The sequence below is a fragment of the Glaciimonas sp. Gout2 genome, assembly GCF_035018905.1.
Taxonomy (GTDB): Bacteria; Pseudomonadota; Gammaproteobacteria; order Burkholderiales; family Burkholderiaceae_D; genus Glaciimonas.
The window spans coordinates 1-57,671 of sequence record NZ_JASJXA010000022.1 but is presented as its reverse complement, the minus strand read 5'-3'; the positions used below and the strand labels follow the sequence as shown (position 1 = coordinate 57,671).

Here is a 57,671-nt window from a genome sequence, read left to right as displayed (position 1 = left end):
TGGCATGACGATGCAAGAACCAGAAGCTGGCTTGCTCGATAAGGCGGCCGACCGCAATAAACATTTGAGCTTGCAGCGCGTCGGGTACGACATTGTCCAGTGCGTCGATATCGCTCCAGATGTCCTCGAAACCAAAAACGTCGCGCGCGATGATGGAGGCTCTGATCACATCGGTTGGACTGGCGCCACTTTCCTCGCTAAGTTGATGCACAAAAGTGGTCCCGACCCGGTTGGTGAACGTATTCACCACGTAAGTCGCAATGATTTCGCGTGCCAGCGGATGACGCGACATCACGTCAGGATAACGTTCGCGCAATGGTTGCGGAAAGTATTGTGCCAGTGCGCGACTAATAAACTGATCATCCAGTAAATCCGAGGCCAGCGTGGTTTCGTACAACCACATTTTGTTGTAGGCCATCAGCACAGCACGTTCAGGCGTGGTTAGTCCTTGCTTGGCAGTCTTGCGCTCGGCGATAGCCTCCTCCGAGGGTAAAAATTCGACCGTACGGTCAAGTCGTCCTGCGCGCTCAAGATAACGGATCAGACGTGCTTCCGGTTCAAGTAGTGATGCGGCGCAACGACCGGCGACAGACAGGGCCTGGGTTTGGTAGTAGTTGTCGGTCAACACCTGTTTGCCCACCTCGTCGGTCATCTCGGCGAGCAATTTGTTGCGTTGCTTCTCGGTCATCTCGCCTTCGGTCACCACTAGTCCCAGCAAAATCTTGATATTGACTTCATGGTCTGAGCAATCAACACCAGCGGAATTGTCGATGGCATCGGTGCAGATCCGTCCACCTTTTTGGGCGAATTCGATGCGCCCGAATTGGGTTAGTCCCAAGTTGCCGCCCTCAGCCACCACTTTGCATTGTAGTTGCGCGCCGTTAACCCTGATGGCGTCATTGGCACGATCACCGACCTGTGCGTGGGATTCGTAACCGGCTTTGACATAAGTGCCGATACCGCCGTTGTACAGCATGTCTACCGGAGCGACCAGAATGGCATGTATTAAATCGGTAGGTGCCAACTCGGTAGCGGTAACCCCAAGTGCAGCGCGGACTTCCGGCGAGAGCGGAACGGTCTTCAACGACCGGGGATAAATGCCCCCGCCGACGGACAGCAATTTGGCATCATAGTCTGCCCAACTGGAGCGCGGCAAGACGAATAAGCGTGCGCGTTCGGCAAAGCTTGCAGCAGTATCCGGGTTAGGGTCGAGAAATATATGACGATGATCGAAAGCAGCCACGAGTTTAATGTGATTGGATAACAGCATTCCGTTACCAAACACATCCCCCGACATATCCCCGATCCCGGCAACAGTAAAATCCTGTTCTTGCGTGTTGACACCAATTTCGCGGAAGTGGCGTTTGACCGCTTCCCACGCACCGCGGGCCGTAATGCCCATTTTTTTATGGTCGTAACCCACGGAGCCGCCGGAGGCAAACGCGTCAGTGAGCCAGAATCCATATTCGGCAGAAATAGCATTGGCGAAATCGGAAAAAGTCGCCGTGCCTTTATCTGCGGCAACGACCAGATAAGGATCATCCGCGTCATACCGTACGACGTCCGTGGGTGGTACGACTTTGCCACCAACTAAATTATCGGTCAGATCAAGCAAGCCGCGTAAAAAATTCTGATAGCAGGCGATACCTTCTTTTAAATAGGCTTCGCGGTCCGAGGCTGGCGGCGCATTTTTCAGTACGAACCCACCTTTTGATCCAACTGGCACAATGACCGCGTTCTTCACCATTTGCGCTTTCACCAGTCCCAATACTTCGGTCCTGAAGTCTTCGCGTCGATCCGACCAGCGCAATCCACCGCGGGCCACTTTGCCACCTCTTAAATGGACGCCCTCGAAACGCGGCGAATAGACCCAAATTTCGAACATCGGCTTCGGAGCCGGTAGTCCCGGGACCTTGGCTGGGTCGAACTTGAATGATAAGTATGGTTTCGGTTTACCATTGACGTCGCGCTGAAAATAATTGGTGCGTAACGTCGCTTGAATGACCCCTAAAAATTGTCTTAGAATGCGGTCTTCATCCAGGTTAGGAACCTGATCCATCGCCTCTTCGGTCTGCTGCAAAAGGGTATCTATGCGGACTTGGTCAGGGCGACCACCCTTAATGTTAGCTGCGGGATCGAAGCGCGCGATAAACAGCTCTACCAATTTGCGGGCAATCGACGGATTGCCGGTCAAAGCTTGTTCGATGTACGCATTGCTAAAGGTTGAGCCGACCTGACGTAAATAGCGTGCGTAAGCACGTAATATCGTCACTTCGCGCCAATTGAGTTGGGCGCCGAATACCAGTCGGTTCAGGTCGTCATTATCGGCTTCGCCATTCCATACATGGGCGAATGCATCTTCAAATATGTCTTTGATGCGGTCGATCTCGACCTCCCCGCCATCTGCAGTTTGCATACCAAAATCATGAATCCATACGGGAGCCGCATCTTGCACTTCAATCCGATAAGGGCGTTCTTCCTGCACCTTAACACCCATATGTTCCAGCATCGGTAAGCTCTGCGAGAGGGCGATTGGTTTGCCGGAGTGGTATATCTTCAGGCGTAAGGACGAAGCAGCAGCTTCGATAGGGCGATATAGATTCATCGCCAGTCCGGCCCGCTGTTGTGCCAGTTCCATTAATTCGATATCTCGCACTGTGGCACGCGCTGCATAATCCTCACGGAAGCCAGCCGGAAATGAAGCCGCATAACGGCGCAATAATCGGTTGCCATGTTCCTCACCACGGTTTTCCAGCAATGCATCGGCTAGATCGTCCTGCCAGCGGCGTGTGGCTTGCACAATCTTGGTTTCAAGTTCGCTAATATCAGTATTAGTTACCGTACCAGCTTCGGTACGCACTGTGAACTGGATACGTGCCAATACGGAATCGGACAACAATGGAGTGAATTCGATACTCAAGCCATTGAATGCGTCGAGCAATAAAGTTTGGATACGGACGCGTAGTTCTGTATTGAATTTGTCACGCGGCACGTACACCAAGCAGGATACGTAACGGCCGAATGCGTCGCGGCGTACAAATAGGCGTGTGCGCTGGCGCTCTTCAAGCCGGAGAATACCTATGGCGGTATCGTACAAATTGTCTTCATCAACTTGAAACAATTCGTCGCGTGGATATTGTTCAAGTATAGTCGTAAGCGTTTTTGCCAGATGCCCCTTTGGTACAAAGCTTGCACGCTCCCGCACCTTCGCCACCTTGCGCCGTATGATCGGGATATCGCTAGTAGTAACCATGTACGCGGTTGAGGTATAAAGGCCGACAAAGCGCCGTTCGCCGATCACTTTGCCTCCAGTATCGTACCGTTTGACACCGACGTAATCCAGATAGCCGGGGCGATGCACGGTAGCGCGAGAATCAGCTTTGGTGATAAAAACAGGGGAAGGAGAGTCGATAATCGCTTGCGCGCCGCTTGGTAATTTAGTCATGTCAGCGCTATCCGACGACCGCGTGGTATCCCGCAGTGAATCGCGCAATATTCCGAGACCTGAGCCCGCAACTGCCTGCAAATAATTTTCACCAGCGTTGATGACTAGCTCATAATCGCGGCAGCCTAGAAACGTGAAGTGATCATTGATCATCCATTCCAGAAAAGCGCGGCCTTCGTCGATTTCGGCCTGTTGCGTGTCATCCTTGCCGGGCTGATCATTTAGTTCAGTGACTGCGGCCGTGGCGCTGGTCATCATGCCGTGCCAATCTTCAACTGCTGCCCGTACATCACTTAGTACCTTTTTGACGCCAGTTAAAATTTCTTCAAGCTTATGAGGCTCGGTACACCGGTCAATCTCAAAATGTATGTAGGATTCCAGCTTTGGTGCGTTGTGTTGCTCATCGATTTTTGCGCTGATGTCAGTAGCAGCCTGAATTCTTTCGACCTGGCCGGAAGCATCACGCCAGACACGGAATACCGGATGGATGGCAGCGTGCAACGTGAGTCCAAGGCGATTAATTTCGGTGGTTACCGAGTCCACCAGAAAGGGCATGTCGTCGTTGACGATTTCGATGACGCTATGGGCTGATTCCCAGCCGTGCTCATCGATTTGGGGATTATAAATACGCACGCGGGGCGCGCCTGTTTTAAAATGTCGTGCAAATTGCCAGTGGGACATTACAGCACCATACAGATCACTGATATTGCGACTTTGTACCTGTTCCTCACCAACTTGAGAATAGTAATTTGCCATAAAGGGCTGCATCGTAGCAAAAACGTCGGGTGGAAGTCTGTCGTGTGCGAACTTCACCATTTCTGTTAATTGTTGCTGTTTTTTTTCTTCCGCTGCTTTTTTTATCACTGGCATACATTTCTTTCGTTATTTAACCTGTACAGGCGCATTAAGGTGCACATTAATGCGCCAGATTAATGGGCCGAAAACAGGTTTTGTTCGATGAGTTAAATCATAGTTGTGCCGATTGCAAACAAACCAAATAAAAATAAAGAGACGACAGGTCACCGTTGGTGCGTTCTTGTGTATTAAGGCCAACTAGCGTGAAAGCTGCCCTTTTTATCAATCCGCTCGAACGTGTGCGCGCCAAAAAAGTCGCGTTGTGCCTGAATTAGATTGGCCGGAAGCCGTTCGGTTCGATACGCATCAAAATAAGCAATCGCGGACGAGAACGCGGGGACCGGCACACCAGCGTTGAGTGCAGCGATCACAACCTCGCGCAGTGCGGATTGGTATTTTTCTGCGATCTCGGAAAAGTAGTCATCCAGCAGCAGATTAGCCAACTGTTTGTTAGTAGCGTACGCCTCCATAATTTTTTGCAAAAAACTGGCGCGGATGATGCAACCGGCACGGAAAATTTTAGCGATGTTCCCGTAGTCCAGATCCCATTTGTATTCATTCGATGCTGCACGCAACTGTGCAAAGCCCTGTGCGTATGAAATGATTTTGCTGAAATACAGCGCACGTTGCACAGCGTCAATCAGTGCTTTGCGATCACCGTTATAGGTTTGTTGCAGCGGTCCTGACAGTTTTTTGCTTGCTGCTACTCGTTCGTCTTTGAGCGACGATAAGACGCGCGCAAAAACTGCTTCAGTGATAAGAGGTAGCGGCGCGCCTAAATCCAGCGCATTTTGGCTGGTCCATTTTCCGGTGCCTTTTTGTGCAGCCCGATCCAGGATGACGTCTACCAAATCTTTATCGGTATCGGTGTCTTTTTTTGCAAAAATCTGGGAAGTGATTTCTATCAGGTAACTATTGAGTTCACCCTTGTTCCAGTCTGAATATACCTGGCTTAGCTCTTGATTCGATAGGCCAATGACGTTTTTTAAGACCGCGTAACTTTCTGCGATGAGTTGCATGTCGCCATACTCAATCCCATTGTGGACCATCTTCACAAAATGTCCGGCGCCATTGGGGCCGATATAGCCTACGCAGGGCACGCCGTCCGCCGCTTTGGCAGCGATTTCGGTCAGTATCGGTGCGACCAGATCGTAAGCTTCGCGCTGCCCGCCCGGCATAATGGCGGGGCCTTTAAGCGCACCTTCCTCGCCACCGGATACGCCGGTGCCAATAAAGTGAATACCCGATTTGGCCAGATCGTCGTTGCGCCGAATGGTATCGGTAAAATGCGTGTTCCCACCATCGATCAGGATGTCGCCGTTATCCAATAACGGCTTGACGGCAGCAATCGTCTCATCAGTCGCCGAACCGGCTTTGACCATTAACAGGACGCGGCGCGGCTTCTCGAGCGAATCGATGAACTCTTTGAGAGAATACGTTGCAACAAGATTGCGGTCTGGAAATTCTGCGACCAGCGAATCAGTTTTTTCAGCACTACGGTTATAGACGGAGACCGAATGGCCTCGGCTTTCAATATTTAGTGCAAGATTACGACCCATTACGGCCAATCCAATTACACCAATTATTTGCTTAGTCATGATCGTTCTCCAAAAAAAGACTGCTAATGTTGAAAGGGAGCTTTAAAAATAGAGGCTTACTTTCTACTATTGATGATAGCTGACTTAAGCGGAGTGCCGCTTTCGTCAACCTATCTAAAGGAATGCGATCTGATAAACCGCCTTGTGCGTTTTAAAACTACGCGATTAAGTTGCCTTTATATTTTGCAATTACTTAAATCGATAAGCTAGTGATACAAAGTAACTTTGAGCCGTCCTCTTGTCGACGATGGGACTGTTGGTGATGCCATTGCCGAGCCACTTATAGCGCCCGTATACGTTGACAACCCAGGTTGCATTAATAGGAATTTCGACCTGTAGTGCCACGAGTGGATTTGTTGTGCCTTTGCCTTGATAGGCAGCGTAACGTTTATTAGCGGCAGATTCGGCTGGTGTAATGCCGTAGTAATAATTAACGAAATTTGCACTGCGATATTCAGCACCGATTTGTGGGTAAAAGTTAACCGGGCCAGCCTTTATTTCACCTGCATAGATGGCTTCCAGCAACGTGCCATGCGATTTGTTGACGTCGTAAAAAGCGTTCAGAAAGAACGCACCAACCGGAGTTTCCTGAAAAGTGCCAATACCTAAGGGAATCCCATTTTTGCGTTCGGTCAAACCTCTTAGCGTTGAGTTGGAAGTTTTAAAACCATCAAAACTGACACGACCAGTGAGTTCCAGATAGCCATACCCCATTTTGACCGTTTTTATGCCGAAGGTATCGACCCGCGCAAATAACCGGCCATAGTCAAGATAGGCGTACGGCAATATCAGGGTTGAACTACGTTTACCACGTATTTCTCCGTGTATTTCGCTGGGTGCCTCGTACACACCTACGCCTAAATCACCCATTATGCGCTGAGGAAACTCATCAACATCAGACGTGGTCGAGTCTTGTGCAACCGCGCTTGAAATTAAAACCAATCCTGTTATTCCTCCTAGGATGGCGCCCAGTATGGCTTTGCTCTGGCCGTTTTCTTTCATACTTTTCCGTAGTTTAGTCATGCTTGACGATGAAACCCGCATTTTGCCTGGCGCCAGCCGTTCACAGTGCGCCGGTAATCCTGTCTCTGCCAATAAGCTAGATTCATAAAAAAGCGGATCCAGCCCTCTTCAAAATGAAATAAAACAGCCCTATATTGTTACATCTCAAACGTGTTTAGACTAGGTTTGATTCTCTTTATTGTTGAATATTCGGAATGGATTTGGGCAAGTCCCAATTAAAATTTATTGAAAGATGTTTTCTTTTGGCAGGCCTTATTCTAAGGGAATCCATAATTGACACTAGTTTGAGAGGCTTTGCGTATTGCGAGTATTCTCCTTATGGTAATAGTAAATACTGTTGAAAATAATTGTTTGATAACTACGTTATCTAAAAAAATACAAACGAGTGTATTTTTCTTTTAAGGAGAGCGATATGAGCGCCATTACAACCACTAACTACGAAGGTTATGAGATACATACGCGTGCTGTGCCTATTGGTGACGTTTGGGCAGCTGAATATTCAATCAGTAAAGATGGTGAAACAAAAATATCGTGGACTCGGGCAAATATTGCGGAAGGACTGCCCACTCACGGCACTGCAAACCATGCAGCCCTCGAAAACGCTAAAGCGGACATCCAACTTGACCTCTCTACGTTCACTTAATATTTAAATACGATAGTTGTATTTGTCTTGTATGCGTTCAGGCGATCGAATCCATAATTCAGGTTGCTTTTGATGAGTGAATAGAAATTTTTCAAGAAGCGGGCTATATGCTAGTTAATGGAAAAAATACCGAGATTACGTTCGCTGTGCCATTTGAGGGAGGAACAGTGACATGTACGGTGCTAGCCGAGGCGTTACGGCATTTAACAAAAAATCCGGCAAGTAGTCTCACTCGAGACCAATTGGTCAGCGCCTTTTTGGATAACAAACCCTTAATTCGAGCGGTAGCCCTTAAAGAGCTTGAAATGGGCGTCGATGAAGTAATTTTGACGGCATCGAGTTTTTAAGGGAGGAGCGCAACTTCAGCCTAATCCTCAATGGATGTCCTCGCGCTAGAACATCAGACGCAAATAGCGCGGATATCACAGGTTGAAAGCGGCGTGGACGTCATTCTTTACCCAATTCCATTACTCGAGCGATGTCGCATGACACTTTTGTAAGTGTTTTGAACCAACCTCTTTTTTAAGTGTAAGCGCTGACTTGATCTGCCGCGCTATCAGCCCATAAGACTGGCCTCCGCCAAATCAAAATCGGCAGAAAGGTTATACTCAAAGACCGCATAAGCAGTTAGATAAGGACACACCCATGATCCCCATTTCGATCCTCGATTTGGTCCGTATTACGCAAGGTAGCACCGCCCGCACCGCGCTCGACAATGCGCGAGATCTCGCACGCCACGCTGAAGGTTGGGGCTACCGCCGATTTTGGATGGCCGAACATCACAATATGATTGGTATTGCCAGTGCTGCAACAGCTGTCGCGATTGCGCACGTTGCCGCTGGAACCAGCACGATTCGCGTGGGCGCTGGTGGCGTCATGCTACCAAACCACGCTCCACTCCTTATTGCCGAACAGTTTGGAACGCTTGCATCATTATTTCCGGGGCGCATTGATCTGGGACTGGGAAGGGCGCCGGGCACTGATCAGATTACTACGCGTGCGCTGCGCCGCGATTCTGCGAGCGCTGAAGAATTCCCGCAGGATGTACTCGAACTTCAGGCTTTTCTCGCGCCAGCTGAACCGGGCCAACGCATTGTCGCGGTACCAGGCGTAGGCACAGAAGTGCCTCTCTGGATTTTGGGATCGAGCACATTTGGTGCCAGACTTGCTGCCAAACTGGGTTTGCCATATGCATTCGCATCGCATTTTGCGCCGGATTCACTTGAGGCCGCGCTCCAAGCTTATCGGGCGCAATTTCATGCGTCTGCTCAACAGGCATCGCCGCATGCGATGGTGGGTATCAATATTATTGCCGCCGAGACCGACGCCGAAGCGCAGCGTCTGGCGACGACGCAACAAATGTCTTTTACCGACATGTTTCGCGGTGCCCGAGGTTTGAGCAAGCCACCAATCGATGATATTGAGACTTATTGGTCAGGTGCAGAGAAAGCGCAAGCATCGCATATGCTGGCTTTTTCGGTTGTCGGCTCGAAACAGACTGTACGCGAAGGGTTGGAAAGGTTAATTTCAATGACTGGTGCGGACGAATTGATGATCGTCTCGGACGTTTTCGATCATGCCGCACGGCTTCGGTCATATGAAATCATTGCAGATATAGCGCGCGGCGCCTAAAGTTAAGGCAAAGGATAAGTTCATTCACCTAGTGGGTTGAAGTGGACGTTAACCGACGTTTGAGACGCACAGCGATGGTCCATGATGGTATCGCTGAAAGAAAAAATAAGCCTTATGATTTGGCTTTAGTGTTTCGGGTTTATTGCTCTAACTTAAAGCTAAGTCATTCGAGCGTCACAACCTAATTTTAAAATAAAAATAAAAATGTGCTTTAGGGTTTTATAGGGCGCTTTGAACAGCCACTAACACGTTGCATTTGACCCGTTCGACGAGCAAAGCATCCGTCGATCCGCGCCACCAACGGGCGGAAAACGCTTTGCGGCGAGAGTGCCCGACGATCACAAGATCGACTTTTAACGCTTCTGCCATTGAGCCGATCACATCAATCGGTTCGCCAGTCTGAAGGTGAGTTGCCACACGCAGTCCAGCGGCGACCATTAATGCTTTACCCGCTTCCAATTCTTCTTTAATGACCTGAGTCCTGTTTGCAAAAGCCACTTCCGGGCAATAACCTCCCGCCATTCCATGCGCCGACAGTTCGATGACGGCCAGCAAATGGACTTCAGTCGAAGCAGGCGGATGGAGTTGAATACATTCGTATAAGGCCGAGCGACTGTCTGGCGTGCCGTTGTAAGTGACCAGGATTTTATTGAACATAAACGCCTCCAACAGATGAGATTTCAGCATTATTGCAACTAAGTCATGGTCCTTATTGTGCGCTCTTTATCGGGTCCAGGTTATAACGTTTTTATGACCGTTTGGCGTAGTAATGCAGGCGGAACAAAGAGCCGGATCGATATAGACCTCCTCGCTCTCCTTGTACATCAGGTCCTGTCTTACAGGTTTATCGCGTTTTTCATCGAAATACTGACCGCATACATGCAAACCTTGCAGTAAAATATTTTTTGATAGAATCTACAGATACCTGGAGACTTTACATGCGCTATCCTTTTATTGCACCCTCGACCATTTGTGTTTTAGTCATGCATCTTAGCGCTTGTGGCGAGGTGGCGACATTGCCGGAACAGGCGGATATGGGGCCACATCCGACAATCCCGGCACCGCATGTGACGCTATTGCCCACCGTCAATATAGCGCCAGCTACGGGTTGGCCTGCTGGCCTAGTACCGCAGGCCGGCGCTGGCCTTGCAGTGAAAGCACTTGCCACCGGCCTTGATCATCCGCGTTGGTTGTATGTACTCCCCAATGGTGATGTGCTGGTGGCAGAAACCAACGCTCCGCCCAAGCCCGACGATAGCAAAGGTATTAAGGGTTGGATCATGAGGCTTGTCATGAAACGGGCAGGTGCTGGCGTACCGAGCGCTAATCGCATCACCCTGTTGCGCGATACAAATGGCGACGGCGTGGTCGCCACAAAAACGGTGTTCCTGCAAGGATTGAATTCTCCCTTTGGCATGACATTGGTTGGCACCGATTTGTATGTTGCTACGACTGATGCCCTATGGCGCTTTCCCTATCGCACTGGCGAAACACAAATTACGGTGCCAGGTGTAAAAGTGATTGATTTACCCGGAGGGCCGATCAATCATCACTGGACAAAAAACGTGATCGCAAGTCGGGATGGTTCGCATCTATATGTAACGGTTGGCTCGAATAGCAATGTTGCCGAAAACGGACTTGAAAACGAGGTCAACCGCGCCGCCATCCTGGAAGTTGATGCCAAAACAGGTCGCTCGCGCATCTTCGCCTCGGGCTTACGCAATCCGAATGGTCTAGCTTGGCAACCACACAGTGGTGCTCTGTGGACGGCGGTCAACGAACGCGATGAACTTGGCAGCGATCTGGTGCCGGACTATATGACTTCGGTGAAGGACGGCGGTTTTTATGGATGGCCTTATAGTTATTATGGCCAGCATGTGGATACGAGAGTGAAGCCGCCGCGGCCTGATATGGTGGATAAAGCGATTGCGCCAGATTATGCGCTAGGTGCGCATACGGCCAGCCTTGGGCTTGCTTTCTATGAAGGTAATTTATTGCCGAAGCATTTTTTTGGCGGAGCGTTTATCGGCCAGCACGGCTCTTGGAATCGCAAGCCCAGGAGCGGTTACAAAGTGATTTTTGTCCCCTTTATTGACGGAAATCCTGCTGGTCCACCTGAAGACGTTCTTACCGGTTTTGTAACTGCGCAGGGTGATGCGATGGGCCGCCCGGTTGGCGTGGCGGTCGACCGCACGGGCGCGCTTTTGGTCGCTGATGACGTTGGCAATGTCGTATGGCGGGTTACCCCCAGTCGTTAGCCGACCGGTTGGTTTGAGAGGTGGCGATGCGAACGCTGTTCAGCGAATAGAGGGATGGGATAAAGAGCGCGAAGTAAATGGTTAGGCCTGTCTGCTAGTAAGGCTGGTGAAGTATCGGCGCGGCGAAAGTTTGAGGAACTATTAAGTTTTATGATTTTTATGGAAAATGAATCATTTGACTACTATGATGGAAGCTAAAGCGATATGCGAGCGAATGTCATATCCCAACTCAACCATAGTCAATACAGGAAATTACCATGTCTACCCATACGTACAAACTGGTCGAGTTGGTCGGGACCTCAAAAACTGGTAGCGATGATGCAATACGTGATGCGATTACCAAGGCGGCGCTGACGGTTAAACATATGGACTGGTTCGAAGTCGTTGAAACCCGAGGTCATATTGTGGATGGCAAGATTTCTCATTATCAGGTAACGATCAAAGTTGGCTTCAGGTTAGAGTAACAAACCGTTGACCGACCTTTAGCTTTCCTCGTGGACGTTACCGCGCGCCTGGTTTTATACGCTGAGGCAGGACATTAGAGGCGCTGCGGGGTTGCGAACCTGGGAACCTGATGCCGGGATTGAATTCTAGAGCCTCAAATAATACCGCTACTACTGATCCCTGCCTTCGGTGGTCGTTGTTGGCCTTTTTGTGCGCGATATCCGGTTGAACGGTAGCAGCCGATGGGGTCGATTGTCGCGCCCGAGCGGAACCGTGCCATTGCCAGAATAGGACTGACGTCGGTACGGAATGCATGTTTCAAGGTTTGTGCCGATTGGAGTACGTCGTTTTGCTCCTGATAATGCTGCAACGCCGTGCGGTCAACGATGGCAGATTGAATAAACGCCCGCTGTACTTCAATGGCGCTGCTCATCAAACTTTCAATCGGATCGGTTACGTTGTGTGACTGGTCGAGCATATACGATGGTTTAAACGATGCCCCCTCGCGTTGCGCAACATCCGCCAACTCGTTGAAGATCAAAAATAATTGGAAGGGATTGATGCTGCCCGAGTCCAGATCGTCATCGCCGTATTTGCTATCGTTAAAATGGAAACCACCCAATTTGCCAAACTGTGCAAGGCGGGCAACGATCATTTCGATATTGGTATTGGGCGCGTGGTGACCCAGATCGACAAGGCATTTTGCCTTCGGTCCCAGTTCGGTCGCGCATGCAAAACTAGTACCCCAATCGGCGATAGTGGTGGCGTAGAAAGCCGGTTCAAATAATTTGTGCTCAATATAGACCAACCAGTCGGATGGCAATGCGCTGTAGATTTCGCGCATGCTATCCAGATAGCGTTCGAGCGCGCCGCGTAGATTGTGCTGGCCGGGAAAGTTTGCGCCATCACCGATCCAGACTGTAAGCGCGTTAGAACCGAGGGCCCGCCCTAACGTAATGCAGTCGATATTGTGTGCAATCGCTTGAGCGCGTGCGGCAGGATTGTTTGCTGTCAGACTGCCATTTTTGTACGAATGCGCTTGCCCGGCCTGATCCTGAAATGTATTCGAATTAACGGTGTCAAAACCTAAGCCATATCCGCTTGCGATTTCTCGCAGAGCCGCAGGATCAGTCGTTTTATCCCAGGGAAAATGCAGTGATACAGTCGGTGTAGCGTGCGTTAATTGATGGATCACCGCGCAGTCTTCCATCTTTTCGAACACGTTTCGCGGCTCGCCAATTCCTGGAAAACGTGCGAAACGCGTACCGCCGGTGCCTACGCCCCAACTCGGTAACGCGACTGCAAAAGTTTGGGCTAATGCGGTCAATTTTTCAATGTCTTGTCCGCGCCGTGCCAGCATGCCACCGAGTGCTTCATAGTCAGCTTGAAGATTATTTTGTATGTTGGTATTGTGTTCGGCAATCCGGCCGGTATCGATCATTGCATTCATCATGTCTCCTGATTTTCAGCACCGAGGCAACAATTATTAGCGCCTGCTGCTGGTTATGTATATTTAATATGCTGGCGATTCGGGCGCATTCGCCTTATTACCTTATCGTGTAAACGCCGCCGCATTTCCCGCGTCAACGTTAATGATGTTGCCGGTACTCTTGGCCGATTTATCGCTGGCCAAAAAATACACTGCTTCGGCGATATCTTCGGGTAGGACGCTGCGTTTAAGCATACTGCGTTGTCGATAGAATTCTTCCACATCGCCTGATTCAATTTTGTTCGAGGCGGCACGCTCTTCTTTCCATTTTCCATCCCAGATCCGCGAGCCACGGATCACGGCGTCAGGATTGACGACATTGACACGGATACCATGCGCAGCGCCTTCCAGTGCAATACAACGCGCCAGATGGATTTCACCTGCTTTGGCGGTGCAATATGCCGATGCGCCAGCGGATGCCACTAAGCCGTTTTTGCTGGCGACAAATACCATGCTGCCGCCTAATTTTTGTTCTTTCATCATGCGGAAAGCGCTGCGACTAACCAGAAAGTAGCCTGTCACCAGAATCGATTGATTGCGCTCCCACATTTCCAGCGTAGTGTCTTCTAGCGGCGCGGATGAAGCGATTCCCGCGTTAGAGATCAGCAGATCAATGCCGCCAAAGCGGAGCGCCGTGCTGCTGAGGATGATATCAATATCTTGCTCGCTAGTGATATTCGCGCAGATACTAGCGACGTAATCGCGTCCGGCGACCTTGATCAGTGTTTGTTCGGCTTGTGTCAGCGCCTCGGCATCGATATCGGTCAGCATGACGCAAGCGCCTTCTTGTAACAGCTGGCGCGCAACCGCCTGACCGATTCCGCCGCCACCACCCGTGACCAGTGCAATGCGTCCCGCGAGACTTTTTGGTTTGGGCATGCGTTGCAGCTTGGCTTCTTCCAGTAACCAATACTCGATATCGAAGGCTTCCTGCTCTGGCAAGCCGACATAAGTGTCGACCCCATTTGCGCCGCGCATGACGTTGATGGCATTGACATAAAATTCCCCAGCGATGCGGGCTGTGGCTTTGTCTTTGGCGAAGGACAGCATACCAACCCCAGGAATCAAATAAATGATTGGGTTGGCATCGCGTATTGCCGGACTATTATCGCGTTTGCAGCGGGCGTAATAGGCGAGGTATTCGGCACGATAGGCGCACAATGCATCGTCCAGACCAGCCAATAATCGCTCAAAATTGGGATTGACTGGGTCAAAATCGACCACAAACGGGCGGATTTTGGTGCGCAAAAAATGATCCGGGCATGACGTTCCGAGCGCTGCTAACGGCAACAAATCAGTGCTACACACAAAATCGAGCACAGTCCGGCTATCGTCAAAATGGCCTAATTTATATTCATCCTGACTAATCTTGCCGCGCAAAAGCGGCATCAGACGCGCTGCCAGATCGGCACGTTCGGAGGCCACAAGTGGCGTGAACTTACTACCGCCAAAAGCCGGTTGTTTGCTGTTGGCTGCCAACCAGTCTTCTGCGCGTTTGATGATGGCTAAGGTAATCTCGTAGCAGGATTTAGATGTATCGCCCCACGTAAATAAACCATGTCCTTCCAGAACGATCCCTTTTAGGTGCGGCTGTTCTTTTGATAACGCCTCTAGCTTTAGCCCGAGATCATAACCGGGCCGCTGCCATGGCAACCAACCCAAATCACCCTCGAAGACTTTGAGAGTCAGTGCTCGGCTATTGGCACAGGCGGCAATCGCAATCACAGAATCCGGATGCATATGATCAACATGTTTTTTGTCGATGTAGGCATGTAATGGCGTATCGATACTGGCCGCACGTGGATTCAGGTTAAAGGTGCAATGCGGCAAATAGGCGACCATCTCATCTTCCAGCGCCAAGCCACGATAACGATTTTTGAGAGAACGCAGTTTGTCCATATAGAGTGTGGAAAATCCGTCCAGCTTGATACTTCCCAAATCGCCGCCCGATCCTTTGACCCACAAAACCTCGGCTTGCTCGCCGGTAAGGTGGTCAGTCATATCAATCTTGGCGGAGGTATTGCCACCGCCAAAGTTGGTAATGCGCATGTCAGAACCAAGCAGGTTCGAGCGGTATAACAGGAGTTCGGGCGCGCTGAGCGTCGCAGCGGTGGCATCATCCCACATCGGGGTGATCGGGCCTTGCGGCGTGGTGGCAATCAATTCAGTCATACAGTCTCCATCATCTATTGTTATTACTTTAGGCGTTACGCAAAGTCGCCCCAGCAACGTTGTGCTTTCCTGGCCGCCAACGTGGCTTGGTACTCGCGTACTGTCTGCGTCGGCAGCGTTCGCAAGCTCGTTGAAGGGACTGTTCTGCGTAACGCCTATTTATTAATGTATTAGGCTCTGATCACATCGATTTTTTAAAAATGCAAAGGGGATGAGCAATGACGACTAGTAGAAAGCAGGCACTAATCACTGTCAATCTTTTGGCGCTCAAAATGGTGATTGAAGTTGAATTAATCACGATGTTGATTGATGTTGGCATGAAGTTGTCGGGAATGTAATCAATGGTTTGACTGAAGTGTAAATAATCATCGAGTTGATTGATTGGTGATTGACAGACATTTCTCAAATGCTTAGTCTGTTTTACCGACAAAGAGATCGTCCTGTTGATTGCAACTTGATGTAGCAATCAAAAGAGATGAGTCCAAACAGGAGACAAAGTGGTGAATAAGTTGGCGATACCAAAATGCGCTGATGCGCTGTGGCCGATCAGCGATGGTGCGTGAATGGTGAACCACAAGCGCCGTAAAGGCTTGCTGAAGTTACTCGCCGAGCACAACACGGTCAGCGTAGAGCAATTGGTTGATTGGCTGAATTCGTCGCCAGCGACCGTGCGGCGCGATATCGCCTGGCTTGCTGAACGTAATCTGTTGACCCGAACCCGTGGCGGGGCAGAGAATCTGCCGCAAAAAAAACGTGCATTTGCCTTGTCTGGCGAAACCTTTCAAAACAATATAGAACGTTTTTCCGCAGAAAAACGCGCTATCGCCAGATATGCCACAAACATGTGCGCCGCTGGCGAAACCATCATTATCAATGGCGGCACAACGACTTACATGATGGTGGAATTTCTTGCCGAAAAACGCCTGAAAATTTTGACTAATTCGTTTTTGATGGCAGAGCGCCTATTAATGTCGAGCGAAAATGAAATCATTCTGCCGGGCGGCAAGGTCTACCGTGAGCAAAACGTCATCCTTAGTCCATTCGATAACGATATTACCCAACATCACTACGCGGCAAAAATGTTCATGGGCGTCTACGGATTGTCGATGCTGGGTTTGATGGAGGTCGATCCACTTTTGATTCAGGCCGAAAAGCGCCTGATCAGTCAGACCGAAGAATTGATTGTACTGGCCGACAGTTCAAAGTTTGCACGCAAAGCAGGATTGATCTTATGCGGTCTTAACCGCGTGGCTTGCGTCATCACCGATACGGGCGCGTCAGATGCCGCGATCCAGATGCTGGAACAGGCGGGTGTGAAGGTGATTACCGTGACGCCGGAAAAAGTACCGATGAATGCAATGCAGGATTGATTCAACAAAATTGCCCCAAAAAACATTGATTTAACAAGGCTGGAAGACATTCGGTCCACAGTCGTATTTATCACAGGAGACATCGCAATGAAACTAAAAAAAATATTGCTCGCCGCGTTGACCGTCGGCATGATCGGCGGCTTGGTGAACAGCGTCCAGGCGGCCGAAAAAATAAAGATCGCGATGGTGGTAAAGAGCCTCGGCAATGGTTTTTTTGACGCTGCCCATGAGGGCGCAAAAGAGGCCGCGAAAGAACTTGGGGATGTTGAGATTATTTATACCGGCCCAACCACGCCAACAGCGGAAGGCCAGATTGAGATCATCAACTCTCTGATCAGCCAAAAAGTAAGCGCTATCGTGATCTCAGCCAATGATGCCAACGCGCTGGTGCCGATTACTAAAAAAGCGATGCAACGCGGTATCAAAGTGGTTTCTTTTGATAGCGGTATCGCAAAAGATGGGCGGTTGATGCAACTCAATCCATCCAATGCGCAATTGATCGGTTTGAAACAAATTCAGATGGCGTCTGACGCGATTGGCGGAGCCGGTGAAGTGGCAATTCTGTCGGCCACCGCTCAGGCAACCAACCAGAATATTTGGATTGGCGAAATGAAAAAGGTCTTGGCGAAACCCGAGTACGCGAAGATAAAGCTGGTTGCGACCGTCTATGGCGATGACCAATCAGACAAGAGCTATCGAGAAGCAATTGGCTTGTTGCGTAGCAATCCAAATCTGAAGGCGATTATTGCCCCGACTACCGTTGGTATCAATGCAGCCAGTAAAGCCGTGGTGGATGAACATTTGGTTGGCAAGGTATTTGTCACAGGACTCGGTTTGCCGTCTGAAATGGCTGGTCATGTGAAGAGTGGGGCGGTGAAAAGCTTTGCGATCTGGAACCCAATTGATCTCGGTTATGCGGCGACCTATGCTGCTTACGATTTCGTCAAGGGAAAAGCCGTTTCTAAACCGGGTGCGAGTATCGCGGTCGGACGGATGGGTAAGATTACGCTTGATGTTAACAATGAAGCTGCGTTAGCGCCGCCATTTACCTACGATAAAGATAACGTCGACAAGTTTGCCAAAATATTTTGACAATCAAATCGGGCTTATCGATTTTGCCGTGCGCATCAATATTATGCAATAACGTCGTAGTGTAGGGGTTTCTGAACAGTGGTTGCAGTATTAGCTGCAACTACGTTCACAGGATGAGGTTTGATTGTCTTGCGCTGCTCGAAACGCTCGCATAGTTGCATCAGGCGCGGCGCTTGTTCCCTATTATTTATGAAATGAATATGCCCTTGAACGCTGCGCCAAACACTTATCCCGCGCCATCCGATCTGGCGCGATCCGATCTGACGCGATCCGATCTGACGTCGTCCGATACACCGCCGGTGCTGACGTTATCCGGTATCTGCAAACGTTTTCATGGCGTTGTTGCGCTGGATGATGTAGGACTAACGGTCCGCGCCGGAGACGTGATGGCGCTGATTGGTGAAAATGGTGCTGGAAAATCGACGCTGGTGAAGACGTTGACCGGGATTTACCAAGCCGATGGCGGCACGATCCATCTGTCTGGAAAACTGGTTTCGTTTGCCAATCCCCAGGCGGCGATGCATGCAGGTATCACAGCGGTTCATCAGGAAACCGTCATGTTCGATGAACTCACTGTGGCGGAAAATATCTTTATTGGTCGTCAGCCGCAACATGGATTCCCACCCCGGATTAATTGGGCTTTCATTGAGGCAGAAGCGGAAAAATTATTCGCACGTCTGGAAGTCACTTTGCCGGTGCGCGCTCGCGTTAAAGATTTGAGCGTTGCACAACGCCATTTCGTTGAAATCGCCCGTGCACTCTCGCAAAACGCGCGTGTAGTCATTATGGATGAGCCCACTGCGTCATTGTCGCAACGCGAAATTCACGAACTGTATCGGATCATCCGGCAATTGCGCGATGCCGGAACGGCGGTTATTTTTATCTCCCATAAGTTTGATGAGATTTTCGCAGTGGCTGATCGTTACACGGTATTACGTGACGGCCATTTTGTGGCTGCGGGCGCGCTTGCCGATATTGCCGAGCCGGAATTGGTGGCGTTGATGGTCGGCCGTGAGATTCATCAGGTCTTTCCAAAAGTTGAAGTTGCGCTAGGTCCGACAATACTTGAGGTGGAAAATTTTTGTCATCCGACCGAATTTAACGGAGTGAACTTTTCGGTGCAACAAGGTGAAATTGTCGGTTTTTATGGTCTGGTGGGTGCCGGGCGCTCTGAAGTCATGCAGGCGCTATTTGGACTGACGCCTGAGGTTACCGGTACGGTGAAGCTGCACGGAAAGGCGATTACTATCCATTCCACCAGCGACGCTATTGCCCATGGAATCGCCTATGTACCGGAGGATCGGCAGCATCAGGGCGCACATTTATCGCTTCCAATTGTCCACAACATCACATTGCCGATCCTATCCAAAATTGGTTTTTTTCTGTCGGGTCGACGTGCCAAAGAAACGGCTATTGCACGTCATTTTAGCGAACAGCTGGAATTGAAGGCGGGGCATTTTACCCAAATGGTATCGGAACTATCCGGTGGCAATCAACAAAAAGTGGTGCTGGCAAAATGGCTCGCGACCGATCCAAAGGTGATTATTCTGGATGAGCCGACCAAGGGGATTGATATTGGTTCTAAAGCAGCGGTCCATACTTTTATCAGTGAACTGGTGTCGAAGGGATTATCGGTGATTCTGGTCTCGTCTGAATTGCCGGAAGTACTGGGTATGGCTGATCGAATTGTGGTCATGCACCAAGGTCACATCAAAAAAATATTTACGAGGGCCCAAGCGACACCCGAAAACGTGGTTGCCACTGCATCCGGTAGTGCGTATTCCGCAGAGGAAACTGTATGCGCTTACTAAAAAATCGTGAAGCGCTGCTGGCGTTGCTGATCTTGTTACTGATTGGTGTGGTCGGGTTGCGTGCGCCGATATTCCTGAGTGCCTCGAGCATGTCTAATCTGCTGACCGATAGCACGTTATTGGTGATGCTGGCGTTGACCCAGATGTTCGTCATTGTCACGCGTGGTATTGATTTGTCGATTGCGTCAAATCTTGCGCTATCGGGAATGATGACGGCACTGTTGGCGTCCAAATTCCCTGATTTGTCGGTGGCAGTGATCATTCTGGTGGCACTTGGTATTGGTCTGTTTCTGGGCTTGATTAACGGTTGGCTGATTGGTTATCTGAATCTACCGCCGATTGTCGTTACTTTAGGCACGATGAGCGTCTATCGTGGCCTGGTATTCGTGCTTTCCGGCGGTGCATGGGTGTCGTCGCGGCAAATGCCCGCAGCGTTTATCGCGTTTCCACTGACCCATTTTCTTGGTGTCTCGCATCTGGTTTGGTTGGCAGCGATTGCGATTATCGTCATGTGGTTTATTGCCCGCTACACACATTTTGGAAGAGACTTATATGCCATCGGCAATCAACCGGTGGCTGCGCGCTACGTCGGTATTGCGATTTCTCAACGCTTACTTTGGACGTACGGACTCTCGGGCATGATGGCCGGTCTGTGCGGATATTTGTGGGTTGCGCGCTATGCCGTAGCGTATACCGAAATCGCTTATGGATTTGAGTTCACCGTTATTGCAGCGTGTGTAATTGGTGGTATCAGTATTGCGGGCGGTGTCGGTAGTGTCGCCGGTGCGGTGTTGGGTGCCTTATTCCTATCGGTGATCAATAACGCTTTGCCGATTGTAAAGATATCGCCGTTCTGGCAGAGCGCATTGACCGGTATCGTGATTCTGACCGCCGTGGTGATCAATGCCCGTGGCAATACCAAAAACGGTAGACAGATATTGTCGCTGCAGTCGCTTGATCCTTCCCGGCAACCGCCTCCATCCGTTCAATCCGGCCAATCGACAGTAAGGGAAACAGTGTGAGTACGATGAACACGGCGCCATTGCCTTCGACAGCGACATCCCGTTACACCATCCAGGACCGACAAGGCTTTAGGATAGGCGGCGTAATGGCGCGCTGGGAAACGCTGTTAGCGATCCTGTTTGTTGTGGTATTTGTTGCGAATAGCTTTCTGTTGCCGCACTTCTTTGATTTTTATAACCTCGCAGATAGTACGTTTAATTTTAGTGAGAAGGCGTTGATTGCATTGCCGATGGCGTTGCTCATCATCTGTCGGGAGATTGATATTTCAGTCTCGGGCATACTCGCCTTGTCGTCAGTGGCAATGGGTCTTGCGCATCACTATGGCATGCCAGCGCCGGGATTGCTGTTTGTCGCTATTGCGACTGGCACAGCGTGTGGATTGTTAAATGGATTTTTGGTTACCCGCTTTGCGTTGCCCTCCATTGTGGTCACGATCGGGACTGTATCTCTGTTTCGCGGCTTGTCCAGTGTAATTTTGGGTGATCAGGCATTTACCGGTTATCCGCAATTGTTGGTGGATTGGGGACAAGGATATTTCTTCGAGGTGATTCCGCGTGAGTTTGTGGTGTTACTTGTTTTCGCGATAGTGTTTGCGGTCCTGCTACATGCCACCAGTTGGGGACGGAAAATGTACGCTATCGGTAATAATCCGGTTGCCGCACGATTTTCCGGGATCGCTGTGAATCGTTACCGTTTGGCGTTGTTTATGTTGACGGGCGCAATGGCTGGTCTGTCAGGTTTTTTGTTGACTGGACGGATTGGCAGCACGCGCCCCAACATTGCGCTTGGATGGGAGCTTGAAATCATTACTATGGTGATCTTGGGTGGCGTCAGTATCGCTGGTGGCGCGGGTAGTATTGGCGGCGTGTTTCTAGCCGTGTTGACACTTGGTATGGTCACGTACGGGTTGGCATTAGCCAATATTCCTGGGATTATTATGACAATCGTTGTCGGCCTGCTGCTGCTGATCACCATTGCATTGCCGCGCTTGCTGCGCAAATAAAATTACTAACAATCGATGGAAATAATTGCCTTCAAAATGCAGTTCAAGGTTGGAAATGTCCGCGAATACAAACGCCGCCATGACTCGATCTGGCCTGAGTTGATAGTATTGTTATCCAATGCTTGTATGCGCGATTACAGCATCTTTATTGTCCTGAACTATGCCTTCCGACAATCTCATCAAGCCTTTTAAGCGCATCAACAACGCAACCGTTGTTTTGGACATCGGCAAAACCAATGTCAAATTGACGTTGCTGGATGCCAGCGGCAAGACACTCGCTGAGCAACGTTGTGCCAATGCCATCGTCCATAGTGGGCCTTATCCGCACCATGACACTGAGCGCATCTGGGATTGGTTGCTCAATACGTTGCAAGTATTTTCCCACACCGCACATATTCTCGCTATCGTCCCCGTTACCCATGGTGCTACCGCTGCGCTAGTCGACGCCGTTGGATTGGTGTTGCCGGTGCTGGATTATGAGTCTGTGTTGCCGCAGGAATGTGATTGGCACTACGAGAGCGTGCGACCGCCTTTTTCCGAAACGTTTTCACCTAATCTGGGCGCAGGATTAAATCTGGGGCGTCAACTATTTTGGTTATCACGTCGCTATCCGGCTGAGTTTGCTCGCGCACGCTACATCCTGAATTATCCGCAATATTGGGCGTGGCGATTGTCTGGTATCGCAGCAAGCGAAATAACGTCGCTTGGATGTCACACTGATTTGTGGCAACCGTTAGCGGGTGGTTATTCCTCGCTGGTTAGGCGGTTAGGTTGGGAAAAACGCTTTCCGCCGATGCGTGATGCATGGACCGCACTCGGCCCATTGCATGGCGATTTGGCATCGCGGACTGGCTTGCCGACCGATTGCAAGATTCTGTGTGGCATCCATGATAGCAATGCATCGCTGTTGCGGTATTTTGGAGCAGTGGGGGATACAACGCAACGATCGGTGTTATCAACTGGCACGTGGGTTATTGTTGCCGCCTTGGGTGCGTCGCTTGATGGTTTGAATGAGCGATCCGACATGCTGGCCAATGTCAACGCGTTAGGCGATCCCGTGGCCTGTATGCGCTTTATGGGCGGCCGCGAATTTTCTGCAATTGCTGGTTCAGAACCGACATTATGCAGCCTCCATGACTTGCAGCATCTGCTCAACCAAAATACGTTGGCGCTGCCTTGTTTTGCGGAGTCCGGCGGCCCTTTTTCGGGGCAGAACGGCACCATCTGCGGAACCTTGCCACAGTCAGATGAAGAGCGCTATGCGCTTGCTACGCTGTATTGCGTGCTGATGACGGATTATTGTTTGGACGCGCTGAAATCTGCGGGGCCGATAGTGGTGGAGGGCAGTTTTACTGATAACCCCTTCTTCTCGGCCTTGCTTGGGATATTACGCCCACAACAAGCAGTGTCTTTTTCAGAGGATTCCAGCGGTACGACGTGCGGCGGATGGATGTTGCAACATTGGCCTTCTACGCTGGATATTGTTGACGGAACGGTAACCAAGTCGACGCCGCTTTCGACGGAACTGGCTGGATTGGCAGACTACCGAGATTGTTGGCGCGCACTTCTACCGCACGCCTAATCGATTTATCTTAAATAGTGAGTGGCCAGCACTTTGTTGCTTCCTGCGGTATCCTTATGGCATCGTAGTTCGCAAATGTGGTTAGCGCTTTCTGTTCGCTGGCACTCTATTTAATGAAGTAGCTTCTCAATCGGCAAGTGTCTGGCTAGACCAAGGGCCAGCAATGTTTTTTCTCTTTGTCTTTCTCTTTTTATCCGCTGTTAGCAGCCGTTCCAAAATAATTGTGAACTAAACTATCAAAAAGCTGCTCGAACTGAAGTGATGTAATTTGCATATTTTTTTAGCGAACAAGCATCGCCGATGTGGTTTTTTAACGAAAATAGCAATTTGCTTCGCGCAGTTCAGCGCAGCTTCAGGCAATTCCATTTAACCGCAACCACGTTACAAGGGTTACCATTTTCGCTCTATTCACTGGGATCATCCAGAAATGAAAAACGCAGATCCTACGGAACTTATAGATACGCAATCAACATTTAACTTAGGCAATCTGGGCGCATGCGCTCTTTTTCTCGACTTCGACGGCACCCTTGTCGATCTGGCGCCCACGCCAGAAGAAGTCGTTGTCATACCAGAATTAATTGATTCCATACAGCATATCCGTGATCATCTCGATGGACGCTTGGCGATTGTGTCAGGCCGTCCTATTTCGCAGATTGATGCGATGCTCGCACCGTTAATATTACCAGTCGCAGGTGTACACGGCATAGAACGTCGCGATGCTGACGGCGTTTTACATTACGCGACTACTCCCACATTTTCTGCCGTTCAGGCCTGCGCGGTGCGTCTCGCCGCGAGTTATTCAGGGTTGCGTGTGGAGCAAAAACGCGGGACTCTTGCATTGCATTATCGTCAAGCCCCCGAGCTTGAGGCGCTCTGTGAATCAGAACTGCTCTTTGCGCTTCGCGATTGTCCTGGCATGGTTTTGTTGCATGGAAAAATGGTGTTTGAGGTGAAACCTGCAACCATCACCAAAGGCACTGCCATTCGCGATTTTTTGACCGAGTCGCCTTTTGCTGGCACGCGTCCGGTGTTTGCCGGCGATGATACAACTGACGAGATTGGCTTTGCCTATGTACAACAAGTGGGCGGGATAGGAATCAAAATAGGCGAAGGCGCCAGCGTCGCACGTTATCGCATCGCGTCACCCCGCGCATTGCGTGCCGAGCTGGCCAGTGTTGCGCAATTGGCTCAGATATTATCCAAAGGATGTTGATATGACAAAAAATTATGCTGAATCATCAGCGCCCATCAATGATCCAAAACGCAGTACATCGACGCTTGCTTGCGGGGTTGTTGGAAATTGCGCGTTAAGCGCATTGGTAGATGAGATGGGGCGCATGGTGTGGTGTTGTCTCCCACGCTTTGACGGTGACCCGGTGTTTAACGCTTTGCTTGATGAATCCGAGAATGGCAGTTTGTGGAGTATTGAAATCGAGAATTTTGCCCGATCCGAGCAATTCTACGAACCAAATACCGCTGTGTTGCACACCCGATTATTCGATACTGACGGGCGCGGCATCGAAATCACGGACGTAGCGCCGCGTTTTATGAGTCGGGATCGCATGTATCGACCACTCATGTTAGTTCGTCGCGTGCGTCCGTTAGATAGCGCAGTACGCATTAGAGTGAGGCTCCGACCACGTTTTGACTGGGGAAGGCAGATACCCACCGTCACGCAAGGTAGTCATCACATACGTTATGTCGGGGCCGCAACCACACTGCGCCTCAATACCGACACTTCACTCAGTTACATCCTGACAGAATCGTTTTTTGTACTGGATCAAACCGCAAACTTCCTGCTTGGCCCTGACGAGACATTGGCGGAAGGGATCGAAGATACTGCGCGCATGTTCGAAAAAGAAACGATTCGTTATTGGCGTACATGGAGCCGACGCCTTGCTGTGCCATTGGAATGGCAGGACGTTGTTATTCGGGCGGCGATCACGCTCAAAATGTCGTTATATGAGGATACTGGTGCGATCATCGCAGCCATGACGACCAGCGTTCCCGAGGCACCAGGAAGCAGTCGTAACTGGGATTATCGGTATTGCTGGCTGCGCGATGCATTTTTTGTCGTGCGCGCGCTAAACAGTTTGTCCGAAGTTGGCACGATGGAAGATTACATGCGCTGGCTGACCAACGTTGTGGCGCGTTCTAAAGGTGGTCATATTCAGCCGTTGTACGGAATCGGGCTGGAAGAGATGCTGCCAGAGTTGATCGTCGATCATTTGCCAGGATATCGTGGTCATACACCCGTTCGTGTTGGCAATCAGGCGCAGGAACATTATCAACACGATGTTTACGGCAATATCATTTTGGGGGCGACTCAGGCATTTCTCGATCAGCGCCTGTTCAATCGCGCAGGTATTGCCGAGTTTATCAATCTTGAGGCAGTTGGCGAACAAGCCTTTAAAGTCTATGCCGAGCCTGACGCCGGCATGTGGGAATTACGCTCCCGTGCGCGGGTACATACCTCGTCGGTATTGATGAGTTGGGCCGCCTGCGACCGACTGTCCAAAATCGCGCATGCGCTTGGTTTGACCGAGCGCGCTGCACATTGGGAGGCGCGTGCCACGATTATTCGTGAACACCTATTGCGCGATGCGTGGAGCGAAGAACGGCAGGCTTTTGCCGAAAGTCTGGGCGGACGTGATTTGGATGCCAGCGTTTTGCTGATGGCCGAAGTGAATTTTATCGATCCGATGGATCCGCGATTTATCGCTACCGTTGACGCTTTGGAGCGCTCTTTGTGCGATGGTCCTTATATGCGCCGTTACGAGGCACCGGACGATTTTGGGAAACCTGAAACTGCATTCAATATTTGCACGTTTTGGAGGATTGACGCGTTGGCGCGGATTGGCCGTAAAGAGCGGGCGCGTGAAATTTTTGAAACGATGCTGAAGGCGCGCAATCATTTGGGATTGCTGTCTGAAGATACGCATCCGGTTACTGGTGAAATGTGGGGAAATTTTCCTCAGACCTACTCAATGGTAGGACTGATTAACTGTGCTGTGCGGCTTTCTGCTCCATGGGATACTGCAATTTAAGCCTCTAAGGAAAACTATGTCACGTCTCGTTATTGTTTCAAATCGGGTTGCCGATCCGCGTAAGCCTGCTGCTGGAGGCCTAGCGGTAGCGCTCGGGGAAAGTATGAAACAAACTGGCGCTCTCTGGTTTGGCTGGAGCGGAAAAATAATCGAAGAAGCTGAGGGCGGAGTTCAGGGGGAAGGTAAGCTCCATACAGAGGAAGCAGGCAATATCACGCTGGTGACGGTTGATTTGAGTCGTAAGGATCACGATGCGTATTATCTTGGATACGCTAACGGTGTGTTGTGGCCAGTGTTTCATTATCGGCTGGATCTGGGGAATTATGAACCGGGTTTCGCAGAGGGCTATCGTCGGGTAAACGAATTGTTTGCGCGCAAGTTGCTGCCATTGCTGAAACCGGACGATCAAATCTGGGTACACGATTATCATCTTATTCCTCTAGCGGCAAATTTACGCGCTATGGGATGCCGCAATCGTATGGGATTTTTTCTGCATATTCCCATGCCACCACCACTTATTACGGCGGCAATTCCGCATCAGGAATGGTTGATGCGTACGCTCTTTGCTTATGATCTGTTGGGTTTCCAAAGTGACGCCGATCTTTTAAATTTTTCCCACTATGTGCAAAGTGAAGCACACGCAGAAGTGTTGTCCGATGGACGTTACCGCGCCTTTGATCGTACGGTACAAGCGGGCTCATTTCCGATTGGTATCGATGTCGGTGAGCTGACTCGTATGGCGGAAACCAAAGAAGGTAATCAAATGTTCCGCGGATTGCGAGAGGAATATTCTCGCCGCCAATTATTGGTCGGCGTTGATCGACTGGATTATTCCAAGGGACTGCCACAACGTATTCGCGCATTCCGCGAACTACTTACACGATTTCCTGAGAATAAGAACAGCGCGACGTTGATTCAAATTGCGTCGCCAAGTCGGGAGGATGTTGATGCTTATGCCAATATTCGCACGGAAATGGAAAATTTGTGCGGTTCCATTAACGGTGATTTTGGTGAGTTGGACTGGATGCCGATTCGTTACATCCATCGTACGGTTGCGCGCAAACGGTTGCCTGGCTTATATCGCGCCAGTCGTGTTGGCCTGGTCACACCGTTGCGCGACGGCATGAATCTGGTCGCAAAGGAATTTATTGCCGCCCAGGATCCCTCAGATCCGGGGGTATTGGTTTTGTCGCGATTTGCCGGAGCGGCAGAGCAACTTAAAGAAGCCTTGATGGTCAATCCCTATGATATTGAGCACACTGCGCAAGTCATTCAACAAGCCTTGCAAATGCCTCTGGAGGAACGTCAGAATCGACACGAAGTATTGCTACGTCGCATCAAAGAACAGGACGTACATTGGTGGTGCAATACTTTTCTTGAAACATTAGCCAATTTGGATTTGCCAGCGGGGCAATCGGTAGCCGATTAGGCAGGTTGGTTGAAGAGTGGACATCAACCATCGCCCATCGATCATAAAATACCTGCAGATTCCGCTGAACGGTCCTTTAAATAAGGAGGTTCACAATGCAACTTGGCATGATTGGGTTGGGACGCATGGGCGCCAATATGGTGCGGCGGCTGCAAAAAGGTGATCACGAATGCGTGGTATACGATGTCAGGGAAGAGGCGATCAACAATCTTTTAAGCCCTGGCATCAGCGGGGCATCGTCGCTTGACGATCTGGTCGCCAAATTACAGAAGCCAAGGGTTATCTGGTTGATGGTTCCGGCGGCTTTGGTCGATCAGGATCTTGCGTTATTAGCGCCTTTACTCGATGCCGGTGACATTATCATTGATGGCGGCAATTCCTACTACCATGACGATATCCGACGCGGGAAAGAGTTGACATCACAACAGATTCATTATGTGGATGTTGGGACCAGCGGTGGTGTGGCCGGTTTAGATCGTGGCTATTGTTTGATGATTGGTGGCGAAAAAGAAATCGTCATCCATCTTGATCCGATCTTTGCGACGCTCGCGCCGGGTTCGGCTGCTGCCTCTCCCACACCTGGGCGCGACAATGCAAACAGCACTGCGGCACAAGGTTATTTGCACTGCGGGCCGCAAGGCGCGGGCCACTTCGTCAAGATGGTCCACAACGGTGTCGAGTACGGCATCATGGGCGCGTACGCAGAAGGCTTGAATATTCTGCGGCACGCGAACGTTGGGCTGCAAAAGGGCGATGTCGACGCCGAGACTACACCGCTACGCAATCCCGAATATTATCAATATGAGATAGATCTTCCTGAGATCGCCGAATTATGGCGTCGTGGAAGCGTTATCGGCTCGTGGTTATTGGATCTGACGGCAAGTGCACTCGTCGCTGATCCTGCACTAGAAAATTATGCCGGTCGGGTCTCTGATTCTGGGGAAGGGCGATGGACGATTACTGCAGCGGTTGATGAAGCCGTGCCGGCCCCGATACTGAGTGCCGCTCTTTTTGAGCGCTTCAGTTCGCGTGGCGAAGCCGATTTTGCCGATAAGGTGTTGTCGGCGATGCGACAGGGGTTCGGCGGCCATATTGAAAAGCCATCGACCGCCGCAGAGACATCCGCCGCCAAGCGTGGCATCACAAAAATCGTGTCGAATAAGCGGCAGGAGGAATGATGACAGTATCGCATTCTGACGCGTTTGTTTTTTTCGGTGCTACTGGTGATCTTGCCTACAAGCAGATTTTTCCTGCCTTGCAAGCGATGATTAAGCATGGTCATCTCGACCTTCCGATTATCGGCGTAGCTAAGTCCGACTGGACTGACGATCAATTACGTGAACGCGCGCGTGACAGTATAGAAAAAAATGGCAGTTTCGATGCCGATGCCTTCGCAAAACTATCGGCCCGCCTTCAGTATATCAGCGGCGATTACCAAGACGACGCGACGTACACTCAACTACGTAAGGTGTTGGGTAAAGCGGTGCGGCCGCTCTACTATCTTGCGGTGCCGCCAAGTATGTTCGGGCCGGTTACTGAAGGGCTTGCCAAATCGGGCGGCGCTAATAATGCGCGTGTGATCATCGAAAAACCATTTGGACGCGATCTTGCGTCAGCGCAAGCACTCAACCGGACATTACTGGCTTCCTTTGCTGAGGAGGCCATTTTCCGAATTGATCATTATCTGGGTAAAGAGCCGGTCGAAAATCTGCTGTATTTTAGATTTTCTAATACATTTGTTGAGCCGATCTGGCATGGCGATTATGTGGCCAGCGTCCAAATCACGATGGCCGAACAATTCGGCGTCCAGGGTCGTGGTGCTTTTTACGAAGAAGTAGGAGCCATCCGCGACGTGGTGCAAAATCACATGCTTCAAGTGTTGGCGTTGTTGACGATGGAAGTGCCGGAAAACGACCTAACTGAAGTGAAAGACGTCAGCGCCGATTCTGCGCAGGATGCCATCCGCGATGAAAAGCTGCGGGTATTATGCGCGATGCGTCCATTAGAACCGTCGGAAGTAATAAAAGGGCAGTTCCGCGGATACCTGGATGAGCCAGGCGTGGCGCCGAACTCTCAGGTTGAGACGTTTGCAGCCCTGCGTTTGCATATCGATAATCCGCGCTGGGCGGGCGTGCCGTTTTATATTCGCGCTGGTAAGGAATTGCCGGTGACGTGCACTGAAGTGATGATCGAACTTAAATCACCGGCGAAAACTGTCTTCGACAAAACTGGGTCAAATCACCCAAATTATTTCATTTTTCGACTCGGCCCTGATATGAAGATCGCATTAGGAGCGAGGACCAAACTACCCGGCGAAGCGATGATTGGCACAGCGACAGCATTGGTCGCGCATCACCATCCAGGTGATGAAATGACGCCGTATGAAAGGCTACTGGGCGATGCGCTTCAAGGCAATGCGGGCTTGTTCACACGGGGTGATATGGTCGAGGCCGCCTGGCGCGTCGTTGATCCTGTTTTGGAGAGTGCGACGGAACAAAATAGTCACAATGCCGCACCAATAGATGTCTATGAGTCGAACACATGGGGGCCGGATGCAGCGCAAAAAATGATGACCGGTAGCGATCAATGGCATAACCCAACATCTAAGGACATGCTGCCATGACAACGCCAAGTGAGATTGTTTTCCTGTTCGATTGCGACAATACGTTGCTCGATAATGACCGCGTGCAGTTTGATCTCCAAACGCATCTGGAGGCAGAGTTCGGTGCAGCAAACCGTATCCGCTATTGGCAAATCTTTGAAGAGTTGCGAACCGAGTTGGGATACGCAGACTATTTGGGGGCATTGCAACGCTATCGAACAGGCGGTATGAATGACCCGCGTCTTTTACAAATGTCGGCATTTCTGGTGGACTATCCATTTGCCACGCGCCTATATCCGAATGCGCTGGAGACTATCGCCCACGTTGGGCAATGGGGACCGACTGTCATTCTTTCGGATGGCGACGTGGTTTTTCAGCCGCGCAAAATTCAACGCTCAGGATTATGGGATGCTGTCGATGGTCGCGTGCTGATCTATATTCATAAAGAGGAAATGCTGGAAGACCTTCAACGACGTTATCCGGCCCAGCACTATGTCATGATCGATGATAAATTACGAATTCTGGCAGCCATGAAAAACGTCATGAAAAATCAATTAACGACTATCTTTCCGCGGCAAGGTCATTACGCTCTGGACCCCGAAAACATCGTCAATTATCCGGCGGCGAATTTGACGGTTGAGTGTATTGGTGATCTGATCAATGCGCTGGATTATCAACATGGGGAATTGATTTTTTCGGACAAGTGAATTGACGCTTCCCGTCTTTGCGAGGTTAGCTTCACATTTCCATCCTGGTCATACAGATTGCAATCCGGCTTAACGTTGAAGTAGAGCCAAGGCCCGCTGGCAGACGTTTTCGACGGTAAAACCATACTCTCGCAGCACCACGTCTCCGGCTGCGGATGCACCAAACTTGTCTACCGAGATGATATCGCCGTCATCACCGATGTAGCGATGCCAACCCTGTGCCACGCCAGCCTCCACCGCGAGTCTTGGTTGTCTTGGCTTTGATGGCGGGAAGACGGTATCGCGGTATTCCTGCGGTTGGGCGTCGAATAACTCCCAACTGGGCATCGACACCACGCGTGCCTGAATGTTTTGTTTCATCAATTCTTCCCGCGCGGCAATGATCAGTTTTACTTCCGAACCGCTAGCGATCAGGATTAAGTCGGGATGGCCGTCAGGCGCATCGGCCAGAATGTAAGCGCCGCGTTGCAGGCCTTCGGCAGCAGCAAACCGGATCCGGTCGAGTGTTGGCAAATTCTGTCTGGTTAATACGAGTGCCACGGGCCGATCAGTTGACTGGATTGCAACGCGCCATGCGTGAGCCGTTTCGTTCGCGTCGGCTGGACGAATCACGATTAGCCGCGGTATGGCACGCAAGCTGGCAAGCTGTTCCACCGGCTGATGGGTCGGCCCATCTTCGCCTAGCGCGATGCTATCGTGGGTAAAGACGAAAACTACCTGCAACTCTGATAGCGCGGCAAGGCGTATCGATGGCCGCATGTAATCGGAGAAAACTAGAAATGTCGCACCAAATGGCACTGTGCCGCCATGTCCTGCCATACCATTCATGATCGCGCCCATGGCATGTTCGCGCACACCAAAGTGCAGATTGCGACCATCAGGACTCCAACCCCCGCCGTTCGAACCCTGTCGGTCGCGAGCGCTGACGCCACCTGGTTGAAAATCTCCGAAGCCTTTTAATGCCGTCATGGTCGATGGATCCAAATCTGCCGAGCCGCCAATCAATGCCGGAAAGTGTGTAGCAATCGCGTTCATTACCTGGCCCGATGCGATCCGGGTGGCCATTCCTTTCTCATCTGCGGGGAACTGTGGAATAGCGGCATCCCAGCCGTCGGGAAGCTGTCCTGCGCCGCCCGACATACGTTGGTGTAATTCTTGTGCTAGGTCGGGAAACTGTTTTGTATAGGCTGATATTGTCGCGTTCCAATCAGCTTCACGCTTTTCGCCGCGATCATTTATTTCTTTAAAGTGTGCGCGGGCGGCATCGGGAACGTAGAACGCTGGTTCCTCGGGCCAGCCCAGATTACGTTTGGTCAGGCGGACTTCTTCGGTGCCGAGTGGAGAACCATGCGCCTCAAAGGTGTCTTGTTTGTTGGGCGAGCCATAACCAAGATGAGTGCGCACCAGTATCAAGGAGGGACGATGGGTTTCTGAGCGAGCGTTAGCGAGTGCTTGCGCGATAGCTGAAAGGTCGTTGCCGTCCGCAATGATCTGCGTATGCCAGCCATAGGCCTCAAAGCGCTGCGCCCGATCCTCGCTGAAGGTCATCTCGGTGCTGGCGGACAGCGTCATGTTGTTGTCATCATACAAATAGATTAATTTGCCTAATTGCAGATGACCAGCCAAAGAGGCAGCCTCGGATGTCACGCCTTCCATCAGGTCGCCGTCACTCACAATTCCATAGGTGTAGTGGTTGATGACTTCATAGCCGTCGCGGTTATAGTGAGCTGCGAAATGTGCTTCGGCCATTGCCATGCCGACGGCATTGCCAAAGCCTTGACCGAGGGGTCCGGTTGTCATCTCGACGCCTGGCGTGACGCCGCGTTCAGGGTGGCCGGGCGTGGAACTGGCCCATTGGCGAAACCTTTTCATTTGTTCAAGCGGTAGATCGTAGCCGGTCAAATGAATCAGGCTATACAGGAGTGCCGATCCATGCCCTGCCGAAAGGACAAAACGATCCCGGTCGAACCAATCGGGATTGGCTGGATGATGCTTGAGAAATTGTGACCAGAGAACATACGCCATCGGTGCCGCATCGAGTGGCAAGCCGGGATGACCGCTATTGGCAAGTTGCACGGCATCGACCGCCAGGAAACGGATTGTATTAACACACGCCTCGTCGACTTCTGAAAATGTTGAGGACATTTAGCTGCTCCTTGATGGGTTGAATGGCGCTAATAGGCGAAGATTTAAAAACGAAGAGTGACTAACAGAGCTCGACGGACGCACATTGGCGTAACCGTCGTGAATTTGTTGGGAATTGTTAAAATAGACAGGGGTTTAATTAAATAGTTTAAAAAAACGACAAACAGCGGGGCGATAGCCGCAATTTAGGCGTTGTACTCTGCAACTAACAAACGAATTCGGCGTTTACGTTGAAAAAATACTTACTTTGGCTTGTAGGGATATAATGCGCTCCACCCAATTTGAGAGATCAATGGGGAATGTGCAGTACTGCGTGACGTTATTCCTCCAGACAACCTTTTTGCAATCTTTTCTGTTGTCAGTTTGTTCCATAAAAGAAAACATTTTTCTTGGAAAACATTGCTTTATAGCATTTTTTCCTACGTTGTCGCGTGGATAAAAGCGCACTTTTTCAATTTATCGTAAGACCCGCGCTGTTCCGTGAAAGCGTGATATATTTTTTTATATTTCCTGTGTACATATTTTTTTTTTGAAACCATTTAGAGGCATTCACCATGGTTCAACTATCAAGGCGCCAGTTTCTTAAAGTTACTGGCTCGACGCTGGCGGGTTCCAGTCTCGCTTTGCTTGGCTTTGCGCCAATTGCGGCGTTGGCGGAAGTTCGACAATATAAGCTTTCTCGCACCACGGAAACGCGTAATACATGTCCGTACTGTTCGGTTGGCTGCGGCATTCTGATGTACGGTCTGGGCGACGGAGCAAAAAATGTCTCCTCGAGCATTCTGCATATTGAAGGCGATCCGGATCATCCGGTCAATCGCGGCACGTTATGCCCAAAGGGCGCAAGCCTGATTGACTTTATTCATAGCCCGAGTCGGTTGCTTGCACCAGAGTATCGCGCTCCTGGCGACGACAAATGGCAGAAAATATCATGGAACGACGCGCTAGATAAAATCGCTGGTCTGATGAAGAAAGATCGCGATGAAAACTTTATTGAAAAAAATGCCGCAGGTGCGACCGTCAATCGTTGGTTGACCACCGGTATGTTGGCAGCATCAGCGGGAAGTAACGAAGTTGGTTATTTGACGCACAAGACAATTCGTAGTTTGGGAATGTTAACGTTCGACAATCAAGCACGCGTTTGACACGGACCGACGGTGGCAGGTCTTGCCCCGACGTTTGGCCGTGGTGCGATGACGAATCATTGGGTCGACATCAAGAATGCCGATGTGATCCTGGTAATGGGCGGCAATGCCGCTGAAGCACACCCTTGCGGATTCAAATGGGTAACAGAAGCTAAAGCGCATAACAAGGCGCGATTGATCGTGGTTGACCCGCGTTTCACCCGCACCGCGTCAGTGGCGGACTATCATGTCCCGACCCGGACCGGTACGGATATTGTGTTCCTTGGCGCAATCATCAACTATTTGTTGGTGAACGATAAGATTCAGCACGAGTACGTTCGCAATTACACCGACATGCCGTTCATTGTGCGTGATGATTTTGCGTTCAAAGATGGTTTGTATTCCGGTTACAGCGAAAAGGCTGGCGGGTATCCGGACAAAAGCACGTGGGATTACGAGATGGGTAGCGATGGCTTTGCCAAAATCGATACCACCTTGCAGCATCCACGTTGCGTTTATCAATTGATGAAAACGCACTACTCGCGCTATACACCAGAAATGGTGGAGCGTATTTGCGGTGTGCCATCGGATAAATTTCATAAAGTAGCCGAAGCATTGGCTTCGACCGCCACCCCGGATCGCGCAGGTACTATTTTGTACGCTTTGGGATGGACGCATCACTCGACCGGCGCACAAATTATTCGTACCGGTGCAATGGTCCAGCTATTACTGGGAAATATCGGTATCGCTGGCGGCGGAATGAATGCGTTACGTGGTCACTCTAACATCCAGGGTCTGACCGATTTGGGGTTAATGTCGAACCTTTTGCCAGGCTACATGACGTTGCCCGGCGAGAAAGAACAGGATTTTGACGCTTATATTGCTGCCCGTGCGACGAAACCGTTGCGTCCTAATCAGTTAAGTTATTGGAAAAACTACCGCAGTTTTCATGTCAGTTTTATGAAGACCTGGTGGGGCGACGCCGCTACTGCGGAAAATAACTGGGCTTACGATTACTTGCCTAAGCTTGATAAGCCGTACGACTTATTGCAGGCCATTGAGTTGATGCATCAGGGCAAGATGAACGGCTACATCGCGCAGGGCTTTAACATGCTTGCTTCTGCGCCGAGCAAGCAAAAAGTTACTGAAGCCCTGTCTAAACTGAAGTGGCTAGTGGTGATGGATCCGCTTGCGGTGGAAACGGCTGAGTTCTGGAAACCACACGGCGAATTCCATGACGTCGATCCGGCTAAAATCCAAACTGAAGTGTTCCGTTTGCCAACTACCTGTTTCGCGGAAGAGCGTGGATCGCTGGTCAGTTCAGCGCGCTGGTTGCAATGGCATTGGCAGGGATCGGAACCACCGGGTTTAGCCCGCAGCGATCTGGACATTATGTCTGGCATATTTTTGCGCATGCGCACGATGTATAAACGCGATGGCGGCAAGTTTCCTGACCCGATTGTGAATCTGACATGGAATTATGCTAATCCTGAAAGTCCGACGCCGGAAGAACTGGCCAAGGAATTTAACGGTAAAGCGCTGGTCGATTTGTATGATCTAAAAGATCCGACCAAGCTACTGGCGAAGAAAGGCGAGCAATTGCCGTCGTTCGCCATGTTGCGTGACGATGGCTCGACGACTAGTGGTTGCTGGATATTCTGCGGTGCGTGGACGCAGGCGGGCAATCAGATGGCGCGCCGTGATAACACCGATCCTACCGGGATTGGCCAGACCCTTAACTGGGCTTGGGCTTGGCCGCTCAATCGTCGGGTGTTGTACAACCGTGCTTCTTGCGATGTGAAGGGCAAGCCATTTGACGCCAAACGTAAACTTATTGGCTGGAATGGCACCGCTTGGAATGGTCCTGATATCCCTGACTTCAAGGCTGACGAACCACCGGAAAACGGGATGGGTCCGTTTATTATGTTAGGTGAGGGCGTGGCGCGGTTCTTTGCCCGAGGTGCGATGGCGGAAGGTCCTTTCCCAGAACATTACGAGCCATTTGAAAATCCGCTCGGCTATAACCCGATGCACCCGAAAAATCCGTTGGCGACCAGCAATCCGGCTGCACGGGTCTTTCCACAGGACCGTGCGCAATTGGGAAAACATGAGGATTATCCGCATATTGCAACCAGTTACCGATTGACCGAGCATTTCCATTACTGGACTAAGCATGCCAAGCTGAATGCGATTATTCAGCCCGAGCAATTTGTCGAAATTGGTGAAGACCTGGCGAAAGAAGTAGGCGTCGTAGCAGGTGAGCGCGTGCGCGTCAGTTCGAAGCGAGGACACATTATTGCCAAAGCTGTAGTGACCAAACGTATCAAATCCTTGATGATTGAAGGCAAAAAGATGCACACAGTCGGACTCCCGATTCACTGGGGATTTACGGGTCTTGCAAAGCCCGGATATCTGATCAATACCCTGACACCGTCAGTCGGTGATGCGAATTCCCAGACGCCGGAATTCAAATCTTTCCTGGTGAAAGTGGAAAAAGCATGAGCAAACTACTAGCGTGTGCTGAAAGAGGAGACTAAAGATGTCAATGCAATCACTTGATATCCGGCGCTTGTCGGCGACGACGGTACAGCCGCCGTCGGTGCGGGAACCCGTCACAGGAACTGTCGCAAAGCTGATCGATGTCTCTAAATGCATCGGTTGCAAAGCATGTCAGACCGCATGTATGGAATGGAATGATCTGCGCGATGAAATTGGCGATACGAGCGGTACTTACGATAATCCGCGTGATCTGACCGATAAATCGTGGACCGTGATGCGGTTTTCGGAATATGAAAATCAGGATGCAAATCTTGAGTGGCTAATTCGTAAAGATGGCTGTATGCACTGCGAGGATCCGGGCTGTCTGAAAGCTTGCCCGGCACCTGGCGCCATCGTGCAATACACCAACGGTATCGTCGATTTTCATCAGGAAAATTGTATCGGTTGCGGCTACTGTATTGCGGGATGTCCGTTTGATGTGCCGCGCATTTCGAAGCAGGACCATCGTGCTTATAAATGCACTTTATGTTCTGACCGTGTTGCGGTCGGTCAAGAGCCTGCATGCGTCAAAACCTGTCCGACTGGTGCCATTGTGTTCGGTACAAAAGAAGACATGAAGCAGCATGCGGAAGAGCGCATTGAAGATCTGAAGTCGCGTGGTTTCGACAAGGCCGGTTTGTACGATCCTGCTGGCGTCGGTGGTACGCATGTGATGTATGTATTGCATCATGCGGATCAACCGTCTCTTTATCATGGTCTGCCCAACAATCCGCGCATTAGTCCGATGGTGTCGTTATGGAAGGGTATCGCCAAACCGTTGGCTGTTGCCGGTCTCGCACTGGCTGCGTTGTCAGGTTTCTTCCACTACACGCGCGTCGGCCCTGCCGAAGTGACTGAGGAAGAAGAGCGCGAGGCCCAGGAAGCCGCTCGTAAAATACAGGAAGAGCAGCAGCAAGGAGAGCCAAGATGAATCCCGAGTTGAACGAGTTGAAAGATCACAAGACGCCCACGCCTCTGATCCTTCGTTACACACCCAACGAACGCAGTAATCACTGGATCACAGCGATTACGTTCGTTTTGCTGGCTCTTTCCGGATTGGCCCTGTTTCATCCAGCCATGTTTTGGCTGACTGAACTGTTCGGAGGCGGGCAGTGGACGCGGATTCTGCATCCCTTTGTTGGCGTTGTCATGTTTGTATCATTTGCCTTCCTTGTATTGCGCTTTTGGCATCACAACTTCTTTGAAGAGGGTGATGTCCAGTGGTTGAAGCAAATTGACGATGTCCTCGCCAATCGCGAGGACAAGCTGCCCGAAATCGGTCGCTATAACGCTGGGCAGAAGTTGTTATTCTTCACACTGGTGGTGTGCATGCTAGGCTTGCTGGCATCCGGAATCGTGATTTGGCGCGCGTATTTTGCATTTTACTTTCCGATCCCAGTCATTCGTGCAGCAGCGTTATTGCACGCTGTTTGTGCGTTTGTTCTGATCATTGGTATCATCATTCACATCTATGCAGGTTTCTGGATCAAGGGTTCGATGGGTGCAATGGTGCGTGGTACGGTCACCTACGGCTGGGCAAAAAAGCATCACCCGCGTTGGTTTAAGGAAAGCGTCAAAAAGCAACCATGATGTGAGGTGTTATGGTGATTGATATCGACTTACGTTGATTTTTCAATTTGAACTGTTAATGTATCCTCAGTATGTGCAAATGGATATTGCGCTCAACTACGCCGACGTGGCGTCAGTTGGGTGCGTCTGCCGCCGATAAGCTTGCATGAGATCAAAGGGTGATGTTGAGTGGTATGCTGACATCAATCCCGCCTGCGCGGTAATATCGTGATCAGGTTCTACAGTATTATTTACAGGGAGTTTCAGTGCAGCGAATTCTTGAACGCGGGGAAATTGAATCCCTCGATCACATTACGATCCCACGCTTATGCTTGCCGTCCGCGGAAGGCGTGTTTAAAGCGCGCGCGGCACGTTTGCGCAAGTTGGCAGCGAATGAAATAACAGGCACGCCGGTTAGTGCAGAGTTAAGTGGCTATTTACTGTTGATGGCAGAGTTGGTCGAAGCGCAGAACGCGGTATTTGTATCGCTGACCGATGCGGATGCAGCATTGCCTGATCGGGAGGTACTCGATATCGGGCTTCAGCACGCGATGCCACCATTGCCAGCGTCTGGTCCAAGACCTGTTGTATGGCAGTTGATTTTCCAGCGATTGCTGGCCTTTTTGGCGCCAGTCGTATCGACGCGGCCTCAATTGGGTCCTGTATTGGCAGCTTTGCAGGCGCTTGATCAGACATCACTGGATACATTGGCGGATGCTGTCTTAGCCCAACGTACGGAAGATGTCGATCCAGCCCAAGCACCATTTATTGCTGCCGCGTTACAAGTGTTGTGGAGCCATAGTGCCAGCAAGTTATCGCTGAAGGACGTGCCGACGTTGGAAACGGCTGCGTTATGTCCTGTTTGCGGTTCGCATCCAGTAGCCAGCGTGGTGCGTATCGGCGGTCAATCGCAGGGTTACCGTTATCTGCATTGTGAGCTTTGTGCGAGTGAATGGCACATGGTGCGTGTGAAGTGTTCCCATTGCGAAAAAAATGCTCACATCGCCTATCAAGGCCTGGACGCACTTGGCGATGCGGACATTGATACTTCAAACACTGCTACCGGGTCGAAGAATATCTCAACGTCGATCAAGGCTAATAAGGCGAACAATCCTCAAAAGGTTATTCGGGCCGAGACCTGCGACGATTGTCACACCTATCGCAAAATCGTCAATCAGGAGCACGACTACGAAGTTGAGCCTTTGGCAGACGATCTGGCCAGTTTGACGCTGGATGTGTTGGTCACCGAAGCCGGCTATACGCGGGCAAGCATGAATCCGTTACTGTGGTTTAGCGGCCCCGCATGACAGACCTGCGATCGGCGGCGGGATTACTAGCAACTTCAGCGGCCACATCGGTTGCCGGTGGCGAGGTCGTTTTTGCAGCTCGCTTGCCTTCCGTCGAAAGTGTTCTTGCGGATGCATCCAGTGTTCCGTTGATCGAAAAATATGGTCGCACGCAAACTCTGGCGGCGCTGCGCGCGTTGCTTGCCGAGTTGCGGGCGGAAATCGTGCGCGGCGTGGCGAGCGCTGCTGCGGATGCTAGTACCGCGGTTAATCGGCCAAAGCTGCAAGATAGAGAAAACCCATTCGCTGGCCTCACCTCGGTACTTGCTGAGCGTTTGGCGACGGCTGCGATTCCGTCAATGAAACAGCTATTCAATCTTACTGGCACGGTATTGCATACCAATATGGGCCGAGCATTGTTACCAGATGTGGCGATTGATGCGGTGGTTGCAGCATTAAGTTCTCCGATGAATCTGGAGTTTGATCTGGCGACCGGAAAGCGCGGCGACCGCGATGATTTGGTCGAAGACTTGCTCTGTGAGTTAACCGGGGCTGAAGCGGCTACGGTTGTTAATAACAATGCCGCCGCCGTTTTGCTGATGTTGAGTGCGCTGGCTCCTCGCCGCGAGGTCATTGTTTCGCGCGGGGAATTGGTCGAAATTGGTGGTTCGTTCCGTATTCCGGACATCATGATGCGTGCGGGCGCAAAACTGCACGAAGTCGGAACCACTAATCGCACCCATGTATCTGACTATTCGGATGCGATTGGCCCGCGTAGCGCGTTACTGATGAAGGTCCATTGCAGCAACTATGCAATTCAGGGATTTACTAAAAGTGTCGAAGTAGCGCAACTCGCCGAACTGACCAAAACGCATGGTGTACCGACCGTGGTCGACTTGGGAAGCGGTACGCTAGTTGATCTTTCTCAATATGGATTGCCGCACGAGACAACGGTACGCGAGACCATTGAAGCCGGTGCCGATCTGGTGACCTTTAGTGGCGACAAATTGCTTGGTGGTCCACAGGCTGGCTTGATTGTGGGGCGCGCCGACCTCATCAAAAAAATCAAACGTCATCCTCTCAAGCGTGCGCTACGGGTTGGAAAACTGACATTAGCTGCGCTGGAGCCCGTGCTTGCTCTATATCGTAACCCTGAGCTTCTGCCTGAGCGACTGACAACCTTGCGTTTGTTGACGCGTCAGCAGTCAGCGATGCGGTTACAAGCTGAAAATCTCATGCCGATAGTTCAGCAGGCATTGGGACCGACAGTTGTCGTGACCGCCGAACCATTATTTAGCCAGATCGGAAGCGGTGCGTTACCGGTTGATTTGCTGCCAAGTTATGGCCTCTCGCTACGTATTAATGCGCCGCAGCGGCGTGGCCGCGGGCTAGGAAAAATTGAAAAGATGCTGCGTAACTTGCCGCGTCCAGTGATTGGGCGCATCGCCAATGATACGTTGTGGTTGGACCTGCGTTGTCTTGAAACTGCGGACGAAGCACAGTTCATTGCGCAACTATCCACGCTAGTACTAGCATCATGATTGTTGGTACCGCAGGACATATCGATCACGGTAAGACGACCTTGACGCGTGCTTTGACGGGTGTGGATACTGACCGCCTGAAAGAAGAAAAAGAACGCGGGATCTCGATTGAGCTTGGGTATGCTTATTTGCCTTTGCCCAATGGTGAGGTTCTGGGCCTGATTGATGTTCCTGGTCATGAAAAATTGATTCACACCATGGCCGCAGGCGCTAGTGGAATTGATTTTGCTTTGTTGGTGATCGCCGCCGACGATGGCATCATGCCGCAAACACGTGAACATCTGGCGATATTGGCCATGCTGGGCGTTAAGCGGGGTGCGGTAGCGCTGACCAAAATTGATCGTGTCGATAGCGATCGCATGGCTGCTGTCGAGCAGGATATCAACGTGCTTCTTGCATCAACGCCATTTTCTGGTGCGCAGATTTTTCGCACTCAGGCACATATTGCTGGCGATCCAGGCGTAGCGGCGCTACTTGCCTACTTGACGCTCAGTGCAAATAATGTGAACGGTACAGCTGTTAACCTTGCAACTAACCAAACTAACGCAAATATTTCGCAAATTGCCGATGCCACGCTCGCGACTTCCTCCATGCCGGACGAGCGCTTGTTCCGATTAGCGATAGATCGTGTCTTTACGTTGGCTGGACACGGAACAATCATCGCTGGAACCGCCTTGGCTGGACACGTGGCTGTTGACGATACTTTGATACTGGCGCCGAGCGGCGAACGTGTGCGGGTGCGCAGTATTCACGCGCAAAATCGTCCATCAGCAAGCGGTCATGCCGGTCAGCGATTAGCGTTGAATCTAGTGGGTGTTCCACGTGAGCAGATCAGTCGTGGCGACTGGATTTTGTCACCAGCACTGGCTGAGTGTTCCGAGCGTATTGATGGTGCGCTGCGCTTATTGTCCGATGCCGGACTTTCTCTTAAGTCCTGGTCTCCCGTGCATGTCCACCTCGGTGCCGCACATCGCACCGCGCACGTGGTGCTGCTTGATGGCGATGTGATAGTGCCGGGGCAGGAGAGTAGGGTGCAGCTTGTGTTTGATGCGCCTCTCCACGCGGTGCCGGGCGATCGCTTTGTGATCCGTAACGCACAAGCATCCCGCACCATTGGCGGCGGTCGTGTACTTGATCCATTCGGACCTGCGACCAAGCGGCGCAGTGCTGCACGTCATGCATGGCGCGATGCACTTGCTGCTTTTGTGGACTCTGGCGATAGCGCCGCGCTTCTTGACTGCAATCCGCTTGGTCTTTATCGTTCTGGGCTGGTGCGGTTATCACAGTTGCCACCCGAGCGGCTAGTTCTTCCCATCGATACGCGATCGATTTCGATCAGGGATGGTGATGCAGTACTTATTTCACGGGCTGCCTGGGATGCACTTGCTGCGCGCACGATCGAAGGATTGCGGACTTTTCACGCGAGTACACCCGATGATATTGGTCCGCAAATTGGCCGTTTAAGACGTATCGTTGAACCAGATATGGATGAGTCGCTTTGGCGTGCGCTGGTGGCATCGTTATGTGCGACCGGAATGTTGGTACAACAAGGTCCATGGTTGCATTTGCCTGAGCATACCGTGGAACTGCGCGCAGATGAGCTAGCGTTAGCGATTCAGTTGCTAGCCTCACTTGAGGCCGCAGGATTTAGTCCGCCTTGGGTGCGCGATCTGGCGCGTGAGCATGGCGCTGGCGAAGCGGAGGTCCGCGATCTTTTATGTAAGCTAGCAAAGCGGGCTGAAGTAAGTCAAATTGTGAAGGATCTGTTTTATCATCCCTCAAAGATTGATGACCTGGCGAGGATAGTCGCAGTGCTTGCAAACGATATCGATGAAGCAGGCTGCGTCGCTTCAACCGGTGCAAAAGCACGGCTAGTCAGCGCTGCCGCGTTTCGGGATGCGACCGGTATCGGGCGAAAACGGGCCATTCAATTATTGGAATTTTTTGATCGGGTCGGCTATACTCGGCGCTTGAAAGACACGCACATCCTGCGGCCAAACGCTTTGTGGGGAAGCGACGTTATGTTGTAACGGTTTTTGGATTCTTCAGGTGGTATTTTTGAATAGTATCTTTGAATAGTATTAAAGAGTATTGGTATCCAGCGATACCTGTTAAGTAGTGCTTAATGAGCTGTACCTATTGAGCAATACGGAACAAGCGGCAATGGGAAATAATCCATTCCGCAGCGTACAGTTTTCTTGGAAGGCAACCGCATCCGGTGGTGCGGCCGGGCTTCAAACCCGGTAGGGGGCGTCAGCCGTTCCCTCGTAAGTTCGACTCTTGCTGCCTTCCGCCCTATGGCCTGCTCTCAGATGGATACGAGGCTGACTAAGTCTGATTGGGCCTCATTAATGTTCAGTAATGCCCAGGACGGTTGGTGTAACTCATTCATTTTTCAGATCATTCGCGTTTAGGGACGTACGAAGATTGCGGACGACTTTCAGCAGATTTTTCACGAATTTTCGCAAATCAATTACCGTTGGGACACAAGGATTGCGATGACTGTCATGGCATATTTGTTCCGATAGTTGGGCTAAGCCATCTTCTTGTATTGCCAATAGTGCGCCTTTGAGCCGATGCAAAGCCCCATCGAGGGCTCCAAACTCCCTATTCTGGAAGGCAAGTAGTAGTGAACGTAAATCTTGTCGGTACGTGTCCAAAAAAATCTTAGCAATGTCATCATCGACTATAGATGAACCAAGGTTGTCGTTGAAGGTGGCTGCCAAAGTCTCGGCTTGATTAATAGATGCCTCGAAAGCAGAAGTGCCTCTTTTCGTCCCAGTAGATTGTGGGGCGTATGAACTATTAATAAAAAAATAGCGTGCCAGAGCATTTTTTAAATCAACCAAAGAAATCGGCTTGGTCAGATAAGCGTCAATTTGAGGCCGAATAACCACTGTCTGATCATTTTCACCACTTGCGCTGGTGACAATAATTGGCGTATCCAATCCATGCTGCCGTAAAGATGAAATGAGTTCGTACCCGCTCATGTGCGGTAAGTTCATATCGGTCAATATCAAGTCATACGGATAGTCGCTCGGCGCTGAGGTTGCCAGCGCTAATGCCAGTTTCCCATTATCGACAAAATCGACATTACTCTGTCCCAATGAGTATAGTTGCCTCTCCAGCAATTTTTTACTGACAGGATCATCTTCTACCACGAGTACCCGTAACACAGTCGATGGGATCGGCTCCTGAGGCTGTGCATGGATTTGGGACAGCGAGATCGACGGCATATAGCGAATCGCGGTAATGGGTATAGCATTACCTATGCGCCAATGTTTAAGGGCGCTGAGATCGATTGGTTGTGAGATAGCATTAACGGCCGCATGGCCCAGCACTAGCGTCACCAGAACAATGGTCCCCGCACCGTATTCGCTCTGAATGGTGATTTTTCCCTGCATCGCATCGATTAACTGCTTACACAATGATAAACCCAGACCGGTGCCACCGAACTCGCGTGCGATACTAGAGTTCGCCTGGCTGAAGGGTGTAAATAGCCGTTTTTGATCCTCAGTCGCAATGCCGATGCCAGAATCTCGAATACCGATCTGCAACGTATATCCATCCGGATGCGATGAGCCGGAAATGTCGAGAATAATGTTACCAACATGTGTGAATTTCACTGCATTTGATAGTAAATTATTTAAAATTTGCGCGATTCGCCCAGCATCACCGACCAGATTCTCCGGAACCGTAGATGTGATTCGACATTGAAAGTCAACAGATTTGGATTCGAGGGCAGGTGTCCACAAGTGCGTACATGACGCCACTGCGTCACGTAGATTGAAAGGCGCAATTTCCAGAGATAATTTGCCAGCCTCAATTCTTGAGATATCCAATATGTCATTAATGATGCGCAGGAGCGATTCAAACGAACCACGGATCGTTTGCACGAGTTCTCTTTCTGATGATGCTAAAGGCGCCATTTCCAGCAACTCCAAATGGCCAGTGGCGCCATGCAAAGGCGTCCTTATCTCATGGCTTATTAATGCCAAAAACATGGATTTGGCCTTATTTGCTTGGTCGGCTTCTATCTTTGCACGCTGCAGAGCACGTTCCGCACATTTCTGGGAGGTGATGTCGCTAAGACAGCATAACAGCACGTCATTGCGCAAGTAACGTGTGCGGGTAAAAGCCGCCAGCGCAAAGGTGCATGTTCCGTCCGCTGCGGACAACTCTAATACATCATGGGCAAGTGTCTGATCGCCTGCACCTGACTGACCTTGATTTTTATAGCATGCCATCAGGCGTTGATGGAACGACGTTATCTCATCGAAGGCGTGACTTTGACTGGCGATATGTCGTGCTTGTTCATTGGCCAGTATGAGTTCTCCTGTCGGATAATTTAGTACAAAAAATCCCAATGGCGCCACGCCCATCATAGCGCGGTTAAACGCTTCGCTGTCATGCACTCGTAGCGCTTCTCGAATGACGGGAATGAATGCCAGGCGATTGAAGAAAAAGACGGCAGTCCATAAAATGATACTGAGCATTAAGGCGACGCCGAGCGCAAAATAAATTTTGTGGTGAAGTACGTCCCACAACATACGCCAGTTGAATGTGTATACCATAGTCCAGCCAGTGTCTCTGATAGGGTGGCTTAAGGTGACAAGCGTGGCGCGTCCGTCGAAAAAAGCTTTCAAAGTATCGCTATATTTTTCAATTCTGGATGATGATGTCTTTTGTTGATAGGGCGACTGTTTGCCAGCATCATCGCTGACCGCCCCTGAAAGTACGATTCCGTTTGACGCAATTACGCCAAAACCTGCTGGTAGCGGTTGCAATAGGAAGTGTTGGTCGAACAGATCAACCGGTGTGCTAATGACCAGCACTGAAAAAGCGCTATCGCCATGAAAGGTCACGGCCGCCCGGCTGATGATCAGTTTTCCGCTTAAAGGGTCTTTATAGGGCGCGATCCAGATGGTCTTACCTGCGCGTAGTTTTGCGGCTGGTATTGTCTGCAGTGCGGCCTCAACAGGTGCGACGGCCTTAACAATTGCGGCGCGAATCTCCATTGGATTTCGATGTGAAGATTGAAGCGATTTAGCCGACATCTCCGTCTGCGGTGCATGCAAGCCCAAAAAAGTTTTCTTTTTATCATAAAGCATGACGTACGAACCCTCAACCGCCGGTAAGGTATTCATGACGACATTAGGTGAGACATCGTAAAATTGTGTCAGAAGCGTTGCCAGTTTTGCAGACGGTTTGGCAACGTTCAACGCGGTTAGCACCAGCATTTCTGTTGATGCTTTGGCGGGGCCGTTGTTAACGGCATTAGCCGCAATTTCGGAAGTCACGGCAGGTTGCGTGCCCGATGTGATGTCCGACTTGCTGACCGCGGTGTCAACGGCGGCATCAATCGCTGCATTGATGGCTATGTTGCGCGCCGTATGTTGAATAAAACTAAATCGTTCGAGCGGAATTAAATTAGCTGTTGCTTTTCCCGCCACGTCCGATTGCCGTTGCTTATGCAAAAACTCTTGCCTTACAATAGCTTGGCGCATTTTTGCATTTGCTGTAATGACCCTGATTTCTACCTGACGCTGTTCGTCATCGAATAGAAGTCGTTGCGCGTGGACAAAATTTTCTGTGTACATTGCCACTGCGATTAACCCTGCCACTAGCGCGACAAAGGTAAACAGCGTGGCACCGCCGTAGAGTATCCATTGATAGTATTGACCTAAAAGTTGAACGGAGCTGGTTCCATTGGGTGAGCCTGGTTGTGAACAATGTGTCGAGAACGGTTTGTTCTCGTCATGTTTGATCATTGCGAGGTGATGGAGGACATCAGTTGTTCATTACTGAGCGTATGGAAAAACTCAATGTTACTTTTGGTGCCGAGCTTTTTCATCAACAACTGTTTATGTGCACTGACTGTTTTGACGCTGCGACTCGTCAACTCCGCGATCTCCGTAAGAGTCAACCCGCGTTGGAGTAGACGTATAGTTTCAATTTCTTTAGGTGTGTATGAGACACGTCCGACTGCTGGTGAGCGTTCGTTTCTTCCTAAAGATAAGAGATTTTTTAACATGTCCTGCGTGGTGGCAGAGTCAGTAAATTTATTGCCGGATCTGACTTCATGCACAGCGTTGATCACGTTACGCATGTCACTATTTTTACGGACGAATCCATATACGCCACATTCCAGCGTATTACGGGCTGTTCCCAGATCATCCCGAGCAGAAAGGATGATAATTTTAAGATCAGGGTATATCTGTCGGATCTTTTTAATCATTGGTAAGCCATCAGGGAACTCATCGCCATAGAAAGAATAATCGCATATCAGAATGTCACATGGATAAATCTCAAGCACTTTGAACGTGTCTGACACCGTTTGCGCGGTTGCTACAATACGGACGTTTTTGGTTGTTGCCAATATTTTTTCAACCCCATGTAACAAAATGGGATGATCGTCTGCGACTATGATGTCGCATGTCTCGTTGGTGTGGATATTTTCAAATTGCTGCTGGGTTTCAAACATAATATTTCCCTTATCTTTCTATTCCACACAAAAATGGCGGCGATCGCGTGAACATATTTTTGAGAGCCTTGAAATCCCGCGACACAGATAGAATTATCTCAATAATTGGTGGCAATTGAATTAAGAGACATCTCTTTTTGATGTGGAAATAACTGTAAACGTCTGAGAATATTCCGAGATAAAAAGATTATTCTTAGTGGGCGATGCTATGCTGCGATGGAATACCTCGACAGGCGCTTATGGCTTACTCTGCTTTATCAGACCGCATAACGACGATTTCACGCAGATTTTTGCAAGCGCGAACCTATTTGATCATCGCTTTATTGTCGCTTTTGCTTGCCCTTTTTATCGGTTTTTTGCTTCTGTTTATGCTATGGGACCGGAGTGAATGGGCGCATGAAAATTATGCAGATCTGTTGCGGCAAATATCGCGACAGGAATATTTCATTGGTAAGTTTTCGGAGGTGGTGCCAGATTATATTTGTGGCATGACGTCGCCTTGTAAAAAGCCGGTTGACCCGACTGCACGCTTATCGGTTCCCGGTCAGACCTCTCCACTGGTTGAGGAATTTTGGATACTTCGCCGTCCTATCGGGGCGGGTCCATCAACTTTCCTTGAGCCACAGCACGAATTGCAACTGAGAGAATGGCAGGCGCTTGGATGGCGTCTCGCGGATTTTCATAAGGTCTTTTGGGGTTATCGGGTAAGTAGTGACCAATCAGTCTTAATGAATGCTGATGGCTCTCTTGCAATGTTCACCCGGTCAGGATTGAAGTCGCAGCCAGATACCCAAAAAATTGCGTTATTTTTGCTTCAGAAGCGCGAGGAGTTTGAGCGCATATTGCGCGATTATCCAGATTCGCACAATGCGGATGGTATTTATTGGACGAAATCGATGACCGACCCTTTTTCTGGGCGTACGGTATTTACCTGCTTCATGCCGTATCGAGATAGTCATGGCACTGTTCTTGGTTACGCTTCGACCGACGTTTCACCGGATACTGTATTAATCCGCACGAAGGTCACTGGGACTGCTTTCCAAAAAAGATCTGGACTCGTATTGATTTATGCCTACACAGGTCGATTGATGTTGATTGATGGCCGTAAACCGACTACCGAGGAAGTCGCATTTTATCGAAATCTGGATAGCGAGCAAGATTACAAAATTCACCGTAGCTCTTTACAGTTTCGGATGAAAGATGCCATGCTCCAAGTGAGCTACGCGGTACCAAATATCGAATGGCGTGTGGTGTATGCAGTCAGTTTGTGGACGATGCTGCGTGAAAAAATGATGCTGATCGTGGTCGGAATTTTATTGTTTTTATTGGCCGTTACCGGAGTTCTGCTTGGCACGCAGCGCATCAAACGTGCAGTAATAGGTCCTGCAGAAAGGCAGGCAAAACGACTGGCTGACAGTGAAAATTTTAATCGGACTATCATTGAAACATCGCCTGTGGGATTGGCAGTTTTAAGGGTGCGTGACGGCAGTGTCGTATTGCGTAACGGGCAGTTTGTTCCGCTTGAGCGGTGGCGGTTATTTGATGCGACTGATCAATTAATATCTGGCGATGTGTTGCCGATCTTAGCGTCTCTGGAGCAACTAGGAAAACAAGAGCAGCACAGCACGTTACTTTTAGAGGATGCACAGCACGGACATTTTTACCAAATCGGCATTGCTTCAGCAATGCACGAGGATGAGCCAGTATATATTTGTGTGCTGAGCGATATGACTGATCGCGAACGTACGGAGCAAACGCTGGCAGAAGCCAAGCTTGTTGCCGAATCGGTTAGCGCTTCGAAAAGCCTTTTTCTGGCAACAATCAGTCATGAAATCCGCACGCCTTTATATGGAATGCTGGCTTCAATCGAGCTAATGGCCAAAACTCGACTCGATGATGAACAACGCCAGTTGTCCCACACAATGGATGGTTCTGCCAGAACGCTCAAAGACGTATTAAATGACGCCTTAGATTTCACCAAGGGTGAAACGGAAGCCGATGAGCTAGATCGTCAAGAGTTCGACTTAGCGAAAGAGTTGGAGACAGTGGTGCAGGGATTTTGGTCGCGAGCATCGTTAAAGAATTTGCAACTGAATTGCTTCATTGATCCTGCACTCGAGGGCTTGTGGTGGGGTGATTCCCTTAAGTTGACACAAGTGCTTAATAACTTGATCAATAATGCGGTGAAATTTACGATGCACGGAAATGTCACGGTAATAGGGCAATTACTTACGACGGGACCGAATGGATCACGCATAGGCCTTTCTGTCCGTGATACCGGACCGGGTATTGACGAAGAAGATGCGGAACGTATTTTTCAACCATTTGGTCAGGCTAGCGGACCGGTGGCGAGACAGCAGTTTTCTGGTACGGGTTTGGGCCTTTTTATCTGTAAAAAATTCGTCGCTGCGATGGGCGGTACGATTGCTTTAGATTCTGAGCCTGGTCAAGGTGCGACTTTCGTTGTGACGATTACATTAAGCCAAGCTAAACGAATAGCGGTTGATGAGAGTTTGAGCGGTCTTACATTCGCAATTAATACCAGCCTGGAACACGGAACACATTTATCCTCGGTAATAACGTCGAAATCCGGTGTAATCCTTGAACTGCGTGATGATCCTGACAATAGAGAGCCGTATTCAGCGCGAATTGATGTGACTGTCGATACGGCAGGGCATGGCGTTGAAGGGCATAGCGAAACCGGTGAATTTGAAGAAGCGGCGCACCAGGGGGTTGTGTTTCTAGACTTATCTTTGCCCTATCAGCCCTTTTTGAAGGGTAATCAAGGTTATGCCAATCCTCTTTCCGGATCAGCCGTAATAAATGCTTTATTGATGGTGGCTGGGCGCAAAGCCGCGGAGGAAGCAATCCAGCCAGCAATGATGGGAAGCCCTCGTAAAACTGATGCGCATGTGTTGATTGTTGATGATCAGGCAATTAACAGACTTCTTTTGGAAAAACAATTAACGTTTTTTGGTTGCCGTATCAGCGCAGCCGAGAGTGGCCGGGAAGCATTACGACAGATTCAGGACGGTCAACATTTTGATCTGATTTTGACTGATCTGAATATGCCAGAAATGAACGGTTATGAGTTGGCACTGGCTTTGCGTGCGCATGAAGTGCTTTGCCCTATCATTGCCGTTACTGCAAGCCTGTTAGCGGGCGAACGCGAACGCGGGCAGGCCGCCGGGATGAACGGCTATATGATTAAACCGTTTGCGATGGATGATTTGGAAAAGCTGTTGGAGCGATTTATTGGCTTGGGCAAGGCACTGCCACATATCGTGTCTAACGCTATGGTGATCGACGAATCCGATCGTGATAAAGCGATCGCGGAAGCGTCTGTGGTCGCATCACAGATGTGGCAGCCGGAAATGTTAAAAGCTGCGGTTAATAGTATGACGGAGGATATGGCACTGTTGGCTGTCGCTATTGCCTTAGCTGATCTTGATCACCTTGGGGCAATCGCGCATCGGATTCACGGCGGTATGGCGGCCCTCGATATGCGACCTGCCATCTCGCTGTGCCGCGCGATCGAAGAAAGTGCAGAGTACGAGTGGCAAGAAGAGGCGTTCCGACTTGCACCTATCCTGTTGGAAATGCTTGAACAAATTCGAGAAGATATCAATCCGGATGAGGATTAAGTACTAAAGCCGTCCCATCATTCATTGACCTAAATCTACAGGCAATCAAAGCATCCGGCTAATAATGTTACGTTTGTCGATGAGTTGATGTTTCGCTACTGCCGCAAGGTGCAGAATTAACATTACTGCTACGCCAGCGCAGGAAGCACGATGTACGTCAAAAAAGAATCCGTTAATCGATGCGTCGTTGATAGGGTTGGGAATGTCGATTAACCAAAAAAATCTGTAACTATGTGTCAGCATTAAAACGCCGCTTAATAACATGACAAAAATTACCAGGTAAAACATTTCATGCGCCAGATGTGCAATATTTTTCTTGGGACCTGAAAGGTCGGCCGGGTAGGGAACTGACGGTCTAAAGAATTTCCATAAATACCTTACAACCGTAAGCGGTATCACGACAGTTCCAATAGACATATTCAATACCGAAAAAAATGAAAAATACGGTGTGTCGATCAAAAAATGTAGCGAGTAACCAGCAATCATTGTATAAATGATCAAGCCCGCAGCAATCCAATGTACCCGTCGCGTAAAGACGTCATAACGATTGTGCTGCTGATTTCTCTGTGAAAAATGATTAATAATCGTTGCCATAAATAACCTTATAAATAGTGTTGTCAGGTGTAAAGAAGAGTTAAAAACGCAAAGTGACTAAAACGCCGTTTCACGCTCACCTAAAAAATTATTTTTTAAAATGGGGAAATGTGATTGATTCGTACAAAAACGTCGAATCGGAGGTGCATCTTGTCACGGTAAAAAATCTCTTTTACCAAAAATAAATTCGCATGCTCTCGATAAAAACCGGGTCACTCAAAGCGCCATCCCGGCAATCACTCGGTATAGCTCAGAATCATTGCGTATACTTAATTTTTCCATTGCACGCAGTTTGTGCGCACTCACCGTTTTGATGCTGAGACTCATGCATTGAGCAATATCAGTGAGACGACTACCTTTGCCCATCAAGCGCAGTACTTCTATTTCTTTAGGACTAATAACAGCAGTTTCAGGATTGCGATACAGCATCGCTTTCAACAAGTGATGCTCAACAAACGTATCGCCTTTGATAACAGCCTGAATTGCTTGCCACAGTACTTCTTCGTTGGCGCTTTTACTGATGTAGCCATTCGCGCCTGCTTCCAATGCCGCGCGGATGATAATTGGCGAATGATGATGCGACACCACAAGTATGTTGGTGCTGTAATTCTTGCGGATATGCTTGATCAAGTTATGACCGTCGAGTGCGTGGAGCGGATGCGGATCGGTACTGTCAGTCTGTAATGAATAATCTAGTAGGAGCAGATCCGGGTTATGCGTCTTCAGCGCCTCCAATAACTCCTTAGGCGATGCCACATCTGCGACCACGTTATAGGATGTTTGTTCAGTAGATGTCTGAGGCGATGCATTTGGAGCTGAAAAATTGCTGATTATGGAGACCAACCCCTTGCGGACTAAAGTGGAATCTTCGACGATAATAATGTTGATAGGCATGAAAAAAGCTCCGTTTATTCAGATTGTCCACAGAACATCTTCACCGTTCCTCAACGTCGATATTTAACGGAGAGTAGTTTGCCATGCGATAAGGATTGGTCCTGACTTGTTGAAACAAAGAATATTCTTATCGACTCTCATTGAAAATAGGGTTTATCCCAAAAATCGCGATATCGATTGCACTGAAAAAAAACTCAACAAACATACCGGTACAAAATCACTGAGTAACGCTGCTATGGATAATTAAGAAAGTATCGCCAGAACTATAAAATCCCTTGTAAAGTCGAATTAATTTTTCCTGACTACTCAAAAAAACGCCCCGTAATCCGAGGCGTTTTTATTAGTATCTGGTCCGGTACCTATTTTGTTCGTTGGCACCGGATAGCCAAAATTCGTTTGTAGATAATGATTTACTTGCTAACCTTCGTCCACGCATCCGACCAGTCACTACCAGTTCCCGGAGCATAATGCTGTGGAGACTGTTTGCACCACAGACCATGAGGAACCGGCTTACATGCATAAACATTGCCATCCTTCGGTTGTAATACCTTGTTACCTGGTTTATACGCTGTGCGATCATTCGGGTACGTAAAGTCATAGTCGACATTTACAGGAGGAATCGGATCAACGACTGGCGGAATTGGATCAACAACCGGTGGAGTCGGGTCAGCTACATCGCCTCCTACCATTTTGAAGTTCGATGTTTTTTGCACCAGCGCGCCCGATTTTGCTTTACCAATAGTCACCAGATCGTAGCTACCGGCTACAGCTTTATCGATATCTATCGTAAAGTGTTCTGAGCCGTCGTTTATATCTGCTTCGCCACGAGCGACTTCTTCTTTTTGCGCGTTGTAGACAATGTTTTGCACCTTACTGGAATCGCCCAGAGCTTTCACGTCAAAATGGAGTGTGACTTTGCCGTTTTCGATTTTGTACGTCGATTTTACGCCGCTGACTTCCATCGAGAAAATAGGATTTGCGCGCTGAATATCAATGATCAGACCTGAAACATTGCTGTCTTTTTGGACGTAAGCAGTGTTTGGGCCATAGGCTGGTTTCACTTCATCATCTTTATTCAATTGGCCTGCTTTGTAACCCAGATTGTCGGCGTTGATTTTGGTGGCTAATTGATGTGGCCATTGGGTACTCTTACCTTCTTCGTCGCTCTGAATGGTGAGTACGGTTTGTTTTGAAACATCCTCCTGACCAGCAACCATCACGCGAGCGGTGATGACCGTGTCCGTTTTTAAATCGGTTTGACTCGGTTGAATTGATCCAATTTCTGACCACTTTGATGGTGCGATCATATCATTCTGAATATCGACATCGACTACTTGATAGAACGTAGCGGAAGTATCTGATGTCTTCCATGTAGCCAGCACCACATGATAGCCGCTATGATCGGTCGGAATATCAACACTATGCGAAGAATTCATGATGCCATTATTCGGTTTGGTGCCGTTATGTATTTGTTGGCCGATTGGCGTTGCTTCAAACGAACTGCGTGACAAAGGCATATTGGGGTTCCAATCTTTTTTAGTGATAAAGAACTGCCAGTAAGCGGTAATATGATCTGCCGTATATTTCCACTTGAACGTATTTTTACCCGCTTTGACCTTGGTTTTATGCCAGCGCGTTGCTGTCTGTTCGTTCAGGTTACCGTATTTGCTGGTGAGGCCGCCTGCTGCAATATCGCCGTCAGCGGGAGCGTTGAACGGGAAAGCCTCGTTGCCGGGTGGCAGAGCGCCGAAAGCACCGCCGCCACCGCCGAATTCAACACCTTGTGGTTCGTAGGGAGCGATGCAGTTGGCGTTGACGCCTTGGTAGCAAGACAGCGACCGGCTCATTGGCGATTCGATGTAACCATGTGCTGATGCTTGCTGAGCGACCAGCGAACCAAGTACCAGTGTTAAACCGAGCGATAGTTTACCGATTGTTTTTGTTGATGTGGATGTAGACATATAGGTTAATACCCTTTGTTAGTGTATGTAAAAAATCGTTAGTACTGCATGAATTCTGAATCTCAATAGTGAGTTGATGCTGCGTGCTCAGTGGCACTGCATTCCTACTGTTGATGGGATTCATTTTCCAGTTTTTAACTAACGCACAACACCTGATAAATGCGGGGATTAAATAAGAAAAACGCTTAACCGGTTAAGAATTGTCTGTATTTGAGTTGGGCTTGATGATTCAAGCCGTACGTTTTAGTGTTACTGCTCTACACCAAAGGAAGTGATGATACAAAAAAGGTGCGGACAATGTCGGCACCTTTTGTGGGAAATATGTTCTCCCGCTTAACGCCGCTTATATGGCGTCATTGGCAAGTTTATTTTATTTCAAATTGCGCCTTCACCCAAATCATTCGACCGGGTTCGTTGATGCGTGTGGTTTGGTCATAACCGGGCAATGGCGTGCCACTGCGACTAAGATGTTCGGCGTACACTTTGTTGGTTATATTATCGACGCCGGATGTAATCAATACATCTTTGCGAGGCTTCCAGCCAGCATTAATCGAAAATATGGTGAACCCAGAACTAGCCCCCAAATCTTGTCCCGCGATGTTACCTTTATGAAGATCAAAACGTTTCTGGGAGGCGACTGAGCGCACCATAGAAGCTAGAGACCAGGTGTGATTGTCAAAGGTAAGACCAAATTTACTTTCCAATGGTGGCATTTGTGCTAAGGGTGTCTTGTCGGTCAGGTTATTACCGCGAACCCCGTTAATCGAACCATCGAGTTTCCATAGTTGATTGATCGCATACGTTGCGCCGATTTCACCGCCCCACGTCGACGCCTTTATATTACGTGTAATGGAGATGCCGGTCTTTGCTCCCTTATTCACGTTTGACTCAATCAGGATAAAATCATTTACATGGCTATAAAAGGCTGAAGCGGTTAGATTCCATGGGCCTGAATGATATAGGACACCAATATCAAGTTGAGTCGTTTTTTCTGGCCTGGTACCAAAAGCGCTCACACTATCCACACTTTGCTTTGAAATCAACTCCCAATAGTCAGGAAATCGCTCTGCGATTCCAACACCCGCATAAAGCGTCGTTGGACTTCCCGTAAGGTCGTGCTCATAGCGTGTAAAACCACTGCGTAACGTGTCATTTCGGCGTGTGAGATTACCCGAACTGGTGGTCGATTTTCGTTCATCTCTGGCCTGCCAAAAATCTGTGCGCAACCCGGTAATAATGCGGCTATTTTCGCTTTTTCCGAGATGTTGCGTTAGCTCGCCAAACAAACCAATATTCTGAAAACGTGCATCGGGCACCCGTGGACTGTCCTGATACGACACGCTCCCAGGATTCATTCCCATCCCCATGCGTGATGTATGCACATTGCCTTGCATATCAAAACCGGTTACTAGTTGCGTCGTATCACTCAGATTGAGCGTGATGGCGACGCGGCCGCCTTGTGTGGTGCGGTCCGGATTCATTGCCTTCAACATACTACCCGCTGTAGGGGAGCGAAGACTGTAGTTATCCATTACGTGGTCAATGTAATTTCGGTAAATTTGGGCTTCCACTTTTTTGACCATTGGTGACAAGTTACGCTTTTGGAACTTGAGTCCTATAGTCGAGCGAGCGAATCGCGCACCATCCATCCCACGGTCAGCGTAGGCGGCCTGACCGTCACTTTTGGCAATAGATAGCTCCAGCAAGGTATTGTCATCGGGCGTCCACCCAAACGCTGCACGACTACTCCAGCGGGTATAAGACGAATGTACAGGATGTCCTTCGCCATCGCGATAGTCATCGGAATGTGATCGGGTCGCGCCTGCTTCAGCATAAAATCCGGACAGGCTATAACGGGCGGAAGAGACCTCGTCATGACGCCCAAAACTACCCACCATAATACTGGAGTTGAGTTTCAATCCTGGCGCTACACGCTCGGTACTACGTTCGAACAATACAGTTCCTGCAGAACTAGTGGGGCCATAAAGAACCGTTTGCGGTCCTTTAATCAAGGTAATGCGGTCATATTCCGCTGGAAATATATAGGCGGTCGGTGGATCCATGCGACCACCGCAACCACCTAAAATTTGCTGTCCATCCATTGCAATATTCAGCCGTGATCCCGCCATACCACGGAAGACAGGATCACCATCAGTGCCACCTTTGCGCACTACAGAAAATCCTGGAATCGTTTTTAGGTAATCAGCTCCATCATGTGCGGGAACGGGTTGGCGCGGTGCTTTTGGATCGGTAACGACGATGAGCGGTGCCGACATTTGCGGTGCGGTTACAACGACTTCTGGAAGGGGGATAGTCAGGTTTGCAATGATTGCATGATCTATCGATTGGGCGTGAACGTTAGCCATAAAGAGAGCGCCCAAAACTAAGGCAATCGGCGTGAGTTTGAAACAATTCGTCATATTGGGATGAATGGTTGATAAGTGACTCGCGACGATGTCTGCCGGCATTAGCGAAGACGCCGAACCGTCAAGACAAGTATTGCGCACAGTTACTCTGGTTTAAATAGCATTTATCAAAACCGCCCGCTGACAACGCTGAGAGGTTCCTATCCGTTTTATAGATTTGGTACTACACAGTGTGGACACTTTTACCAATTTAAAACACGGGATAAGTACCTGTCTCTTATACACATCTCCGAGCCCACG

General features: G+C 49.8%; 38 protein-coding genes and 1 tRNA gene (1 of these 39 running past the window's edge). 26 read left to right on the top strand and 13 right to left on the bottom strand.

Annotated elements, in window-relative coordinates; translation table 11 throughout:
* From QN379_RS15205 to QN379_RS15195, 3 genes are all read right to left on the bottom strand, one after another.
* On the bottom strand, positions 1-4,306 hold the 5' portion of the coding sequence (locus QN379_RS15205) for an NAD-glutamate dehydrogenase (protein ID WP_416186884.1). Its footprint begins 578 nt before the window's first position; 4,306 of the gene's 4,884 nt are visible here — the first part of the coding sequence; the start codon lies at positions 4,304-4,306; the stop codon falls past the left edge of the window.
* 182 nt (positions 4,307-4,488) lie between these two features.
* Positions 4,489-5,898 (bottom strand): NADP-dependent phosphogluconate dehydrogenase, encoded by a 1,410-nt coding sequence (gene gndA, locus QN379_RS15200; protein WP_322239089.1) that lies wholly within the window; start codon positions 5,896-5,898, stop codon positions 4,489-4,491.
* A gap of 189 nt (positions 5,899-6,087) precedes the next feature.
* Positions 6,088-6,900, bottom strand: coding sequence for a MipA/OmpV family protein (locus QN379_RS15195; protein ID WP_322239088.1), 813 nt, complete (start codon positions 6,898-6,900; stop codon positions 6,088-6,090).
* Between the two features lie 433 nt (positions 6,901-7,333).
* Here QN379_RS15195 and QN379_RS15190 point away from each other — a divergent pair, with 433 nt between their 5' ends.
* From QN379_RS15190 to QN379_RS15180, 3 genes are all read left to right on the top strand, one after another.
* On the top strand, positions 7,334-7,564 hold the full coding sequence (locus QN379_RS15190) for a hypothetical protein (protein ID WP_322239086.1): 231 nt from the start codon (positions 7,334-7,336) through the stop codon (positions 7,562-7,564).
* A 107-nt stretch (positions 7,565-7,671) separates the two neighbouring features.
* The gene (locus QN379_RS15185; protein WP_322239084.1) at positions 7,672-7,911 is read left to right on the top strand and encodes a DUF1488 family protein; all 240 of its coding nucleotides are present in this window, start codon (positions 7,672-7,674) and stop codon (positions 7,909-7,911) included.
* 298 nt (positions 7,912-8,209) lie between these two features.
* On the top strand, positions 8,210-9,196 hold the full coding sequence (locus tag QN379_RS15180) for an LLM class flavin-dependent oxidoreductase (protein ID WP_322239082.1): 987 nt from the start codon (positions 8,210-8,212) through the stop codon (positions 9,194-9,196).
* A 219-nt stretch (positions 9,197-9,415) separates the two neighbouring features.
* On the opposite strand, the gene QN379_RS15175 is transcribed toward QN379_RS15180, so the two are convergent.
* Positions 9,416-9,853 carry a universal stress protein gene (locus tag QN379_RS15175; RefSeq protein ID WP_322239081.1) on the bottom strand — a complete coding sequence of 146 codons (438 nt, stop codon included), beginning with the start codon at positions 9,851-9,853 and terminating at the stop codon, positions 9,416-9,418.
* Positions 9,854-10,134: 281 nt separating this feature from the next.
* Here QN379_RS15175 and QN379_RS15170 point away from each other — a divergent pair, with 281 nt between their 5' ends.
* Both QN379_RS15170 and QN379_RS15165 read left to right on the top strand, forming a co-directional pair.
* Positions 10,135-11,454, top strand: coding sequence for a sorbosone dehydrogenase family protein (locus QN379_RS15170; RefSeq protein ID WP_322239079.1), 1,320 nt, complete (start codon positions 10,135-10,137; stop codon positions 11,452-11,454).
* Between the two features lie 257 nt (positions 11,455-11,711).
* On the top strand, positions 11,712-11,918 hold the full coding sequence (locus tag QN379_RS15165) for a dodecin (protein ID WP_322239077.1): 207 nt from the start codon (positions 11,712-11,714) through the stop codon (positions 11,916-11,918).
* 134 nt (positions 11,919-12,052) lie between these two features.
* Here QN379_RS15165 and rhaI read toward each other — a convergent pair whose 3' ends face one another.
* Positions 12,053-13,348: an L-rhamnose catabolism isomerase gene (gene rhaI, locus QN379_RS15160; protein WP_322240686.1), complete on the bottom strand. Its 1,296-nt coding sequence runs from the start codon at positions 13,346-13,348 to the stop codon at positions 12,053-12,055.
* 102 nt (positions 13,349-13,450) lie between these two features.
* Positions 13,451-15,559, bottom strand: a complete 2,109-nt coding sequence (locus QN379_RS15155) for a bifunctional rhamnulose-1-phosphate aldolase/short-chain dehydrogenase (RefSeq protein ID WP_322239075.1) — start codon at positions 15,557-15,559, stop codon at positions 13,451-13,453.
* 563 nt (positions 15,560-16,122) lie between these two features.
* Between QN379_RS15155 and QN379_RS15150 the strand changes: the two genes are divergently transcribed.
* The 13 genes from QN379_RS15150 to QN379_RS15090 all read left to right on the top strand — a co-directional run bounded on the left by QN379_RS15150 (position 16,123) and on the right by QN379_RS15090 (position 31,225).
* A complete protein-coding gene (locus tag QN379_RS15150) occupies positions 16,123-16,929 on the top strand; it encodes a DeoR/GlpR family DNA-binding transcription regulator (protein WP_322239073.1) in 807 nt (268 codons plus the stop codon).
* 87 nt (positions 16,930-17,016) lie between these two features.
* Entirely contained in the window at positions 17,017-18,021 is a 1,005-nt protein-coding gene (rhaS, locus tag QN379_RS15145; RefSeq protein WP_322239071.1) for a rhamnose ABC transporter substrate-binding protein, read from the top strand.
* 200 nt (positions 18,022-18,221) lie between these two features.
* The gene (locus QN379_RS15140) at positions 18,222-19,832 is read left to right on the top strand and encodes a sugar ABC transporter ATP-binding protein (RefSeq protein WP_322239069.1); all 1,611 of its coding nucleotides are present in this window, start codon (positions 18,222-18,224) and stop codon (positions 19,830-19,832) included.
* Positions 19,820-20,854 (top strand): ABC transporter permease, encoded by a 1,035-nt coding sequence (locus QN379_RS15135; protein WP_322239067.1) that lies wholly within the window; start codon positions 19,820-19,822, stop codon positions 20,852-20,854. The genes QN379_RS15140 and QN379_RS15135 overlap by 13 nt, the downstream gene beginning before the upstream one ends.
* Positions 20,855-20,859: 5 nt before the next feature.
* Positions 20,860-21,858, top strand: a complete 999-nt coding sequence (locus QN379_RS15130) for an ABC transporter permease (protein ID WP_322240683.1) — start codon at positions 20,860-20,862, stop codon at positions 21,856-21,858.
* Positions 21,859-21,873: 15 nt separating this feature from the next.
* Positions 21,874-22,050 (top strand): L-rhamnose mutarotase, encoded by a 177-nt coding sequence (locus QN379_RS15125; RefSeq protein WP_322239065.1) that lies wholly within the window; start codon positions 21,874-21,876, stop codon positions 22,048-22,050.
* Positions 22,019-23,440, top strand: a complete 1,422-nt coding sequence (locus QN379_RS15120) for an FGGY-family carbohydrate kinase (protein WP_322239063.1) — start codon at positions 22,019-22,021, stop codon at positions 23,438-23,440. The genes QN379_RS15125 and QN379_RS15120 overlap by 32 nt, the downstream gene beginning before the upstream one ends.
* Positions 23,441-23,867: 427 nt before the next feature.
* A complete protein-coding gene (gene otsB / locus QN379_RS15115) occupies positions 23,868-24,653 on the top strand; it encodes a trehalose-phosphatase (protein WP_322239061.1) in 786 nt (261 codons plus the stop codon).
* Between the two features lies 1 nt (position 24,654).
* On the top strand, positions 24,655-26,487 hold the full coding sequence (locus QN379_RS15110) for a glycoside hydrolase family 15 protein (RefSeq protein ID WP_322239059.1): 1,833 nt from the start codon (positions 24,655-24,657) through the stop codon (positions 26,485-26,487).
* Between the two features lie 16 nt (positions 26,488-26,503).
* On the top strand, positions 26,504-27,916 hold the full coding sequence (gene otsA / locus QN379_RS15105; protein ID WP_322239057.1) for an alpha,alpha-trehalose-phosphate synthase (UDP-forming): 1,413 nt from the start codon (positions 26,504-26,506) through the stop codon (positions 27,914-27,916).
* 95 nt (positions 27,917-28,011) lie between these two features.
* Entirely contained in the window at positions 28,012-29,094 is a 1,083-nt protein-coding gene (gene gnd, locus QN379_RS15100; protein ID WP_322239055.1) for a phosphogluconate dehydrogenase (NAD(+)-dependent, decarboxylating), read from the top strand.
* Entirely contained in the window at positions 29,094-30,539 is a 1,446-nt protein-coding gene (zwf, locus tag QN379_RS15095) for a glucose-6-phosphate dehydrogenase (RefSeq protein ID WP_323506998.1), read from the top strand. The genes gnd and zwf overlap by 1 nt, the downstream gene beginning before the upstream one ends.
* Complete coding sequence (locus QN379_RS15090) at positions 30,536-31,225, top strand: HAD family hydrolase (RefSeq protein WP_322239050.1); 690 nt, start codon at positions 30,536-30,538, stop codon at positions 31,223-31,225. Before zwf ends, QN379_RS15090 begins: the two co-directional genes overlap by 4 nt.
* Before the next feature lie 69 nt (positions 31,226-31,294).
* On the opposite strand, the gene tkt is transcribed toward QN379_RS15090, so the two are convergent.
* Positions 31,295-33,370: a transketolase gene (tkt, locus tag QN379_RS15085; RefSeq protein WP_322239048.1), complete on the bottom strand. Its 2,076-nt coding sequence runs from the start codon at positions 33,368-33,370 to the stop codon at positions 31,295-31,297.
* 554 nt (positions 33,371-33,924) lie between these two features.
* Between tkt and fdnG the strand changes: the two genes are divergently transcribed.
* The 7 genes from fdnG to QN379_RS15050 all read left to right on the top strand — a co-directional run bounded on the left by fdnG (position 33,925) and on the right by QN379_RS15050 (position 43,721).
* Positions 33,925-36,996 carry a formate dehydrogenase-N subunit alpha gene (gene fdnG / locus QN379_RS15080; RefSeq protein ID WP_322239046.1) on the top strand — a complete coding sequence of 1,024 codons (3,072 nt, stop codon included), beginning with the start codon at positions 33,925-33,927 and terminating at the stop codon, positions 36,994-36,996.
* A 37-nt stretch (positions 36,997-37,033) separates the two neighbouring features.
* Entirely contained in the window at positions 37,034-37,963 is a 930-nt protein-coding gene (gene fdxH / locus QN379_RS15075; RefSeq protein ID WP_322239044.1) for a formate dehydrogenase subunit beta, read from the top strand.
* Complete coding sequence (locus QN379_RS15070) at positions 37,960-38,622, top strand: formate dehydrogenase subunit gamma (RefSeq protein WP_322239042.1); 663 nt, start codon at positions 37,960-37,962, stop codon at positions 38,620-38,622. The genes fdxH and QN379_RS15070 overlap by 4 nt, the downstream gene beginning before the upstream one ends.
* A gap of 245 nt (positions 38,623-38,867) precedes the next feature.
* The gene (gene fdhE, locus QN379_RS15065; protein ID WP_322239040.1) at positions 38,868-39,908 is read left to right on the top strand and encodes a formate dehydrogenase accessory protein FdhE; all 1,041 of its coding nucleotides are present in this window, start codon (positions 38,868-38,870) and stop codon (positions 39,906-39,908) included.
* The gene (gene selA, locus QN379_RS15060) at positions 39,905-41,428 is read left to right on the top strand and encodes an L-seryl-tRNA(Sec) selenium transferase (protein WP_322239038.1); all 1,524 of its coding nucleotides are present in this window, start codon (positions 39,905-39,907) and stop codon (positions 41,426-41,428) included. The genes fdhE and selA overlap by 4 nt, the downstream gene beginning before the upstream one ends.
* Positions 41,425-43,458, top strand: coding sequence for a selenocysteine-specific translation elongation factor (gene selB / locus QN379_RS15055; RefSeq protein ID WP_322239036.1), 2,034 nt, complete (start codon positions 41,425-41,427; stop codon positions 43,456-43,458). Before selA ends, selB begins: the two co-directional genes overlap by 4 nt.
* 170 nt (positions 43,459-43,628) lie before the next feature.
* Positions 43,629-43,721: transfer RNA gene (locus QN379_RS15050), tRNA-Sec, on the top strand.
* Positions 43,722-43,812: 91 nt separating this feature from the next.
* Here QN379_RS15050 and QN379_RS15045 read toward each other — a convergent pair.
* On the bottom strand, positions 43,813-47,199 hold the full coding sequence (locus QN379_RS15045; RefSeq protein WP_322239034.1) for an ATP-binding protein: 3,387 nt from the start codon (positions 47,197-47,199) through the stop codon (positions 43,813-43,815).
* On the bottom strand, positions 47,196-47,912 hold the full coding sequence (locus QN379_RS15040) for a response regulator transcription factor (RefSeq protein ID WP_322239032.1): 717 nt from the start codon (positions 47,910-47,912) through the stop codon (positions 47,196-47,198). The genes QN379_RS15045 and QN379_RS15040 overlap by 4 nt, the downstream gene beginning before the upstream one ends.
* 239 nt (positions 47,913-48,151) lie before the next feature.
* On the opposite strand from QN379_RS15040, the gene QN379_RS15035 reads away from it, so the two are divergent.
* Positions 48,152-51,556 (top strand): ATP-binding protein, encoded by a 3,405-nt coding sequence (locus QN379_RS15035; RefSeq protein WP_322239030.1) that lies wholly within the window; start codon positions 48,152-48,154, stop codon positions 51,554-51,556.
* A gap of 45 nt (positions 51,557-51,601) precedes the next feature.
* Here the strand turns inward: QN379_RS15035 and QN379_RS15030 are convergent, their stop codons facing one another.
* The 4 genes from QN379_RS15030 to QN379_RS15015 form a co-directional block, all read right to left on the bottom strand.
* A complete protein-coding gene (locus tag QN379_RS15030) occupies positions 51,602-52,150 on the bottom strand; it encodes a cytochrome b (protein WP_322239028.1) in 549 nt (182 codons plus the stop codon).
* 216 nt (positions 52,151-52,366) lie between these two features.
* Positions 52,367-53,044, bottom strand: a complete 678-nt coding sequence (locus QN379_RS15025; protein ID WP_323506997.1) for a response regulator transcription factor — start codon at positions 53,042-53,044, stop codon at positions 52,367-52,369.
* A 410-nt stretch (positions 53,045-53,454) separates the two neighbouring features.
* Complete coding sequence (locus QN379_RS15020; RefSeq protein ID WP_323506996.1) at positions 53,455-55,005, bottom strand: lytic polysaccharide monooxygenase; 1,551 nt, start codon at positions 55,003-55,005, stop codon at positions 53,455-53,457.
* Positions 55,006-55,370: 365 nt separating this feature from the next.
* Positions 55,371-57,371, bottom strand: coding sequence for a TonB-dependent copper receptor (locus QN379_RS15015; protein ID WP_322239022.1), 2,001 nt, complete (start codon positions 57,369-57,371; stop codon positions 55,371-55,373).
* Positions 57,372-57,671 lie beyond the last annotated feature (300 nt).

Bases quoted from the DNA above. Each gene is read 5' to 3' on its own strand.
- QN379_RS15165 (WP_322239077.1), top strand. From the start codon at position 11,712: ATGTCTACCCATACGTACAAACTGGTCGAGTTGGTCGGGACCTCAAAA.
- QN379_RS15120 (WP_322239063.1), top strand. From the start codon at position 22,019: ATGCCTTCCGACAATCTCATCAAGCCTTTTAAGCGCATCAACAACGCA.
- QN379_RS15045 (WP_322239034.1), bottom strand. From the start codon at position 47,199: ATGATCAAACATGACGAGAACAAACCGTTCTCGACACATTGTTCACAA.
- selB (WP_322239036.1), top strand. From the start codon at position 41,425: ATGATTGTTGGTACCGCAGGACATATCGATCACGGTAAGACGACCTTG.
- QN379_RS15135 (WP_322239067.1), top strand. From the start codon at position 19,820: ATGCGCTTACTAAAAAATCGTGAAGCGCTGCTGGCGTTGCTGATCTTG.
- gndA (WP_322239089.1), bottom strand. From the start codon at position 5,898: ATGACTAAGCAAATAATTGGTGTAATTGGATTGGCCGTAATGGGTCGT.
- QN379_RS15170 (WP_322239079.1), top strand. From the start codon at position 10,135: ATGCGCTATCCTTTTATTGCACCCTCGACCATTTGTGTTTTAGTCATG.
- otsA (WP_322239057.1), top strand. From the start codon at position 26,504: ATGTCACGTCTCGTTATTGTTTCAAATCGGGTTGCCGATCCGCGTAAG.
- QN379_RS15020 (WP_323506996.1), bottom strand. From the start codon at position 55,005: ATGTCTACATCCACATCAACAAAAACAATCGGTAAACTATCGCTCGGT.
- rhaI (WP_322240686.1), bottom strand. From the start codon at position 13,348: ATGAATGCAATGATCGATACCGGCCGGATTGCCGAACACAATACCAAC.
- QN379_RS15090 (WP_322239050.1), top strand. From the start codon at position 30,536: ATGACAACGCCAAGTGAGATTGTTTTCCTGTTCGATTGCGACAATACG.
- QN379_RS15070 (WP_322239042.1), top strand. From the start codon at position 37,960: ATGAATCCCGAGTTGAACGAGTTGAAAGATCACAAGACGCCCACGCCT.
- QN379_RS15030 (WP_322239028.1), bottom strand. From the start codon at position 52,150: ATGGCAACGATTATTAATCATTTTTCACAGAGAAATCAGCAGCACAAT.
- rhaS (WP_322239071.1), top strand. From the start codon at position 17,017: ATGAAACTAAAAAAAATATTGCTCGCCGCGTTGACCGTCGGCATGATC.
- QN379_RS15025 (WP_323506997.1), bottom strand. From the start codon at position 53,044: ATGCCTATCAACATTATTATCGTCGAAGATTCCACTTTAGTCCGCAAG.
- QN379_RS15040 (WP_322239032.1), bottom strand. From the start codon at position 47,912: ATGTTTGAAACCCAGCAGCAATTTGAAAATATCCACACCAACGAGACA.
- QN379_RS15195 (WP_322239088.1), bottom strand. From the start codon at position 6,900: ATGAAAGAAAACGGCCAGAGCAAAGCCATACTGGGCGCCATCCTAGGA.
- gnd (WP_322239055.1), top strand. From the start codon at position 28,012: ATGCAACTTGGCATGATTGGGTTGGGACGCATGGGCGCCAATATGGTG.
- QN379_RS15155 (WP_322239075.1), bottom strand. From the start codon at position 15,559: ATGACTGAATTGATTGCCACCACGCCGCAAGGCCCGATCACCCCGATG.
- QN379_RS15140 (WP_322239069.1), top strand. From the start codon at position 18,222: ATGCCCTTGAACGCTGCGCCAAACACTTATCCCGCGCCATCCGATCTG.
- zwf (WP_323506998.1), top strand. From the start codon at position 29,094: ATGACAGTATCGCATTCTGACGCGTTTGTTTTTTTCGGTGCTACTGGT.
- fdxH (WP_322239044.1), top strand. From the start codon at position 37,034: ATGTCAATGCAATCACTTGATATCCGGCGCTTGTCGGCGACGACGGTA.
- QN379_RS15150 (WP_322239073.1), top strand. From the start codon at position 16,123: ATGGTGAACCACAAGCGCCGTAAAGGCTTGCTGAAGTTACTCGCCGAG.
- tkt (WP_322239048.1), bottom strand. From the start codon at position 33,370: ATGTCCTCAACATTTTCAGAAGTCGACGAGGCGTGTGTTAATACAATC.
- QN379_RS15180 (WP_322239082.1), top strand. From the start codon at position 8,210: ATGATCCCCATTTCGATCCTCGATTTGGTCCGTATTACGCAAGGTAGC.
- QN379_RS15185 (WP_322239084.1), top strand. From the start codon at position 7,672: ATGCTAGTTAATGGAAAAAATACCGAGATTACGTTCGCTGTGCCATTT.
- QN379_RS15130 (WP_322240683.1), top strand. From the start codon at position 20,860: ATGAACACGGCGCCATTGCCTTCGACAGCGACATCCCGTTACACCATC.
- selA (WP_322239038.1), top strand. From the start codon at position 39,905: ATGACAGACCTGCGATCGGCGGCGGGATTACTAGCAACTTCAGCGGCC.
- QN379_RS15015 (WP_322239022.1), bottom strand. From the start codon at position 57,371: ATGGCTAACGTTCACGCCCAATCGATAGATCATGCAATCATTGCAAAC.
- QN379_RS15125 (WP_322239065.1), top strand. From the start codon at position 21,874: ATGGAAATAATTGCCTTCAAAATGCAGTTCAAGGTTGGAAATGTCCGC.
- otsB (WP_322239061.1), top strand. From the start codon at position 23,868: ATGAAAAACGCAGATCCTACGGAACTTATAGATACGCAATCAACATTT.
- QN379_RS15035 (WP_322239030.1), top strand. From the start codon at position 48,152: ATGGCTTACTCTGCTTTATCAGACCGCATAACGACGATTTCACGCAGA.
- QN379_RS15110 (WP_322239059.1), top strand. From the start codon at position 24,655: ATGACAAAAAATTATGCTGAATCATCAGCGCCCATCAATGATCCAAAA.
- QN379_RS15190 (WP_322239086.1), top strand. From the start codon at position 7,334: ATGAGCGCCATTACAACCACTAACTACGAAGGTTATGAGATACATACG.
- QN379_RS15175 (WP_322239081.1), bottom strand. From the start codon at position 9,853: ATGTTCAATAAAATCCTGGTCACTTACAACGGCACGCCAGACAGTCGC.